The sequence below is a fragment of the Streptomyces sp. McG3 genome (assembly GCF_018619185.1).
Lineage (GTDB): Bacteria > Actinomycetota > Actinomycetes > Streptomycetales > Streptomycetaceae > Streptomyces.
Genome location: NZ_JAAXYC010000010.1, coordinates 1 through 57,671 on the forward strand (window position 1 = coordinate 1; position 57,671 = coordinate 57,671).

The 57,671-nt window shown below is 71.7% G+C and carries 48 protein-coding genes and 3 pseudogenes (1 of these 51 running past the window's edge); 26 read left to right on the forward strand and 25 right to left on the reverse strand.

Features of this window, described 5'->3' with window-relative positions:
• From HET64_RS03180 to HET64_RS39780, 3 genes and pseudogenes are all read right to left on the reverse strand, one after another.
• A pseudogene (locus HET64_RS03180) lies at positions 1–521 on the reverse strand (hypothetical protein); the annotation flags it as partial.
• Positions 518–1,462 (reverse strand): ROK family protein, encoded by a 945-nt coding sequence (locus tag HET64_RS03185; protein WP_215101992.1) that lies wholly within the window; start codon positions 1,460–1,462, stop codon positions 518–520. The pseudogene HET64_RS03180 and the gene HET64_RS03185, both read right to left, overlap by 4 nt.
• 164 nt (positions 1,463–1,626) lie before the next feature.
• A pseudogene (locus tag HET64_RS39780) lies at positions 1,627–1,782 on the reverse strand (dihydrodipicolinate synthase family protein); the annotation flags it as partial.
• 173 nt (positions 1,783–1,955) lie between these two features.
• On the opposite strand from HET64_RS39780, the gene HET64_RS03195 reads away from it, so the two are divergent.
• Entirely contained in the window at positions 1,956–2,714 is a 759-nt protein-coding gene (locus tag HET64_RS03195; RefSeq protein ID WP_215101995.1) for a FadR/GntR family transcriptional regulator, read from the forward strand.
• Here HET64_RS03195 and HET64_RS03200 read toward each other — a convergent pair.
• The 3 genes from HET64_RS03200 to HET64_RS03210 all read right to left on the reverse strand — a co-directional run bounded on the left by HET64_RS03200 (position 2,657) and on the right by HET64_RS03210 (position 6,041).
• Entirely contained in the window at positions 2,657–4,096 is a 1,440-nt protein-coding gene (locus HET64_RS03200) for an exo-alpha-sialidase (RefSeq protein ID WP_215101997.1), read from the reverse strand. The two genes, HET64_RS03195 and HET64_RS03200, sit on opposite strands and share 58 nt — an antisense overlap.
• Before the next feature lie 51 nt (positions 4,097–4,147).
• The gene (locus HET64_RS03205) at positions 4,148–5,146 is read right to left on the reverse strand and encodes an acetylxylan esterase (protein WP_215101999.1); all 999 of its coding nucleotides are present in this window, start codon (positions 5,144–5,146) and stop codon (positions 4,148–4,150) included.
• Positions 5,147–5,309: 163 nt separating this feature from the next.
• Entirely contained in the window at positions 5,310–6,041 is a 732-nt protein-coding gene (locus tag HET64_RS03210; protein WP_215102001.1) for a FadR/GntR family transcriptional regulator, read from the reverse strand.
• A gap of 164 nt (positions 6,042–6,205) precedes the next feature.
• On the opposite strand from HET64_RS03210, the gene HET64_RS03215 reads away from it, so the two are divergent.
• The 5 genes from HET64_RS03215 to HET64_RS03235 all read left to right on the forward strand — a co-directional run bounded on the left by HET64_RS03215 (position 6,206) and on the right by HET64_RS03235 (position 12,817).
• The gene (locus tag HET64_RS03215) at positions 6,206–7,801 is read left to right on the forward strand and encodes an ABC transporter substrate-binding protein (RefSeq protein ID WP_215102003.1); all 1,596 of its coding nucleotides are present in this window, start codon (positions 6,206–6,208) and stop codon (positions 7,799–7,801) included.
• Between the two features lie 151 nt (positions 7,802–7,952).
• Complete coding sequence (locus HET64_RS03220) at positions 7,953–8,903, forward strand: ABC transporter permease (RefSeq protein ID WP_215102005.1); 951 nt, start codon at positions 7,953–7,955, stop codon at positions 8,901–8,903.
• Between the two features lies 1 nt (position 8,904).
• The gene (locus HET64_RS03225) at positions 8,905–10,878 is read left to right on the forward strand and encodes a dipeptide/oligopeptide/nickel ABC transporter permease/ATP-binding protein (protein WP_215102007.1); all 1,974 of its coding nucleotides are present in this window, start codon (positions 8,905–8,907) and stop codon (positions 10,876–10,878) included.
• Positions 10,875–11,882: an ABC transporter ATP-binding protein gene (locus HET64_RS03230; RefSeq protein WP_215102009.1), complete on the forward strand. Its 1,008-nt coding sequence runs from the start codon at positions 10,875–10,877 to the stop codon at positions 11,880–11,882. Before HET64_RS03225 ends, HET64_RS03230 begins: the two co-directional genes overlap by 4 nt.
• A complete protein-coding gene (locus HET64_RS03235) occupies positions 11,879–12,817 on the forward strand; it encodes a dihydrodipicolinate synthase family protein (RefSeq protein WP_215102011.1) in 939 nt (312 codons plus the stop codon). The genes HET64_RS03230 and HET64_RS03235 overlap by 4 nt, the downstream gene beginning before the upstream one ends.
• A 38-nt stretch (positions 12,818–12,855) precedes the next feature.
• Here the strand turns inward: HET64_RS03235 and HET64_RS03240 are convergent, their stop codons facing one another.
• The 8 genes from HET64_RS03240 to HET64_RS03275 all read right to left on the reverse strand — a co-directional run bounded on the left by HET64_RS03240 (position 12,856) and on the right by HET64_RS03275 (position 22,033).
• A complete protein-coding gene (locus HET64_RS03240; RefSeq protein WP_215102013.1) occupies positions 12,856–13,536 on the reverse strand; it encodes a ThuA domain-containing protein in 681 nt (226 codons plus the stop codon).
• Positions 13,537–13,559: 23 nt separating this feature from the next.
• Positions 13,560–14,531, reverse strand: a complete 972-nt coding sequence (locus HET64_RS03245) for a hydroxyacid dehydrogenase (protein WP_215102116.1) — start codon at positions 14,529–14,531, stop codon at positions 13,560–13,562.
• A 60-nt stretch (positions 14,532–14,591) separates the two neighbouring features.
• Complete coding sequence (locus HET64_RS03250; RefSeq protein ID WP_215102015.1) at positions 14,592–15,491, reverse strand: carbohydrate ABC transporter permease; 900 nt, start codon at positions 15,489–15,491, stop codon at positions 14,592–14,594.
• Entirely contained in the window at positions 15,488–16,384 is an 897-nt protein-coding gene (locus HET64_RS03255) for a carbohydrate ABC transporter permease (protein WP_215102017.1), read from the reverse strand. The genes HET64_RS03250 and HET64_RS03255 overlap by 4 nt, the downstream gene beginning before the upstream one ends.
• A 106-nt stretch (positions 16,385–16,490) precedes the next feature.
• Positions 16,491–17,795, reverse strand: a complete 1,305-nt coding sequence (locus HET64_RS03260; protein WP_215102019.1) for an ABC transporter substrate-binding protein — start codon at positions 17,793–17,795, stop codon at positions 16,491–16,493.
• A 113-nt stretch (positions 17,796–17,908) separates the two neighbouring features.
• Positions 17,909–18,997 carry a substrate-binding domain-containing protein gene (locus HET64_RS03265; RefSeq protein WP_215102021.1) on the reverse strand — a complete coding sequence of 363 codons (1,089 nt, stop codon included), beginning with the start codon at positions 18,995–18,997 and terminating at the stop codon, positions 17,909–17,911.
• Positions 18,998–19,110: 113 nt separating this feature from the next.
• On the reverse strand, positions 19,111–21,132 hold the full coding sequence (locus HET64_RS03270) for a PQQ-binding-like beta-propeller repeat protein (RefSeq protein ID WP_215102023.1): 2,022 nt from the start codon (positions 21,130–21,132) through the stop codon (positions 19,111–19,113).
• A 58-nt stretch (positions 21,133–21,190) separates the two neighbouring features.
• Positions 21,191–22,033 (reverse strand): heparin lyase I family protein, encoded by an 843-nt coding sequence (locus tag HET64_RS03275; RefSeq protein WP_251144707.1) that lies wholly within the window; start codon positions 22,031–22,033, stop codon positions 21,191–21,193.
• A 319-nt stretch (positions 22,034–22,352) separates the two neighbouring features.
• On the opposite strand from HET64_RS03275, the gene HET64_RS03280 reads away from it, so the two are divergent.
• The 4 genes from HET64_RS03280 to HET64_RS03295 all read left to right on the forward strand — a co-directional run bounded on the left by HET64_RS03280 (position 22,353) and on the right by HET64_RS03295 (position 26,633).
• Positions 22,353–23,198, forward strand: coding sequence for an MIP/aquaporin family protein (locus HET64_RS03280; RefSeq protein ID WP_215102025.1), 846 nt, complete (start codon positions 22,353–22,355; stop codon positions 23,196–23,198).
• Positions 23,199–23,225: 27 nt separating this feature from the next.
• Positions 23,226–24,743, forward strand: a complete 1,518-nt coding sequence (glpK, locus tag HET64_RS03285) for a glycerol kinase GlpK (protein ID WP_215102027.1) — start codon at positions 23,226–23,228, stop codon at positions 24,741–24,743.
• Between the two features lie 92 nt (positions 24,744–24,835).
• Positions 24,836–25,363, forward strand: a complete 528-nt coding sequence (locus tag HET64_RS03290) for a GNAT family N-acetyltransferase (RefSeq protein ID WP_215102029.1) — start codon at positions 24,836–24,838, stop codon at positions 25,361–25,363.
• Between the two features lie 211 nt (positions 25,364–25,574).
• Entirely contained in the window at positions 25,575–26,633 is a 1,059-nt protein-coding gene (locus HET64_RS03295) for a C40 family peptidase (protein ID WP_215102031.1), read from the forward strand.
• A 33-nt stretch (positions 26,634–26,666) separates the two neighbouring features.
• On the opposite strand, the gene HET64_RS03300 is transcribed toward HET64_RS03295, so the two are convergent.
• From HET64_RS03300 to HET64_RS03320, 5 genes are all read right to left on the reverse strand, one after another.
• Positions 26,667–27,566: a M56 family metallopeptidase gene (locus HET64_RS03300; protein WP_215102033.1), complete on the reverse strand. Its 900-nt coding sequence runs from the start codon at positions 27,564–27,566 to the stop codon at positions 26,667–26,669.
• Positions 27,563–27,931 carry a BlaI/MecI/CopY family transcriptional regulator gene (locus HET64_RS03305; protein ID WP_215102035.1) on the reverse strand — a complete coding sequence of 123 codons (369 nt, stop codon included), beginning with the start codon at positions 27,929–27,931 and terminating at the stop codon, positions 27,563–27,565. The genes HET64_RS03300 and HET64_RS03305 overlap by 4 nt, the downstream gene beginning before the upstream one ends.
• Positions 27,932–28,063: 132 nt before the next feature.
• A complete protein-coding gene (locus HET64_RS03310) occupies positions 28,064–29,098 on the reverse strand; it encodes an iron chelate uptake ABC transporter family permease subunit (RefSeq protein WP_215102037.1) in 1,035 nt (344 codons plus the stop codon).
• Positions 29,095–30,153 carry an iron chelate uptake ABC transporter family permease subunit gene (locus tag HET64_RS03315; protein ID WP_215102038.1) on the reverse strand — a complete coding sequence of 353 codons (1,059 nt, stop codon included), beginning with the start codon at positions 30,151–30,153 and terminating at the stop codon, positions 29,095–29,097. Before HET64_RS03315 ends, HET64_RS03310 begins: the two co-directional genes overlap by 4 nt.
• Before the next feature lie 91 nt (positions 30,154–30,244).
• A complete protein-coding gene (locus tag HET64_RS03320; RefSeq protein ID WP_215102040.1) occupies positions 30,245–30,991 on the reverse strand; it encodes an AraC family transcriptional regulator in 747 nt (248 codons plus the stop codon).
• Between the two features lie 137 nt (positions 30,992–31,128).
• Here HET64_RS03320 and HET64_RS03325 point away from each other — a divergent pair, with 137 nt between their 5' ends.
• Together HET64_RS03325 and HET64_RS03330 are read left to right on the forward strand one after the other, a co-directional pair.
• On the forward strand, positions 31,129–32,115 hold the full coding sequence (locus HET64_RS03325) for an ABC transporter substrate-binding protein (RefSeq protein WP_215102042.1): 987 nt from the start codon (positions 31,129–31,131) through the stop codon (positions 32,113–32,115).
• Positions 32,115–33,884 carry a siderophore-interacting protein gene (locus tag HET64_RS03330; RefSeq protein WP_215102044.1) on the forward strand — a complete coding sequence of 590 codons (1,770 nt, stop codon included), beginning with the start codon at positions 32,115–32,117 and terminating at the stop codon, positions 33,882–33,884. Before HET64_RS03325 ends, HET64_RS03330 begins: the two co-directional genes overlap by 1 nt.
• 43 nt (positions 33,885–33,927) lie before the next feature.
• On the opposite strand, the gene HET64_RS03335 is transcribed toward HET64_RS03330, so the two are convergent.
• Positions 33,928–36,177 (reverse strand): PQQ-binding-like beta-propeller repeat protein, encoded by a 2,250-nt coding sequence (locus HET64_RS03335; RefSeq protein WP_215102046.1) that lies wholly within the window; start codon positions 36,175–36,177, stop codon positions 33,928–33,930.
• Positions 36,178–36,447: 270 nt separating this feature from the next.
• Between HET64_RS03335 and HET64_RS03345 the strand changes: the two genes are divergently transcribed.
• Both HET64_RS03345 and HET64_RS03350 read left to right on the forward strand, forming a co-directional pair.
• Positions 36,448–36,966, forward strand: a complete 519-nt coding sequence (locus tag HET64_RS03345) for a hypothetical protein (RefSeq protein WP_215102048.1) — start codon at positions 36,448–36,450, stop codon at positions 36,964–36,966.
• 527 nt (positions 36,967–37,493) lie between these two features.
• Positions 37,494–39,065: an ABC transporter substrate-binding protein gene (locus HET64_RS03350; protein ID WP_215102050.1), complete on the forward strand. Its 1,572-nt coding sequence runs from the start codon at positions 37,494–37,496 to the stop codon at positions 39,063–39,065.
• Positions 39,066–39,123: 58 nt separating this feature from the next.
• Here the strand turns inward: HET64_RS03350 and HET64_RS03355 are convergent, their stop codons facing one another.
• The gene (locus HET64_RS03355; RefSeq protein WP_215102052.1) at positions 39,124–40,086 is read right to left on the reverse strand and encodes an oxygenase MpaB family protein; all 963 of its coding nucleotides are present in this window, start codon (positions 40,084–40,086) and stop codon (positions 39,124–39,126) included.
• Positions 40,087–40,301: 215 nt separating this feature from the next.
• On the opposite strand from HET64_RS03355, the gene HET64_RS03360 reads away from it, so the two are divergent.
• The 3 genes from HET64_RS03360 to HET64_RS03370 all read left to right on the forward strand — a co-directional run bounded on the left by HET64_RS03360 (position 40,302) and on the right by HET64_RS03370 (position 42,480).
• On the forward strand, positions 40,302–40,901 hold the full coding sequence (locus HET64_RS03360; protein WP_215102054.1) for a TetR/AcrR family transcriptional regulator: 600 nt from the start codon (positions 40,302–40,304) through the stop codon (positions 40,899–40,901).
• Between the two features lie 111 nt (positions 40,902–41,012).
• Positions 41,013–42,368 carry an OFA family MFS transporter gene (locus HET64_RS03365; RefSeq protein ID WP_215102061.1) on the forward strand — a complete coding sequence of 452 codons (1,356 nt, stop codon included), beginning with the start codon at positions 41,013–41,015 and terminating at the stop codon, positions 42,366–42,368.
• Positions 42,337–42,480, forward strand: coding sequence for a hypothetical protein (locus tag HET64_RS03370; protein ID WP_215102063.1), 144 nt, complete (start codon positions 42,337–42,339; stop codon positions 42,478–42,480). The genes HET64_RS03365 and HET64_RS03370 overlap by 32 nt, the downstream gene beginning before the upstream one ends.
• 18 nt (positions 42,481–42,498) lie before the next feature.
• On the opposite strand, the gene HET64_RS03375 is transcribed toward HET64_RS03370, so the two are convergent.
• The gene (locus tag HET64_RS03375; protein WP_215102065.1) at positions 42,499–44,469 is read right to left on the reverse strand and encodes an acyl-CoA dehydrogenase family protein; all 1,971 of its coding nucleotides are present in this window, start codon (positions 44,467–44,469) and stop codon (positions 42,499–42,501) included.
• A 145-nt stretch (positions 44,470–44,614) separates the two neighbouring features.
• On the opposite strand from HET64_RS03375, the pseudogene araD reads away from it, so the two are divergent.
• From araD to HET64_RS03400, 5 genes and pseudogenes are all read left to right on the forward strand, one after another.
• A pseudogene (gene araD, locus HET64_RS03380) lies at positions 44,615–44,713 on the forward strand (L-ribulose-5-phosphate 4-epimerase); the annotation flags it as partial.
• A gap of 227 nt (positions 44,714–44,940) precedes the next feature.
• Complete coding sequence (locus tag HET64_RS03385; RefSeq protein WP_215102067.1) at positions 44,941–45,693, forward strand: (5-formylfuran-3-yl)methyl phosphate synthase; 753 nt, start codon at positions 44,941–44,943, stop codon at positions 45,691–45,693.
• Between the two features lie 8 nt (positions 45,694–45,701).
• The gene (locus HET64_RS03390) at positions 45,702–47,105 is read left to right on the forward strand and encodes an aldehyde dehydrogenase family protein (protein WP_215102069.1); all 1,404 of its coding nucleotides are present in this window, start codon (positions 45,702–45,704) and stop codon (positions 47,103–47,105) included.
• Positions 47,106–47,107: 2 nt separating this feature from the next.
• Complete coding sequence (locus HET64_RS03395; RefSeq protein WP_215102071.1) at positions 47,108–48,196, forward strand: NAD(P)-dependent alcohol dehydrogenase; 1,089 nt, start codon at positions 47,108–47,110, stop codon at positions 48,194–48,196.
• 173 nt (positions 48,197–48,369) lie between these two features.
• Positions 48,370–49,278 carry a class I SAM-dependent methyltransferase gene (locus tag HET64_RS03400; RefSeq protein WP_215102074.1) on the forward strand — a complete coding sequence of 303 codons (909 nt, stop codon included), beginning with the start codon at positions 48,370–48,372 and terminating at the stop codon, positions 49,276–49,278.
• A 57-nt stretch (positions 49,279–49,335) separates the two neighbouring features.
• Here the strand turns inward: HET64_RS03400 and HET64_RS03405 are convergent, their stop codons facing one another.
• Positions 49,336–50,304 (reverse strand): LysR family transcriptional regulator, encoded by a 969-nt coding sequence (locus tag HET64_RS03405; RefSeq protein WP_215102120.1) that lies wholly within the window; start codon positions 50,302–50,304, stop codon positions 49,336–49,338.
• 39 nt (positions 50,305–50,343) lie between these two features.
• On the opposite strand from HET64_RS03405, the gene HET64_RS03410 reads away from it, so the two are divergent.
• Positions 50,344–51,237: a serine hydrolase gene (locus tag HET64_RS03410; RefSeq protein WP_215102076.1), complete on the forward strand. Its 894-nt coding sequence runs from the start codon at positions 50,344–50,346 to the stop codon at positions 51,235–51,237.
• A gap of 83 nt (positions 51,238–51,320) precedes the next feature.
• A complete protein-coding gene (locus HET64_RS03415) occupies positions 51,321–52,334 on the forward strand; it encodes an MBL fold metallo-hydrolase (protein WP_215102078.1) in 1,014 nt (337 codons plus the stop codon).
• Between the two features lie 28 nt (positions 52,335–52,362).
• Here HET64_RS03415 and HET64_RS03420 read toward each other — a convergent pair whose 3' ends face one another.
• The gene (locus HET64_RS03420; RefSeq protein ID WP_215102087.1) at positions 52,363–53,226 is read right to left on the reverse strand and encodes a PIG-L family deacetylase; all 864 of its coding nucleotides are present in this window, start codon (positions 53,224–53,226) and stop codon (positions 52,363–52,365) included.
• A gap of 431 nt (positions 53,227–53,657) precedes the next feature.
• Here HET64_RS03420 and HET64_RS03425 point away from each other — a divergent pair, with 431 nt between their 5' ends.
• Complete coding sequence (locus HET64_RS03425) at positions 53,658–54,878, forward strand: metallophosphoesterase (protein ID WP_215102089.1); 1,221 nt, start codon at positions 53,658–53,660, stop codon at positions 54,876–54,878.
• A gap of 15 nt (positions 54,879–54,893) precedes the next feature.
• Here HET64_RS03425 and HET64_RS03430 read toward each other — a convergent pair whose 3' ends face one another.
• Positions 54,894–55,304: a Fur family transcriptional regulator gene (locus HET64_RS03430; protein WP_215102091.1), complete on the reverse strand. Its 411-nt coding sequence runs from the start codon at positions 55,302–55,304 to the stop codon at positions 54,894–54,896.
• 378 nt (positions 55,305–55,682) lie between these two features.
• Between HET64_RS03430 and katG the strand changes: the two genes are divergently transcribed.
• Positions 55,683–57,671, forward strand: the 5' portion of a protein-coding gene (katG, locus tag HET64_RS03435) for a catalase/peroxidase HPI (RefSeq protein ID WP_215102100.1). 267 nt of this gene lie beyond the right edge of the window; only the first 1,989 of its 2,256 coding nucleotides appear in the window; it begins with the start codon at positions 55,683–55,685; its stop codon lies beyond the right edge, outside the window.

The window sequence follows — 57,671 nt, forward strand, 5'->3', positions numbered from 1 at the left end:
AGGCGCGTACGGTCCGCGAGGCCGGCGCCGAGGGCGGTGCCGGCCCAGCCCCGGATGGAGTCGGTGGCGCTGGTGACCATGCCGCTGCGGGGGTCGACGACCCCGGCGGCGGCGATACCGGCGAGGGTGGCGACGTCGGCCATGACGAGGGCACCCGCCCCGTGCACGGCGGCGACGAGCTCGGCGAAGGTGGAGCCGTCCGGGCGCGGCCGGTCGGTGGCGTCGGCGGCGACCACGGCGGCACCCGCCTCGGCGACGGCCAGGGCGTGCCGGACGGTCGGGGTGATGTACACCCCGGTGTCGCCGTCCTTCCACAGGCCGATGACCGGCAGGTCCACCGCCGCCACGATCGCGGCGACGACCTCCGGTTCGTTGGCGCGGATCGCGGCGCCGCCGCCGGCGGCCGCCGAGAGCGCGAGGCGGACGAGGGTGGCGGTCTCCCGCATCGGGTCCCCGGGGGGCGCCTGGCAGGAGACGATCAGCCGGCCCCGGAGTGCCGCGGCGAGATTCTGTGCGTTCATCGGTGAGCTCCCGGACGGTGGAGGGGAAGGGTGGCGGTCAGGGCCGCCGCGCCCCGTACGGCGGCGTCCCCGCCGTGGAGCGGGGGTTCGGGGAGAAGTCCCCGCAGGGGCGGCATCAGTTCGGCGGCGAAGGCCATCGCCAGCGCGTCGCGGTACAGCGCGCCGATCCGGGGGACTCCGCCGCCGACGACGACCCGGTCGGGCCCGAGTGCGTTGGCCAGGCCGCCGAGGGCCCGGCCGGCCGCCGTCGCACCGGTGGTGATGGCCCGTACGGCCGCCTGCTCGCCTGCGGCGGCCCGGGCGGCGACCGTTTCGAGCCGGTCCGGCCGGGTGCCGGTGAGCCGTGTGTAGTGGGCGGCGATGCCCGGACCGGAGGCGATGACCTCCAGGTGCCCGGTGGCGCCGCAGGTGCAGGGCAGTCCGGCCGCCTCGGCGCTGGGCAGATGGCCGAGGTGGCCGGCGATTCCGGCGGCGCCGTGCAGCATCCGGCCGTCGACGGCGAGGGCGCCGCCCACCCCCGTGCCGACGGCCGCGTACAGCAGCGAACCGTGGCCGCCGGCCAGGGCGGCGAGTTCGGGTCCCGCCGTGGCGCGCACGTCGTTGTCGCAGGCCACCGGTAGGCGCGTACGGTCCGCGAGGCCGGCGCCGAGGGCGGTGCCGGCCCAGCCCCGGATGGAGTCGGTGGCGCTGGTGACCATGCCGCTGCGGGGGTCGACGACCCCGGCGGCGGCGATACCGACGAGGGAGGCCAGGCCGTCCGGGTCGACCTCGGCCGCCGCCGCGGCGAGCGCGTCGAGCACGGCGGCGGCGCCGTCCCGGGCAGGGGTGGCCCGGGTGTGCCGGGCCAGCACCGCGCCGTCGGGGGCGAAGAGGGCCGCCGCGATCTTCGTGCCCCCGAGATCGAGGCCGATGACCACGGCTCCGGTCGTCGGCCCGGTCATCGGACCGGCGGCAGACCGGCGCCGCGCAGCCGCTCCGCGACGGAGGCGACGGACGTGGCGGACAGCGGGATCTGCGGGAAGGCGGTGGCGCCGCGGTCGATGACACCGAGCAGCCGCAGCGCCTCCTTGAAGGACCCGAGCGCCGACGAGCTGCGGCCCATCTCCTCGCTGGTCGAGCCGAGGGCGAAGAGGCCGTGCACTCCGCCGTCGACGAGGTGGCCGACGAGCCGGGTGAGGGAGGCCGTGTCGACCTCGCCCCGGTCGTCGAGCGGGGTGCAGACCGGCGGTACGACGCCGCGCAGCGGTGCGGTCAGGGACATGGTGGAAGAGCTCCAGCTCGCTCGGGACGCCGGTCTTTCGCCTTTCGCCCGAAGGTGAGGACGAGACCAGGACATGAGACGTAAGATGTCTTACGTCTCGGCTTACCTTAAGCCGATGCCCCGGCGGCCGGTCAAGAGGCCGCGACGGCCGACGACACCCCAGGAGGACGGTTGTGGCCCGCCCCACCATGGCGCAGGACATCGAGCGGAGGATCAGGGAACTGATCCTCGACCGGGCGCTCGGCCCGGGCGATCCACTGCCCACCGAACCCGAGTTGATGGAGCTGTTCGCCGCCGGGCGGGTCTCGGTGCGCGAGGCCCTCAAGGCGCTGCAGGCCATGAACGTCGTGGAGATCCGACGGGGCTTCGGAACCTTCGTCGGCTCGCTCTCGCTGACGCCCTTCGCCGAGGGCCTGGCCTTCCGGGCGGTCGTGCGGCACGGCCGGGGCGAGCCGGGGCTGCTGGAGTTGATGAGGGTGCGCGAGGCGTTGGAGACCGGACTGGTGGGCGCCGTCAGCGCGGGTATTCCCGCCGAGGACCTGGCGGTGCTGCGGAGTCTGGTCGCCACGATGGAGGCCGAGGCCGCCCGGGACGGCCGGGTCGCCCGGGCCACCGACCGCGCCTTCCATCTGGCGCTCTACGCCTCGCTCGACAACCATCTGCTCAGCGAGGTGCTGGACGCGTTCTGGGCGGCGATGGACGGGGTGCGCGCCAGCACGGACGACGGCCACCAGGACCCCGGCGTCACCTGCGCCCAGCACGCCGCCATCGTCGCGGCGGTGGCGGCGTGCGACGGGGCCCGGGCGGCGTCGGCGATGCGCGCCCACTTCGACGGCATCCGCTCCCGTCTGGAGCGGCACCCCGCCGGGGACGGTTACGGGGTCACGGTCACCGACCGGGTGCCGGACGCCTGCTTGCCGTCGGCCTTGTAGGTCACCGTCAGCCCGGCGGTGCCGGACGCTCCCGCCGGGATCGTGACCGGGACCTTGATGTTCGCGCCCTCGCCGGGCCGGAGCGCCGGGAACGCCACCTGCCGGGTCGTCCAGCCGCCGGGCACGGTCAGGTCGAGCGTGCCCGCGTTGCGGGTGACGTCCATCCGGTTGACGACCCGCACGGTCACCTCGGTGGCCGTCCCCGCCTTCAGCGTGGCCGGGGGCGTGATGGTGATGTCCGCGCAGGTGCCGCCGAGCCACTTCAGGTCGAACGAGGAGTAGGTGATGTGCCGGTAGTCGTCGCGCTCGTAGAGCAGCCCGAGCCGGCCGTCCGGCAGCCGGGTCAGCGTCGAGTAGGCGGCGCTGTCGGGGTTGACGACCTTCCGGATCGGCCAGGTCTTCCCGTTGTCGCAGGACATCTTCACGGTCAGGTTCTTCCGCGCGGTGCTGTCGGTGTTGCTGAACAGCAGCCAGGAGGCCTGAGGGTGGGAAGCGGGGACGTCCGGGGCGTACCGGATGACCGAGCCGTTGTTCGCCGGGTCGCGCAGGTCGGTGTCCTGGGTGAACGGCGTGTAGGTGACGCCGCCGTCGCTGGAGTACGCCACGGTCCGGTAGGGCGCGGAGCGGTTGTTGAGCATGATCCGGCCGTCGCTGAGTTCGACGGTCTTGTTCTCGTCGCCGCCCGGTCCGACCGGGTTGCCCGTCTTCCAGGTCGCGCCGTGGTCGTCGCTGTAGGCGCTGACGGCGTAGTTGGCGCCGTTGTTCCGGATGGCGTACTGCTGGATCAGCCGCCCCTTGTACGCACCGTGGCGCACCTGGATGCCTTCGCCGGAGGCCGCGAACATACCGGCCCAGGCGGGGTTCTTGATCTGCTTCGTGATGCGGCGGTGGGTCCAGGTGACGCCGTCGTCGTCCGAATAGCTGTAGTCGGCCTGGAGGATGTCCGGGTCGCTCTCGTCGTTGCCGGTGGCCGAGCCGAGGAAGCCCTGGTTCACGGAGCCCGCGTAGAAGACGAAGATCCTGCCGGTCGTGCGGTCCACGAGAAGGCTGGGGTCGCCGAAGCCCTTGGGGGCCGCCTCCTTGCGGACGACCTGCTGACTCTCCCAGGTGGTGCCGCCGTCGGTGCTGCGCCGTACGACGACGCCCAGGTTGCCCGGGAGGTCGCCGAGCGTGGGGCGGGTGTCGTAGGCGGCGATCACCGTGCCCTTGACGGAGGTGGTGAGCGCGGGGATGCGGTAGTGGGGGGATCCGACGCCCTGGGTCGCGATGTCCTGGGAGGTCAGTTCGCCGGGGGCGGCGGCCGGTGCGCCGTGGGCGGTGGCGGCGGTGGTGGCCACCAGGAGCGCGGCGGACAGCATGGCGACGGTGACTCTGCGCTGCATGAACGATCTCTCTTCTCGTGAGGGGAGACGTGCGGACGGAGCGGTCGGCGATCAGGAGCGTTCGGCCGGGAGGCCGGCGAACCGGGCGCGCACCCAGGCCAGTTGTTCGGCCCGGTGGTGTTCGGTGCCGCCCTCGTGCCCGTTGAACTCGTAGACGCGCACCTCCTTGGGGCCCGCGTAGCGGTTGTAGGCCGTGAAGCAGGTGGAGGGCGGACAGATGTCGTCCGCCATCGCGATGGAGAACAGCGCGGGGGCGGTGGCCCGGGTGGCGTGGTGGGCCCCGTCGAAGTACGACAGAGTGCGGAACACCGGCTCGACGCGGTCGCGGTGGAGCCGGAGGTACGCGGCGATCTCGGTGTACGGAGGTGTCGCGGCGATCCGCGCGGCCCGGGGGATGTTGCACAGGAACGGCACGTCCGGCATCACTCCGGCGAGCCCCGGCACGAGCCCGGCCACGGCCAGCGCGATGCCTCCGCCCTGGCTGACCCCGGTCACCACGATGCGGGCGGGGTCGACCCCGGGGTGCTCGCGCATCGCCCGGACGCAGCGGACCGCGTCGGTGAACACCCGCCGGTAGTAGTGCGTTCCGGGTCCCTCGACGCCCCGGGTCAGGAAGCCCGGCACGGTGCCGGCGGATCCGGGGTCGGTGTCGGGGGTGTCGCCGGTCGCCGAGGACCAGCCCTGGCCGCGGGTGTCCATGACCAGGTGCGCGTATCCGGCGCAGGCCCACATCAGCTGCTCGTGGGCCAGGCCCCGGCCGCGTCCGTACCCGAGGAACTCCACGACGCAGCCGAGCGGTCCGGCGGCCCCGGCGGGCATGCGCAGCCACCCCCGTACGGGACGGCCGTCGTAGCCGGGGACGCTCACGTCGTAGCAGCGGACCTGGACCAGCCCGCTGTCGACCTCGTCGAACCGGGGTTGCCGGTCCGGTGCGCCGCCGGGGCCCTTCTCGTCCAGGGTGCCGGACCAGAAGGCGTCGAACCCGTCGGGAAGCGGCAGTTCGGGCCGGTAGGCGCGGCATTCCGCGAGCGTGAGATCGGCCGACGGCATGGCGGTGCCCTCCTGGAGGGGACGAGGAAAGCGACAAGACAGAAGACGTCAGATGTCCTGATGGCACACCAGACCGTAGGGAGCCGTGGGGCCGCCCGTCAAGAGCCGGGCCGCCCCACGCTCCCGCCCCGAAGGCCGGACAGCAGCAGGGCGAAGGCCGCGATCAGCCCTCGCCCTCACCTCGCGCCCTGGCCTCCGCGATCCGGCGCCTGACCGGGGCGTAGTGCTCGCCGAGGGCCTTCAGGAACGCGGTGACGTCGCCCGCGCGGGCCGCGTCCACGATGTTCTGGTGGGCGGCGACGGTCGCGGCCTCGTCGGCGTGCGTGAACCCCCGCAGATGCGGCGCGACGATGACGTAGACGTCCCAGAAGGCCATCGAGAGCTGACCGATCAGGTCGTTGCCGAGCGGCGCCACGAGCAGCGCGTGGAAGGCCCGGTCCGCCGCGACAAAACCGTGCCCGTCGCCCACACCGGTCTCGCGCATGGTCGCCACCAGGCTGTCCAGCCGGTCCAGCTCCTCGGCGTCCAGCGAGGAGATGATCCGGTCGGCCATGCCCCGCTCGAAGAGCTCGCGCACGTCGACGAGGTCGGCCATCACCTGGAAGTCGTCGTCGGGCGAGAGCAGACCCCGGAAGGTGAGGCTCTCCACCAGCGCCGACAGGCTCAGCCGGCCGACGTACGTCCCGTGGCCGTGACGGACCTCGACGATGTCGAGGGCGGCGAGGATCTTGACGGCCTCCCGGACGCTGGAGCGGCTGGCGCCGAGCGCCTCGCACAGGGCCGGTTCCGTCGGCAACGGGTCCCCCGGGCGCAGCCGTTCGTCGAGGATGTACCGCTTGATGCCCTCCACGACCTCCTGCCGCAACAGGGTGCGACCGGGTCTCGCGCCGGACATAGGTGAACTCCCCACCTCTTGACCCCTCTCGATTGTCAAGCTACGTTCCCACGCTATCAAGGCATCAGACATCTGACGTCTGATGCTCACGCCGACCAGGCGTCCCGATAGCCTTCGAAAATCCGTTCTCCACCCATTCCTCACCAACGTCCCTTGGAGGACCCGTGCCCGAGCTGAGGCCAGTCGGCGTCGAGCGCCGCACCTTCCTGCGTTACACCAGTGCCCTCGGCGCGGCAGCCGCCATCACGGCAGGCCTCTCGGCTTGCGGCGGGCCCTCCTCGACCGCCGGCGGAGCGGCCGCGAAGGGGGACGGCAGCGGCACCATCGAGGCGGGCCTGTCGTACCCCCTCTCGACCGGATTCGACCCGATGATCACGTCGGGCGCCACCCCGTACGCCGCCAATATGCACATCTTCGAGGGACTCGTAGATCTCGATCCCGCAACACTGGTGGCGCGCCCCGCGCTCGCCACCGAGATGCCGAAGAAGATCAACGCCACCACCTACCGCGCCACCCTGCGGGACGGTGCGACCTTCCACGACGGCTCACCGGTCACCGCCGAGGACGTCGTCTTCAGCTTCGAACGCATCCTGGACGAGAAGAACGCGTCGCTGATGGCGCAGTTCGTGCCGTTCATCGACACGGTCACGGCGGTCGACGCGAAGACGGTCGAGTTCAAGCTCCGTTACGCCTTCGCGCTCTTCCCCTCCCGGATAGCCGTGGCAAGGATCGTGCCGAAGAAGATCGTCGAGGCGGACGTCAAGGGCTTCGACGCCAAGCCCGTCGGCTCGGGGCCGTACCGGTTCGTCGAGGCGACCCGCGAGGACAAGATCGTCTTCGAGAAGCACGCGAAGTACAACGGCCCGCACCCGGCCAAGGCCCAGAAGATGGTCTGGCGCCTGATGTCGGACCAGTCGGCCCGCGTCAGCGCCATGGAGTCCGGCCGCGTCCAGGCGATCGAGGACGTCCCGTACATCGACGTCCAGCGGCTCTCCGCCACCACGAAGACCGAGTCCGTGCAGTCCTTCGGCCTGCTCTTCCTGATGTTCAACACGGCCGACAAGCGCTTCGCCGACAAGCGGGTGCGCCAGGCCCTGCACTACGCCCTGGACACCGAGAAGATCATCAAGACCGCGATGGTCGGCAACGCGACGGCCGCCACCGGCTACGTCCCCACCACCCACCCCGACTACCACCAGGCCGCCACCGCCTACACCCACGACGTGGCGAAGGCGAAGAAGCTGCTGGCCGACGCGGGCGTGGCCAAGCTGAAGTTCACCGTGCTGACCACGGACACCGGCTGGGTCAAGGACATCGCACCGCTGCTCAAGGAGAGCTGGGCGGCGGCCGGCATCGAGGCCACGTTGAACATCGCCCAGTCCGCCGCCCAGTACGCCAAGGTCGACGGCGGGGAATTCGAGGTCATGGTGGCCCCGGGCGACCCCTCGGTCTTCGGCAACGACGTCGACCTCCTGATGCGCTGGTTCTACTACGGCTTCTGGCCCGAGAAGCGCTACGGATGGGCCGGCTCCCCCGCGTACAAGAAGGTCAAGCAGCTCCTCGACAAGGCCGCCCAGGCCGCCGACGAGGCGACGCGCAAGCAGTTGTGGGGCGAGATCACCGACCTGGTCGCCGACGAGGCCGCGCTCTACCCGATCCTGCACCGCAAGCTGCCCACGGCCTGGAACGACAAGGCCCTGCCCGGCTTCAAGCCGCTGCCCACCACGGGCCTGTCCTTCGTGGGCGTCGGCCGCGCCTGACGTCCGTCCGGTCCGGGCCGCCATCTCCTGGGCCCTGTCGTCGAACTGCCGCCTGCCCCCGCAGGGCCGCCCTCCGGGCGACAACGGCAGTTCGACGACAGGACCCGGGCGGCCCGGACCCGCCCTCCGCCCGATCGCAAGGAACCCGACGATGGTTGCTTTTCTCCGGCTCGCGCTGCGCCGCGTCGCGATGATGCCGGTGATGATTCTCGGCATCGCACTGCTGGTCTTCGTGGTGCTGCAGTTCTCGCCGGCCGACCCGGCCTACAACGCGCTCGGGGAGAGCGCCAGTCCCGAGGCCAGGGAAGCCTTCGCGGAGGCCAACGGGCTCAACGACCCGCTGCCGATCCGCTACTTCGACTTCCTCGGCCAACTGCTCCACTTCGACCTCGGTATGACCGTCCCCCCGAGCCAGCCCGTGATCGACCGGATCACCGCGGCGTTCCCGCTCACCCTCCAACTGACCTTCCTCGGGCTGTTCCTCGCGGTCACGCTCGCCGTCATCGGTGGTGTCCTGGGCGCGATGTACCGCGACCGGTGGCCCGACCAGCTCTTCCGTGTGCTGTCCATGGCCGGGGTCGCCATCCCGTCCTTCTGGCTCGGCGTCCTGCTCATCCAGCAGTTCGCGCTGAACATCCGGATCTTCCCGACCGGCGGCTACACCAACCCCGCCGACTCCTTCACGGGCTGGCTCACCACCATGGCCCTGCCCGCCGTGTCGCTCGCGGTGCCCGTCGCGGCGTCGCTCGCCCGGCTCGTCCGCACCTCGATGGTCGCCGAACTCGACCGCGACTACGTACGCACCGCCCAGGGCAACGGCCTGCCGGTCCTCCTGGTGATCCGCTCGGTGCTGCGCAACGCGCTGGTCACCCCGCTCACCGTGCTCGGCGTCAAGGTCGGCTATCTGCTCAGCGGCGCCGTCGTCATCGAAGCGATCTTCGACCTGCCCGGCATGGGCAAGCTCATCCTCGAAGGTGTCACCGGCGGCGACGTCGCCCTGGTCCAGGGCACCGTGCTGACCATCGCCATCGCCTTCCTGGTGGTCAACGTCATCGTCGACCTGCTCTACCTGCTGGTCAATCCGCGCATCAGGACGGTGTGACATGTTCGCCACGGGCCGACTGGCCAAGAAGCTCTCCCGACCGGGCATCGCCTTCCGCGCCCTGCCCGTCACCTCCCGCGTCGCCCTCGGCGTCCTGCTCGTCGTCATCCTCGGCGCCGTGTTCGCCCCCCTCCTCACCCAGGACCCGCTGACCACCGGCACCCCCGTCCAGGCCCCGGGCGCCGACCACTGGTTCGGCACCGACCGGGCGGGCCGGGACGTCTTCGCCCGCGTGGTGCACGGGTCGCGCTACTCGCTGGTCATCGGCCTCGGCGCGACCGCCGTCGCACTGATCGCCGGGGCCGTGCTCGGCTCGCTCGCCGCCACCTCGCGCAAGCTCGGCGACGAGTCCGTCATGCGGACGCTCGACGTCGTGATGTCCTTCCCGCCGATCGCCCTCGCGGCCGTCCTGGTCGCCGTGTTCGGCACCAGCGTCCCGGTGATCATCTTCACCATCGCCTTCGTCTACACCCCCTCGCTCGCCCGGGTCGTACGCGCATGCGTGCTCGCGCAGTACGGGGAGGACTACGTCGCGGCCGAGAAGGTCATCGGCGCCCGGCGCGGGTACATCGTGCTCCGCCACGTCGCCGTCAACTGCATGGCGCCGGTCATGGTGTTCGCCACCGTCATGGTCGCCGAGGCGATCATCTTCGAGGCCAGCCTCTCCTTCATCGGGGCCGGTGTGCAGGACCCCGACCCCAGCTGGGGCAGCGTCCTCGCCTACGGCCGGCAGATCCTCCTGGCCGGCGGCTGGTGGGCCACCTTCTTCCCGGGCCTGGCCCTCCTGATCACCGTCCTCGCGCTCAACATCCTCTCCGAGGGCCTCACCGACGCCTCCGCCGCGCCCAGGAGCGCCCGCTCCTCCCCCGCGCCCGCCGCCACCACGGCGCCCGACCCGGTCGAGGCCGCCGCCACCGTCGACATCGACGCCGCCCTCGCCAAGCTGGCCCGGCACATCAACGCCACCGAGCCCACCGTCACCCCGGTCCGCGCGGACGCCGATGAGCTCCTCGTCGTCCGCGACCTGGCGATCCGCTTCCCCGACCGTTACGGCGACATCCCCGTCGTCGACCGGCTGAACTTCACCGTCCACGAGGGCGAGACCCTCGGCCTGGTCGGCGAGTCCGGCTGCGGCAAGTCCATCACCAGCCTCGCCGTCATGGGCCTCCTCGCCCGCAACGCCGAGGTCAGCGGCGAGATCCTCTACCGGGGCCGGGACCTGCTGAAGCTCCCGCCCAAGGAGCGCCGTGCCCTGATGGGCCCCGAGATCGCGATGGTCTACCAGGACGCGCTCTCCTCCCTCAACCCCTCCGTGCTCGTCGGCACCCAGCTGAAGCAGCTGACCTCGCGCGGCTCCACGAAGACCCCCGCCGAGCTCCTCGAACTCGTCGGCCTCTCCCCCGAACGCACCCTGCGCAGCTACCCGCACGAACTCTCCGGCGGACAGCGCCAGCGGGTCCTCATCGCCATGGCCCTCTCCCGCAGCCCGCGCCTGCTGATCGCGGACGAGCCGACCACCGCCCTCGACGTCACCGTCCAGGCCCAGGTCGTCGAGCTCCTCATCCGGCTCCGCGACGAGCTCGGCTTCGCCATGGTGCTGGTCTCCCACGACCTCGCCCTCGTCGGCGACCTCTCCCACCGGGTCGCCGTGATGTACGCGGGCCGGCTCGCCGAGGTCGGCGACACCCGGTCCGTCCTGACCGGACCCGCCCACCACTACAGCCGCGGCCTCCTCGGCTCCGTCGTCTCCCTGGAGGCCGGCGCGGACCGGCTCCACCAGATCCGGGGCGTCGTGCCCGCGCCCCAGGGCTTCGGCGAGGGGTGCCGCTTCGCCGGACGCTGCGGAGCCGCCACCGGCCTCTGCCGCACCACGACACCCGCGCTCACCCCGCGCGGCACCACGGACGACCACGGATTCGCCTGCCACCACCCGGCCAGGACGACCGCCGAGGAACTGGAACGGAGCGCCCTGTGATCAGGCTCGACGGCGTCCACGTACGCCACAAGGCACGCAGCGGCGGGATCTTCTCCCGCGATGCCGTGCACGCGCTCACCGACGCCACGCTGAAGGTCGAGCGCGGCGAGATCGTGGGCCTGGTCGGGGAGTCCGGCTGCGGCAAGTCCACGCTCGCCCGTGTGCTGACCGGACTGCAGAAGCCCACCGAGGGCGAGGTCCTCTTCCACGGGCGCGACCTGTGGAAGATGTCGGGCGCCGAGCGGCGCGACGACTTCGGTTCGGCCGTCGGCGTCGTCTTCCAGGACCCCGCGACCGCCCTCAACCCCCGCCTCACGGTCCGGCAGATCCTCCGCGATCCGCTGGACGTGCACCGGCGGGGTACGCGGGAGGCGCGCGAGGCCCGGGTCGAGGAGCTGCTCGACCTGGTCGGGCTGCCGGGCCACACCCTCGCCGCCCTGCCCGGGCAGCTCTCCGGGGGCCAGCGCCAGCGCGTCGCCATCGCCCGCGCCCTGGCCCTCGAACCGGAGCTGATCGTCGCCGACGAACCGACCTCCGCGCTCGACGTCTCCGTACGCGCCCAGGTGCTCAACCTCCTGGTCGACCTGCGCGAACGCCTGGGCCTGGGCATGGTGTTCATCAGTCACGACATCCAGACCGTGCGCTACCTCGCCGACCGCATCGCCGTCCTGTACCTCGGCCGCATCGTCGAGGAGGGCCGGGCCGCCGACGTGGCGGGCTCTCCCGGGCACCCGTACACCGAGGCGCTGCTCTCCGCCACGCCCAGCCTGCTGGAGGCGACGGAACGCATCGTGCTCACGGGCCCGGTGCCCTCCGCCACCAACCCGCCGACCGGCTGCCCGTTCCGCACCCGTTGCTGGAAGGCCGACGACGCGTGCGCCGAGGTCTTCCCGGTGGCGACGTTCGGCCCCGCCGGACACCGCCGGCACTGCGTCCATCCCCAGAACTCCGTGTCCCCCTCGGTGACCCGGACCTCCGTACCGCCCGCAAGGAGCACCGCATGACCGCCCCCTCCCCCGTGTACTCCGGAGTCATCCCGCCCGTCGTGACCCCGCTCACCGCCGACGGCGAGCTCGACCGCGCCTCGCTGGAACGGGTCGTCGGCCATCTCCTCGACGGTGGGGTCAACGGCCTCTTCGCCCTCGGCAGTTCGGGCGAGACGGCCTATCTGACGCCGGGTCGGCAGGACGAGGTCATCGAGGTGATCACCGCGACGGCGGCCGGCCAGGTCCCGGTCCTCGTCGGAGCCATCGAGACCACCACCGACCGGGCCGCCGAGCGGGCCCGCGCCGCCGCCGCCCTGGGCGCCGACGCGGTCGTGGCGACCGCGCCCTTCTACACGCGCACCCATGTCACCGAGATCGACCGCCACTTCCGGGAGCTCGCGGCGGCCGTGGACCTGCCGCTCCTGGCGTACGACGTGCCGGTCTGCGTCCACAGCAAGCTGGACCCGGAACTCCTGCTGCCGCTCGCGGCGGACGGGGTGCTCGCCGGGGTGAAGGACTCCAGCGGGGACGACGGTTCATTCCGGCGCCTCGTCATCGGGGCCCGCGACCTTCCGGGGTTCTCGGTGCTCACGGGCCACGAGCTGGTGGTCGACGCGATGATGCTGAGCGGCGCCGACGGTTCCGTACCCGGCCTGGGCAATGTGGACCCGCACGGCTATGTGCGGCTGCACGAGGCGGCGGTGAAGGGCGACTGGGCCACTGCCAGGGCCGAGCAGGACCGGCTCGTCGGCCTGTTCGACATCGTCCGGGCGGCCCGCCCCGGCACGGCTTCGGCGACGGCCGCGGGTCTTGGGGCGTTCAAGACGGCCCTGATGCTGCGGGGCGTCATCGACACCAATGTGATGAGCGCGCCGATGCGCCGCCTGGACGCGGCGGAGACGGCGTCGATCGCGGCCTGCCTGGAGCTGGCGGGGCTCTCCCCGGCCCGGTAGGTACCGGGGCCCGCACCCTGGGCGGCCGGTGCCGGGCGTCAGGCGGTCGCGCCCGCCGCCCAGTACAGGCCGCCCAGCAGGTGGCGGCGGAAGGCCGGGTCGCCGTAGGCCTCGTCCGCGTGGCCCAGCGAGGTGTAGAAGGAGCGGCCCGCGCCGGACTCCTTGCACCAGACCAAGGGGTGGTCGGCGCCCATGCCGCCGCCCTCGTAGCCGTTCTCGTCGATCGTGGCGAGGACCCGCACGCCCGGGCGGCGCGGGTTGGCCCGGAAGTCGTACCACTCGTCGCTCCACTCCCACCGCTCGGGCAGGTGGGCCGTCGCCGGATGGCTCCGGTTCTCCACCAGCACGGTGCCGGGCTGGAACGCGGGGTGGCCCCCGAAGCGCGCACCGAGCAGTTCGCCGTAGTACGGCCAGGCGTACTCGGTGCACGCGGCGGAGTGGACGCCCATGAAGCCGCCGCCTTCAGCAACCCATCGCCGGAGCGCGGCCCTTCCCTCCTCGGTGAGGACGTCGCCGCTCGTGGACAGGAAGACCACCGCGCCGCGTCCCGCCAGGGAGGCGTCGGTGAAGACCGCGGGGTCCTCGGTCGCCTCCACCGAGAAGCCCTCCTCCTCGCCCAGTTCGCGCAGAGCGGTGCGCGCGGCGGGGATCGAGTCGTGCCGGTAGGCCGTTGTACGGGTGTAGACGAGGACGTCCGACAGGTGGCCGGTCAGAGGCATGCGGTTACTCCGGTTCTCCGGGATCAGGCCGAGGTGGTCAGGGCCGCGCGGGTCACGGCGTGGGCGAACTCTTCTCCCGCGCAGTAGCGCTCGACCTCGTCCAGGGCGCTGCGGGTGATGCGCTGGAGTTCGCCGCCGAGCGAGCCGGCGATGTGCGGGGTCAGCAGGACGTTCGGCAGGGTGTACAGGGGCGACGTGGCGGGCAGCACCTCGGGTTCGGTGACGTCCAGGACCGCGTGGACGCGTCCCGACAAGGCCTCGGCGGTGAGGGCCTCGGTGTCGACGAGCGAGCCCCGGCCGGTGTTGACGAGGGTGGCGCCGTCGCGCAGGAGCGACAGTCTCCGGGCGTCGAGCAGGTGGTGGGTCTCGGGCAGCGCGGGCGCGTGGAGCGAGACGACGTCGCAGACGGCGAGCATCTCGTCGAGTCCGACGAGCCGGGCGCCCAGCGACCGGGCCTCGGCGGGGTCGAGGTGGGGGTCGGCCAGCAGAACGTCGAAATCGTGGGGGCGGAGCAGCTCCAGCACTCTGCGGCCCACCAGGGACGCGCCCACCAGGCCGACCGTCCTGCGGTAGTTGCCGAAGCCCGGGTAGTGCGCCGCCCAGTCCAGGGCGGCGCGGTGTTCGCGGTAGAGCCCGCCGATCTCCCGTACGCGCTTGTTGGCGAAGAGGATCGCGGCGAGCGTGTACTCGGCGACGGGTACGGCGTTGGCGGCGGCCGCGGTGGAGACGCGGATGCCCCGGTCCCAGCAGGCGTCCGTCACATGGTGTTTGACGCTGCCCGCCGCGTGCACGACCGCCTTCAGCGCGGGCATACGGGCGAGGGCGGCGTCGTCGAGCGGGGGGCACCCCCAGGACGTGATCAGGAGCTCGACGGCCGCCGGGTCCGAAACGATCTCGAAGGTCTCGGCGACGAACCGCGGGTCGATGTCGACGTGGCGGGTCAGCCGGTCGACCGCGGCCGGGGGGAAGAGGGCGTCGCGGTGCCGGCGGCCCATGGCGAACAGGGCGCGCGGGCGGGGCGGAGTGGAAGGCATGGGCATCCTCATGACGGTGGCCTACTTGACGGCGCCGGCGGTCATGCCGGACTTCCAGAACCGCTGGAGCATCAGGAAGAGGACGACCAGGGGGACCACGGACACCAGCGATCCGACGATCGCCAGGAGGTAGTCCTGCGGGTGGCCCTGGGAGAGCGCGGACGAATACCACACGTACAGGCCGAGGTTGACCGGGAAGAGCTCCTCGTCGGACAGCATCACCAGCGGCAGGAAGAAGCTGTTCCAGATCTGGGTGAACTGGAAGAGGAAGATGGTCACGAAGCCGGGCGCGACCATCGGCAGGGCGATCCGGCAGAAGGTCCTGAACTCACCGGCCCCGTCCACCCGGGCCGCTTCGAGGACTTCGCCGGGGACGTACGACGCACTGAAGACCCGGGCCAGATAGACCCCGAACGGGAACACGAGACCGGGGATGAACACGCCCCAGAAGCTGTTCACCAGGCCGGCCTTGGCCGCGATCAGGTACAGCGGGATCGCCATCGCGGTGCCGGGCACCATCACACCGAGCAGGACGAGGGAGAAGATCCGCTCCTTGCCCGGGAAGTTCAGCTTGTCGAACGCGTACCCGGCGGCCACGCTGAACACCGTGGCCAGCAGCGCGCCGACGCCGGCGTACAGGACCGTGTTGAGCAGCCAGCGCAGGAAGATGCCGTTGTCGGCCTCGAACAGGTACTGGAGGTTGTCGAGGAGCGCGAAGTCGTCGCCGGGTGCGAAGCCGTTCGTGGCGAAGAGATCCTGGCGGCTCTTGGTGGACGACAGGACCAGCCAGAGCATCGGCAGGAGTGTGTAGAGGGCGGCGAGCCCCAGCATCGCGGTCACGCCGGCCTTGGACAGCAGGACCGAGGGGCGCCGGCCCGGGCCGCGCGGGGCCGGGGCGGTGCGGGTCGTGGGCTGGGTCACGGCTTGCTCCTGCTGCGCGAGAAACGGGTCACGAGGAAGGACAGCACCGCGGCGAACAGCGCGATGAGCAGCGAGGCGGCCGCTGCCAGACCGAAGTTGTTGTGGGTGAAGGCGGCGGTCTGGACGAACATGTTGGGCGTCCAGCTGCTGCCGATCGCACTGGAGGCGCTGTAGATGACCTTCGGCTCCGTGAAGAGCTGGACCGATCCGATGACGGTGAACAGCACGGCGAGGGCGATGGCCGGGCGGATCATCGGCACCTTGATCGACAGGGCGGTGCGGATGCCGCCGGCCCCGTCGATCCTCGCCGCGTCGAGGGTCTCGCCCGGCACCGCCTGGAGCGCGGCGTAGAAGATGACCATGTTGTAGCCGATCCACTCCCAGACGGCGATGTTCGCCGCGGAGAACACCGCGTTGTCCGCCGACAGGAAGTCGATGTCGAGGCCGCCGGAGGCCAGGAAGTCGGTCACCGGGCTCAGGCCCGGCGTGTACAGGTAGACCCAGATGAGTGCCGCGATGAGACCGGGCACCGCGTGCGGGAGGAACAGGGCCAGCTGGAAGAAGGCCCGCGCCTTGGCCAGTGCCGTGTCCAGCAGCAGGGCGAGCACGAGTGCGCCGCCGATCATCACCGGGATGTAGACCACGACGTACGTGGCGATCGTGACGAATCCGTCGCGGAACGCCGGGTCGGACAAGGCCTGGACGTAGTTGTCCACTCCGGCGAATACCTCTTCCGCGCCGCCGAATCCGAGGCCGGAGGTGCGGGTGGTGAACAGGCTCATCCAGCCCGCGTAGACCAGCGGGGCGATGGTGACGGCGGTGAAGAGAACGGAGAACGGTGCCAGAAGCAGCGCGGCGGTACGGCGCTGGGCGCGGGCTGACGGGGTTGTCATACCGGGCCTTTCTCGAGGAGAGCGGGAAGGTGCGGGGAGTGGGCCGATGCCGGCCCCGTGCGGTGGGCGGGCATCGGCTCACCTGCGGTCGGCGTCCGGATCGCCCCTACGGGGCGACCTTCATCCCGCGACGTTCCATGTCCTTGACGGTGGCTTTCTGGGCGTCGGCGAGGACGTCGATGAGCTTCGTCCCGCCGCCGGCGACCTTGGGAAGCCGGTCGACGACGGCGGTGTTGGTGGTTCCCATGACGGGACCCCACGTCCATCCCGGCACGATGGCCTTGTAGGACTCGCTGCCCACGGCGTAGATGTCCTGGCCGCCGAAGTAGTCGGTGGGGAACGCCGACCTGGTCACCGGCACGAGGCGGGGGTCGGCGGGGAACATGCTGCTGGTGCCGGTGGAGACCCACGCCTTCATACCCTCGGGGTCGGTGGTGATCCACTTGATGAACTCGGCGGCGGCCGCGCTGTTCTTGGCGCCCTTCGGGATGACGAAGGAGGAGCCGCCGTACATGGCCGACGCCGGCTTGCCGTCCCAGGTGGGGACCGGGGCGACGGACCACTTGCCCTTCTGGTCGGCGACGGTGGCCTGTTGGGCTCCGGCGCACCAGCTCGCGCAGACGTAGGCGACGGTCCGGTTCTGCTGGACGCTCGTCCAGAACGGGTCGAGCGAGCTGAGCGAGTGGACGAGGTCCTGGCCGGCGAGGTCACCCCAGTAGTCGGCGACCTTCCGGGAGGGCGCGTCGGTCAGCGACACCTTCCAGGCGTCCTTCTCCGTGTCGAACCACTGCGATCCGGCCTGCTGGGCGAGGGCGGTCAGCAGGCCGGGGTTGTCGGTGTACAGGACGCCGCCGCGGGCCTTCGGATCCGCCTTCCTCACCTGCCCGGTCATGGTCCGGTACTCGGCCCAGGTGGTGGGGACGTCGATCCCGTGGGATGTGAAGAAGTCGTTCCGGTAGAACATCATCAGCGGGGCGGCGTCACGGGGAACGCCCCAGGTCTCACCCCCCAGCTGGACCAACTCCCGTGTCGGCTCCGGGAAATGATCCTCGACCAGCGGACCGAGCCGGTCGTTCAGGCCTTCCAGTTTTCCCTGGGTGGCGAATTCGGGCAGTTGGGCGAACTCGGCCACCGCGACATCGGGGACGGTGCCGGCCTTCACGGCGTTCGTCAGCTTGGAGTAGTACTCCTGGCCCGACGGCACCGCCTCGAAGGTCACCTCGATGTCCGGGTGGGACCGGTTGAAGGCCTCCGCCACCTTGTCGGAGCCCTTGACGAAGGACCAGAAGGTGACCTTTCCCGTGCCCTTCTCCGCCGCGGGTTTCCCGCTGTCCGAGTCGCCACATCCCGTGGCGAGCAGGCCGAGGGCCGCGGCGGAGCAGACCAGCGCTGTCAGCCGTCTACGAAACATGATGTGCCACCGATCGTTTGCTTGGGTGTCACAGCAATCATTCGTTACGTACGACATCGAGTCAATGCATTCGCTTTCGTTTTTTTGGAAACGAAAGCGAATGCATCATTTGCTCAGGCGTTCACCCCGCGCCGGGCGCCGCAGGACGCCCGTACCCGCAGCTCGGGGCGGAGCAGGATCTCCGCCTGGGGCGTGGCGGGGTGGGACAGCCGGCGTACCGCCAGGTCGAGGGCCCACGCGCCCACGGCCTGCTTGGGGGGAGCCACCGCGGTGAGGGGTGTCTCGCTCAGCTCGGCGACCTCGTCGTCGTAGGTGACCAGGGCAAGGTCCTCCGGCACCCGCAGCCCCCGCGCGCGGAGGATGCCGACGAGCGCGATGGCGTCGATGTCGTTGTGCACCAGCGCCGCCCGGATCTCGCCGGCCTCCACGGCCCGGATCACCTCGTCGAACCGCCCGTCGGCCGCGGCCGCGTCACCGCTGGTGACAATGCGGTACTCCGGCCCCGGCCGCAGTCCCATGGACTCCACGGCTTCCGCGTAACCAGCGCTGAGATGAGCTGTGTTGGGGCTCTCGACCCGGGCGACCAGGGCCACCCGGTCGTGCCCGAGCCCGGCGAGGTGACGTACCGCCAGCGCCGCACCGTAGGCATGGTCCGACGCGACCTGCTCCAGCCGGCCCGCCTTGATCCCCGCCCTGCGTTCCACCAGGACGGCCGGCACCTCCAGGCCGCTCAGCCACCGCTCGGCCTCGTCCACCGGACGCAGTCCCGGGTGCAGCATCAGCAGCAGGCCGTCGATGCCTCCGGCCACGAGCTGGCGGACCTGTTCCTGGTTCTCCGAAAGGGACTCCCCGGAGACGGCCAGCACGACCCGGACGCCGAGCGAGCGGGCCGCGTCCTGAACTCCGCGGATGACCTCCGCGTAGTAATAGCCGCCCGGGGGCACCACCAGCCCGACGGCATACCGCTCCGTCGCGGACGGCGCGGCGACGACGGGCGTCTCGGCCGGGGCGGGGCCCGCCGGTGCCAGGGCCCTGGCACCGCCGTGCACCCGGGTCAGCAACCCCCGGCCGGCCAACTCCCGTACGTCCTGGCGCAGGGTGACGGCGGAAACGCCCATCTCCTCGGCCAGTACCTTCACGGTGATCGACCCCTGGCGCTCCACAGCGCGCAGAATCGCTTCCCGCCGCTCGTCAGCCAACACCTTCAGTCCCCTCTCGGTAGCGAGTGAGTCACAGCCCTTCACTCGATAACCGAAAGATATCAATCAAAGGTCAACATCGGCCGGGAACGCCGGATCACCTGAACGGCGGCGGTTCAGTGCGAGCGCCTGTCGTCGACCGCGACGAGGTTGTGCCCGCGGAGCGTGTAGAGCCGACCGCCGTACACGTTGACGTGCGGGCCGCTGTACCAGGCGCCGTCGATCCCGGCGACGACCGTGCTGACGGCGAACGTCTTCGGGTGGAAGCGGAAGAGCGTGGTGTCCGAGACGCCGTAGACCGCGCCGCGGTGGGCGACCATGGCGGCGAACCCCTTGCTGACAGCGCTGACGTCAGCGGTGTGCACCACCTTCCTGGTCCGCACGTCGACGACGAACAGGGCGCCCTTCGTCGTGAGCCCGTAGAGGTTCCGGCCCTGTACCGCCAGGGCCGCCACACCTGCCGTCTGCCGGGTGTCCAGGCGCCACCGCTCCTTGCCCGTGACCGGGTCGAGGGCGACGACGGTGGCACGCGGGCCCTCCTTGGCGGTGTTGTCACCGCCCAGGAAGGCGAGGCCGTCCCGGTTGGCCACGGCCCGGACGAGCTGGACGTCGTCGATCGGATTGACGTAGGAGGCCTTCCTGCCCGTCCTCGGGCAGTACGTCCAGAGGGCGCCTCCCCCCTCGGTGTCGGACTGGACCCCGACGAGGAGCAGCTTGTTCTCCGGGTCCCACGAGGTGTCCAGCGGACGGTTCTGCTCGCTGGGGAAGCTGGCGGCCTGCTGCGGATCGTGTCGCCGGGCGGGGTCGTAGCGCCAGATGCCCTGCGCGTTGTACTGGCCGGTGTACAGGACGCCGTCGATCACCTCGGCGTCCTTCGCCTCACCGGGCGCCGGCAGGTTGACGACCTCGCCGGTCCTCAGATCGCGCCGGGAGATGGCGCCGTTGCCGCCGAGGTAGACGTATCCCCGGCCGGCGGCTATGCCCATGCCCGCCTGCGGACCGGCCTCCGCGCCCGCTTCGTGCAGATCGGTGACGACCGACGTACGTGCCGCCACGTCGATCTCGGCGACGAATCCGTAACCCGAGACGACCACCAGCTTCCCGTCGACGTGGTCCACGCCCCAGATCTCGCCCAGATCCGGCCCGTCGAACTCCACGGGGGAAAGCGTCCGGTCCGCCTTCGCGTAGGCGTGGAGGCCCGATTCGGAGGCGAAGTAGATACGGTCCGCGTCGGCGGCGAGCGTCTTGACGACCGTGCCCCCGGTGGACACGACGGTGTACGAGGACAGGTCGTCCAGGTCCATCACGGCGAGCTTCGCGGGGTCGACCCCGCCCGAGGTGCCGACAACCAGATGGCCGTCCACGACGGCGAGTTCCCGCAGGCTGGGGTCCTTCTCCATCTCCTGGGGAACGATCGGGGTGAAGGTGTGCGTCGTCCGGTCGAAGGCGTACAGGGAGGCCTTGCTCGCGCCGCCGCCGCCGGCGAGGACGCTGCCCGCTCCGAAGAAGACGGTGGTGTCCGAGGCCGCGACCGCCCTGGCCAGGGTTGCCCTCGGGTCCGGTACACCCCGGTCGGTGACCGTGCCGGTGGCCGGGTCGTACTCCCACAGGGAGGGCGGCTTCCCCGGGACGCCGCCCACGGCGTAGACGGTGCCGTCGGGGGCCACCGCGAGGTCGCGGATGTCGCGGTCCTCGGTCCTGCCGATGGCCAGGGCGGGGGTCCCGGGGTTCTTCAGGTCCCACCGGTAGAGGTTCGGCCCGCCCTGGTCGGCCTTGACCAGGACGCCGATGTAGAGGTAACGGCCGGTGGGGTCCGCCGCGAGCGCCTGGACGGACGGCTCGGGCCCCGCGTCGAGGTCGGTGCGGGACACCACCTCGCGGCTCGGCAGATGGAACCCGATCACGCCGGCGGGCCGCGTGTTGCGCGACCCGATGTACACGGTGTCACCGACCAGCAGACCGCTCATCAGCGAGAACTGGACCAGTCCGGGTCCCAGATCGGTCACCGTCGCCGTGGCCGGTGCGGCCCCGGCCGCGCCGGCCCGGGGGGCGAGGAGGGATCCGGCGGCTGTCGCCAGCCCGAACGCGCCACCTGCCTGGAGCAGTCGGCGCCTGCTCGGGGAAGAGAAACGGGTCATCTGAACTCCATGGGGGGTGTGGGGACGGGTGTGTCGGGTGCGCGGGTCCGGGCCCGGGTCAGGACAGGCCGGTGACGCGGAGGTCGTCGTGCTGGACGATCCTGGTGGGCACGTCACCGTTCCCGATCGACTGCGAAGGGCGGTAGAGGCCCCACTTGAGGTAGCCGTGGTCGGCCGGATTCTCCGGCTGATAGGTGCGCACGTTCTCGTACGCGACGACCGGCCGGTAGCCGTCCTCGCCGGAGAGCCGCACAGCGACCCGGAAGTAGCCGGTCCCGTCGGTGGTCCAGCGCGCGTCCACACGAAAGCGCATCCACCGGTTGACCTGCGGGCCGAGGCCCTCCACGACCGTCGACTGCCGGTTCAGGTGCGGCGACCGGAAAGCGATCTCGTCGCGCTTCGCCATGAGGTAGAACGCCGGGACGTTGTCCCCCGCGTACTTTCCCTGGAAGACGATGTCGCCCGACTCGCTCTCCCCCGGCGTGTGGGTCTTCCAGTCCTTGAGCTGCACGCTGAACTCGTAGCGCTGCTCGTCCCCCACGACGAAGCGTCCGGACGGGAGGAGGTCCGTCGCGCTCTCGCTGCGCGGTGCGCCGTTGGACTCGTATGCCGGATCGCCGAGCGTCACCTTGTGCTGAACCGCGTAGGTGCCCTCGTGCGCGGGCCGCACGACGCCGGAGGCATCCGGCGCGGTCGCCTTCGTGGTGGTCAGGCCCTCCACTCCGGAGTCCAGTGTTCCGCTCTCGTAGTCCACCCGCAGGCGGTCCGCGGCGGACGGCGAGGGAGGCGGGGCGGCGTCCTCGGTCCTCTCCGGCCCGGCTCCCGCCGGATCGGAGAGCAGGACGGGAACGAGCAGCGCCCCCGCGCAGAAGGCGATCGACACCTTGTGAAGCCTGGTCATGGAGCTCCTCCATGTCTGGGGGACACCGGCCATCAGGGACATCACACGGAAGCGGCCGTGCGACATCGCCCGATGCGGCGCCCGCGGCGGTCGGGTGGCCTGCATGCTGACACGCCTCCGAACGAAATCGGAAGACCAGAGACGACACTTTTAACCATCATTCGAAAGACTCGGTTGCGAATGATGTGATCGAATACGCAGAGTCACCTCGCCTCGACGCCCTGAACATCCCGATATGCCTGATCTCGTAAATCGTCTTAGCCTGCTGACACTGCTCGGATAGTCGACAGCCGGCGCCGTCGGCGGAGGGCGAGCTCTCATGGCTGAACTACGTAGGAAGTCCGGACTGCTCGGCGAGTTGTCCGCCGAGTTCGCGGGCACGATGATCCTCATCCTCTTCGGGTGCGGTGTGGTCGCCCAGGTGGCGGCGGGCGGAGCCCTCACGGATCCGGCCGGCGGGCTCGGGGACCACGACAGCATCGCCTGGGCGTGGGGGCTGGGCGTCACGCTCGGCGTCTATGTGGCGGCGCGGCTGAGCGGGGCCCATCTCAATCCCGCGGTGACGCTCTCCCTGGCCGCGTTCAAGGGGTTCCCCTGGAGCAAGGTCGCTCCGTACGCGCTGGCGCAGACGGCCGGTGCGTTCGTGGCCGCGCTCCTCGTCCGGTGGAACTACAGCGAGGCGCTGGCGAAGGCCGACCCCGGGCACACCATCAAGACGCAGGGGGTGTTCTCCACCCTGCCGGCCAACGGCAACCCGGCTCTGCCGGTCCACGAGTGGGGCGCGTTCCGCGACCAGGTCATCGGCACCGCCATCCTGCTGCTCCTGATCATGGCGATCACGGACCTGCTGAACACCCCGCCCGGCTCCAACATGGGCCCGTTCATCATCGGCCTGGTCGTGGTCGCGATCGGTATGGCCTGGGGCACCAACGCGGGTTACGCGATCAACCCGGCCCGTGACTTCGGCCCCCGGCTGGCGAGCTTCCTCACCGGTTACGGCGGTGCGTGGCGGGACCAGTACGGGAATCTCTACTTCTGGGTGCCCATCATCGGCCCGCTGGTCGGCGGCCTGCTGGGCGCGGGTCTCTACAAGGCCCTCGTCGGACGCTTCCTGCCGTCCGCCGCACCCGAACCGCCGGGACGCGTCCCGGCCTCCAAGGACTGACGACACCGGCCGGAGAGGCGACACATCATGGCGGACTTCATCGGCGCGGTGGACCAGGGGACCACCAGCACCCGGTTCATGATCTTCGATCACGGCGGCAACGAGGTCGCCAAGCACCAGCTGGAGCACGAGCAGATCCTGCCCCGCTCGGGCTGGGTGGAGCACGATCCCGTGGAGATCTGGGAGCGCACCAACTCGGTGATGCAGAACGCCCTGCGGCACGGCGGCCTGGCGCCGACCGACCTGATGGCCATCGGGATCACCAACCAGCGGGAGACCACGGTGGTCTGGGACCCGCGCAACGGGCGGCCCTACTACAACGCCATCGTGTGGCAGGACACCCGTACCGACGCCATCGCGGCGAACCTCGAACGCTCGGGGCAGGGAGAGGTGATCCGCCGCAAGGCCGGGCTGCCGCCGGCGACGTACTTCTCCGGCGGCAAGATCCAGTGGATCCTGGAGAACGTCGACGGCGTACGGGAAGCGGCCGAGGCCGGCCACGCGATCTTCGGCAACACGGACGCCTGGGTCCTGTGGAACCTGACCGGTGGCCCGAACGGCGGTATCCACGCCACCGATGTGACCAACGCGAGCCGCACCATGCTGATGAACCTGGAGACCCTCGACTGGGACGAGGAACTCCTGGGCTTCTTCGGCATCCCCCGGGCGATGCTCCCGAAGATCAATCCCTCGTCGCATCCGGAGGCCTACGGCTCCACCCGCACCTCCCGGCCGTTGAGCGCCGCCATTCCCATCGGGGGCGTCCTCGGCGATCAGCAGGCGGCCACCGTCGGCCAGGTCTGCTTCGCCCCCGGCGAGGCCAAGAACACCTACGGGACCGGCAACTTCCTGCTCCTCAACACCGGCACCGAGCTGGTCCGCTCGGAGCACGGCCTCCTCACCACGGTGGCCTACCAGTTCGGCGACAGCCCGGCGGTCTACGCGCTGGAGGGCTCCATCGCCGTCACCGGATCCGCGGTGCAGTGGCTGCGCGACCAGCTGAAGATCATCAAATCGGCGCCCGAGAGCGAGGAACTGGCCCGGAGCGTCGAGGACAACGGCGGCATGTACTTCGTGCCCGCGTTCTCCGGCCTGTTCGCGCCGTACTGGCGGTCCGACGCCCGCGGCGCGATCGTCGGCCTGGCCAGGTACAACGACAACGCCCACCTGGCGCGGGCCACCCTGGAAGCGATCTGCTACCAGAGCCGTGATGTGGTCGAGGCCATGGAGCAGGACTCCGGGGTCCATCTCGACGTGCTCAAGGTCGACGGCGGGGTCACCGCCAACGACCTCTGCATGCAGATCCAGTCCGATGTCCTCGGCGTCCAGGTCAGCCGTCCCGTCGTCGCCGAGACGACCGCTCTCGGCGCGGCCTACGCGGCGGGGCTCGCCACCGGCTTCTGGCAGAACACCGACGAACTGCGCACCCAGTGGCACGAGTCGAAGCGCTGGTCGCCCCAGTGGTCCGAGGAGCAGCGCGCGGAGGGCTACGCGGGCTGGAAGAGGGCGGTGGAGCGCACCCTCGACTGGGTGAAGGTCCCCTGACCACCGGCGGTCCCGGGCCGCCGGGTGGCGGCCCGGGCGCCCTCGCATAGGTTGGCCGTCCCATCCGACGCACCGCGACGAGGACCGCCCCCATGCGCAGCAGTACCAGGATCCGCCTGATAGAGCCCACCGACGCCGCCGCGATCGCCGCGCACCGGGTGCGGGACGTCGAGGCCTTCCGGCCGTGGGAACCGGCCCAGCCGGCCGACTACTTCACCCCGGAGGGCCAGGCGGAGCGGATCGAGGGCCTGCTGGCCGGATACCGGGGCGGCACCGTCTGGCCGGGCGTGGTGCTCGCCGACGACCAGGTGATCGGGCAGGTCACCGTGGGAGGCATCCTGCCGCAGCCGCATCTGCGCCGCGGCTCCGTCGGCTACTGGATCGCCTCCGTCGCCCAGAATCAGGGGCATGCCGGGAACGCCGTCGGGCTCGTGCTCCGGGTGATGACCGACGAACTCGGTCTGCACCGCGCCGAGGCGTCCACCAACCTGGAGAACCTGCCGTCGCAACGGGTGCTGCGCCGCAACGGGTTCACCCCGTACGGCGTCGCGCACGCGGCGATCCTTCTCGACGGGAGCTGGCGGGACGGACTGCTGTGGGAGCGGATCCTCGGCGACTGAGCAGGTCACGGCATGATCGGCGGGAGAGTCGCTCCCCGGCCGCGCTTGGATGTGGGTCACTAAGTTGATTAGTATGCGTGGCTCGGCCTCCGAACGGCCGGTCGCCCGCCCGGGTCACCGGTGGAGGTGTCGCTGAAGCCGCTGTCTCGCAGCGGTACTTGACGGTCCATGGACCGTCGGACAGCGGCCGAGGAAGAAGGAGCCCGCCTCAGTGGCGTCCCACCGTCGTCCCAAGCAGCCCAGCCACGGATACACGTCCGTGCTCACCGCGACCGCGGCGGTGACGGTCGTGCTGTCGGCGCAGTCGGCCTCGGCCGATCCGCTGCCGGACCCGAACAAGAAGGGGGTCCAGGCGCAGATCGACCGGCTGTACGAGCAGGCCACCCAGGCCACCGAGAAGTACAACGGGGCGAAGGAATCGGCCGGGAAGCTCCAGAAGGAGGCGGACAACCTCCACGAGGAGGTCGTCCGCAAGCAGGCGGCGCTCAACGAGATGCGGCAGCAGCTCGGTTCGGCGGCCACGGCCCAGTACCGCAGCGGTGGTCTCGACCCCTCCATCCAGCTGCTGCTCTCGGCCGACCCCGACGCCTACCTGGACCAGGCGTCGGGCCTCGACCGGCTCAGCGCCCGGCAGTCGGACACACTCCAGCGGTTCCTCTCGCAGCAGCGTGGTCTGCAGCAGCAGCGCGCTCAGGCCGCGAAGAAGCTCGACAGCCTCCAGGAGACCCGCAAGGAGCTGGGGAGCAAGAAGAAGGAGATCCAGGGCAAGCTGGCCGAGGCCCAGCGGCTCCTCAACACCCTCACGGCCGAGGAACGGGCCGAGCGGGTCGCCAAGGAGGAGCGGGCCAACCGGGCGAGCGAGCGGACCCAGCTGGCGAGCGAGCAGGGCGAGCTGGGCAACGAGGCCAGTGCGTCGGGTCGTACGGCCGCGGCGTTCGACGCGGCCAAGAGCAGGGTCGGCATGCCGTACGTGTGGGGCGCCACCGGTCCTGGGTCCTTCGACTGCTCGGGCCTGACCTCCTGGGCGTTCCAGCAGGCCGACGTCTCGCTGCCCCGTACCTCGCAGGCCCAAGCAGGCGCAGGCACCCGGATCAACTCGATCGGTGCGCTCAAGCCCGGCGACCTCGTCATCATGCGCACCGACCTGAGCCACGTGGGCTTCTACGCCGGGAACGGCCAGATACTCCACGCGCCGAAGCCCGGCGCTCAGGTGCGGTACGAGTCGATGGCCCGCAGCGGGATGCCGTTCATGTGGGGCGTACGGATCTGAGGCCGCCGGCCGGTGCGCGGCGGCCGACGGGTGTCACCCGAGTCCGGCGTGGCAGGTCAGCAGTACGGGGAGGACGGGCGTGATCAGGGCGCCCGTGCCGACCGCGCAGCGCAGGGCGGGATGGGCGCGGTGCGCCGGGGCCAGCACGCGCCGGAGGCGGACCAGCACCGTCCGGCCGCCCGCCGCCAGGGCGCCGTTCGGCGCCTCACCGGCCGCCAGGGTGAACATGGCGGCGGCCAGCGCGCCGCGCGGGCAGCGGCGCAGGGCGTGGTCGTCGGCGGCCATCTCCAGCAGCAGGGGTACCTGCTGCTGGAGATGGCGGGCGAGCGGCACACCGGGGAAGACGCGGGTGAAGGCGTGGGCGGCCGCGAGGACGAGGTGGTGGCGGCCGCGGATGTGGGCCCGCTCGTGTTCGACGACGGCGTCGACCTCGCCGCCGGACAGGAGGCCGACGGCCCCGCTGCTGAGGACGATCCTCGGGTGGCGGCCGGGCAGGCAGTAGGCGGCGGGCTCGGTGTGTTCCACCACGGTGGCCCGCGAACAGGCCGATCGGCGGCCGACCTTGTCCAGGATCTCGCGGTGCCGGGCGCGGGCCACGTACGCCCGCCCGGTGTGCTCGGCGAAGCCGGTGAGGTGGGCGGCGGCCAGGACGGCGACCGCGGCGATCCCCAGGCCCGGCAGGAGGCCGCCGCCGGACGGGCCGAGGCCCAGGGCCGAGCGGCAGGAGTAGAGGATTCCGTGCAGGTGTGCACCCGGCGTGGTGAGGTGCAGGGCGGCCAGGGCGACGCAGACGGAGAAGGACGCGGCCAGCGCGAACCACACGGCGACCGCCAGCAGCGGTGACCGCTGGGGCCAGCTGCTGCGGAGCAGCGCGCGCGGGGCCAGGACGCCGACGGCCGCGGCGTAGCCGAGGAAGAAGGGGGCGGCGTTCACAGCTCGCCACCACGGCCCGTCGCACGCAGCGCCTCGCGGAGCGCGGCGACTTCCTCCTCCGTCATCCGCTCCACGAAGTGCACGAGCGCGGCCGACCGGTCCCGGCTCGTTCCCAGGGCGTCCTCCATCAGGGCGGCGGAGTAGGCCTCACGGCTGCGGACCGGCGTGTAGAGCCACGCCTGCCCCTGCTTCTGCCGGGTCAGCCAGCCCTTGTTGTAGAGGATGGTGGCCACGGTCATCACGGTCGTGTAGGCGGCCGGACGGCGGAGGTTGATGTCGTCGACGACCTCACGGACCGTCGCCGGCCTGTCCCACTTCCACAGGCAGTCCATGATTTCGGCTTCGAGCTCTCCGAGCCGTCGCATTCCACGTCCCCAGATTCCGTGCGCCGTCGCGCCCCCGGGAACCATAGTAGTTTCACGCTCCGCCCTCTCCGGTGGCCACGGCAGGCACGGCACATCGTGGGGGCCTTCAGAGCACCGGTCCCGGGCGGAGCCCTACCACCCCCGCCGGGACTCCCGTACCAGCAGCACCAGGAGATACGCCCCGCCGACGCACACGGTGACCGCGCCGGTCGGCAGCACCACGCCCTCGATCGCGTGCTGCGCCGCGATGTCGGCGCCGAGCAGCAGGAGTGCGCCGACGAGTGCCGAACCGGTGAGGTCGACGGAGGTTCCGCGCCCGGTCAGGCGGCGGGCGATCTGCGGTGCGGCCAGGGCCACGAAGGCGATGGGGCCCGCCGCGGCGGTCACCGCGGCCGTGGCGGCCACACCGAGGACGACCAGCAGCAGTTTCGTGCGCTCGACGCGTACGCCCAGCATCGCCGCCGTGTCGTCGCCCAGTTCGAGCCATCGCATCCGGCGTTGCGCCACCGGGGCCGCCAGGGCGACCACCGCCACCAGGACGGAGGCCATCATCACGGCGGGCCAGCCGATGGCGCTGAGCGAGCCGGCGCCCCACACCGCGGCCCTCAGCGCGTTGTCCACGTCGGCCTTCACCGAGAACCACGTGTTGACCGAGGACAGCAGCGCGCCGACCGCGATCCCGACGATGATGAGCCTGAAGCCCACCACACCCCGCCGGAAAGCCAGCAGATACACGGCCAGGGCGGTGACGAGGCCGCCGGCGAGGGCGCCCGCCGCGAGCGCCGAGTAGCTGCTCGCGCCCGCGAGCAGCGTGAGGACGACACCGGTGTAGGAGCCGGTGGTGAAGCCGATGACGTCGGGGCTGCCGAGCGGGTTGCGGGTCAGGGACTGGAAGACCGCGCCGCCCATCGCGAGGGCGGCACCGAACAGTACGGCGGCGACGATGCGCGGCGCCCGCCATTCCAGGACGACGGTGCGGACGCTGTTCCCGGCGGTGCCCGAGATGACCGCGGCCAGGTCGCCGAGGCTCAGCGCGTAGCTGCCGAGGGTGAAGGCCCACAGGGCCAGGGCGAGCAGCGCGGCGGACAACAGCCCGCACACGAGGACCCCGCGGCGCGTCGCTCGCAGGCTCAGGGACCCCGCTCTGAGGACGAATGCCGCGCTCACAGTTCCCTCACCCGGCTTCCGCGCACCAGCAGGATCAGTACGGGCGCGCCGATGAGCGGCATCATGACGCCGACCTGCAGTTCGGACGGGATCACGATCAACCGGCCCAGGACGTCGGCGAACAGCACGATCGCCGGGGCGAGGACGGCGGAGTGGACAAGGATCCAGCGCCAGTCGGGTCCGGTGAGCCGGCGCACGGCGTGCGGCACCATGAGGCCGACGAACATCAGCGGGCCCGCCGCGGCCGTCGCCGAACCGCACAGCAGGGCCACCGCGATCACCACACCGCACCGGGTCGCGCCGACCCGCAGCCCGACGGCCCGCCCCGCGTCGTCGCCGAGCGCGATCGCGTTGAGCGGGCGCGCGCAGAAGGCGGCGGCCAGCAGTCCGGCCAGGACGAAGGGCGCGATGTCGGCGGCGGTGCCCGTCGGGCGGTCGGTGATGGTGCCCGCGCCCCAGAACCGCATGCGGTCGAAGGTCTCCGTGTCGATCAGGGCGAGGGTCTGGGAGATGCCGAGCAGAACCGCCGTGAAGGCGACCCCGACGAGGGTGAGGCGCAGCGGTGTGGGCCCGCCCCGTCCGCCGCTCGCGGCGAGGTAGACCACCGCCGAGCCGACGACGGCGCCGACGAAGGCGAAGGGCAGGTACTGGTCGATGCGTGTGACGCCGAAGACGGCCACGGCCAGGGTGACGGCGAAACTCGCGCCGGCGTTGACGCCGAGGACACCGGGGTCGGCGAGCGGATTGCGGGTGAGCGCCTGGATGAGCGCCCCCGCCACGCCCAGGGACGTGCCGACGACGACGCCGAGCAGCGTGCGGTCCACGCGGGCGCCGCTGATCGTGGCGTGCGAGGCGGAGCCGTCGGGAGCGGTCAGTGCCTGCCACACCACGTCGAGGGGAAGCAGTGCCGAGCCGACCGCGACGCTGAGCACCACCGCCACGAGGAGCGTGCCGACGGCGACGCCCAGGCCGAGGAGCCGACGGGTCCTGCGACGCGGGGATCTCGACGGTGTGGCCGGTGGTGGCGCGGTCGTCGGCGCGAGCGCCTGTGCCATCTGTTCTCCCTGTGCGAGCCGCCACCCGGGCAGGCCGAAGTGCCGTGCGTGATCGACGTACATGAGCTGCTGGAACTGCCCGGCTCCCGGTTCAGCGGCCGCCGAGCGCCCCCACCGCGTCCGTGGTGAGCGCGCTCACGGGCACCCCGGACTCGCGGCTCAGCGCGCGCAGCAGTCCGGCCCGGGTCGCGTAGCCGGCCGCCCTGGCCGCCGCCGTCAGCTCGCCTCCGCCGCGGAGGTGTTCGACGGCGGCGTTCATCCTGGCCCGGTTGCGCCACCGTGTGAAGGGCAGTCCGGTCTCGTCGAGGAAGACGCGCTGGACCTGGCGGGGGCTCATCCGGTGCCGTTCGGCGAGCCGTTCCAGGGTCACGGAGGGGGCGCGCAGGGCCTCGCGGGCGAGTGCGCGCACCGCGGGGTGGACCGGCAGCACGACCGGGAAGTACTGCCGGGAGATGCCCCTCAGTACGCGGCCCAGCTCCTGACGGAACGGCTCGACCTGCTCCGGCGTGGTCGGCGCCGCACCGAGTGTGGTGGTCATGACCTCGACGATCGCGGGTACGGCCCCGAGGGGTTGAACCCGGCGTCGTGGCTGGTCAGCGGGGTCGAGGAGAGGGCCGAGTGCCATGCCGCCCGGCTCGATCCGCAGCGCGTGCGGCACGCGTGGAGCGAGCCAGAGGGCCTCGTGCCGACCGAGCCTCCACTCCTCGCCGTCGGCGGACAGACGGGCGCTGCCGGTCACCAGGTAGATGAGGTGCGGCGCGTCGTGCCGGTGCGTGTCGTGCCCCAGAAAGCGAATGGCGTTCTCGGCGACCACGGTGCCGAGGGATGTCGTCGGCAAGCGTGCCTCCCGTTGTGCGATGCGTCGTGTCCGTCACTGGCGATGTCGTACGCGGATCGACGCAGCGGAACCAGCGAGGTTAGCCTCACCTTACCAACAGCTCGAACATCCGAGCCTATCCAGCCACATGAGGTCCCATGTTTGCTCCTGCCCGCCTTCTCGCCGTCGCGGTCGTCGCCGCGCTGGCCCTCACCGGCTGCTCGGCCGCCGACCCGTCGGGCGACGGGGACAAGGCCTCCGCCGCGAAGACCCGGACCGTCACGACCGACTACGGCAAGGTGGAGGTGCCGGCCGAGCCCAAGAAGGTGGTCGTGCTGAACCACGCCCTCGCCGGGTATCTCTACGACCTCGACGTGCCGGTGCGGGCCACGATCCCCGAGGACGCCGAGAGCAAGGGCGCGTTCTCCCCGAACTGGGCGAAGGAGGCGAAGGCGGACGGCACGACGTTCCTGCCGTGGAGCGTCGACGGCTTCGACCTGGAGGCGATCCTCGCCCTGGAGCCCGACCTCATCGTCGGCGGCGGCATCGGCTTCCCGCTGTTCCAGGCGGAGAAGGTGTACGACGAGCTCACCGACATCGCTCCCACCGTGCTCGTGGGCAAGAAGCTCGGCGACTGGCGGAGTCAGTTCTCCTTCCTCGCCGGCGACGTGTTCGGCAAGGCCGACGTCTACGACAAGCACCTGGCCGCCTACGACCAGCGGATCGGCGAGGTGAAGAAGGCGATCAAGCCGCCGGCCGGCCCCGTGTCCTTCCTCACCTTCACCGGCGACGGCACCGCCTTCGGCCTGGTGGAGAGCGTGGGCCTGCCCACCGAGCTGGAGAAGGTCGGCATCGAGCCGGCGCCGCTCTTCGCCGACGGCGGTTTCAAGGTGTACGGGCAGGGCGGTGACATGTTCGAGCTGTCGACCGAGAAGGTGGGCCAGACGATCACCCAGCCGTCCGTGTTCGTGATGGGCTTCAACGCCGACACGACCGACGTCGCCACCCTCAAGAAGAACCCCGTCTACAGCGCGCTGCCCGCCTTCCAGGCGAACCAGGCCTACGACCTGCCGCACTGGGTGCTGCGCGGCGACTACGACGAGTCGATGGCGCTCCTCGACATCATCGAGAAGCGGTTCTCCTGATGGCCGCCCGGCGTGCCTACACCACGCACCCCCTCGTCCTGCGCCGGGTCACCGTCCGCCGTGTCCACGAGGTGACCCCCAGGATGCGCCGGGTGGTCCTCGGCGGCGAGGACCTCGCCGCGTTCACCCGCGACGGGACCGCTCACCCGGCCTTCGCCGCACCCGGGTTCGACGACCACATCAAGCTGATCCTGGCCGCGGACGGGGACGTCCGGGCGGCGCTCCCCGCCCAGTTGCCGCACGGCATCGAGTGGACGCCGGCCGAACACCGGCTGACCCGCGACTACACGCCCCGGCGGGTGGACCATCGGGCGGGAGAGCTGCATCTCGACTTCGTGGTGCACGGTGAAGGGCCCGCGGAGGCCTGGTCCGCGTCGGCGCGGGAGGGCGACGAGCTGTGGTTCGTCGGGCCCAAGTCGTCGCTCCGGCTGCCGGAACGGCTGGACTGGATCCTTCTCATCGGGGACGAGACGGCGCTGCCCGCAATCGGCCGCTTCCTCGACGAACGTCCCCTCGACGCCCCGGCGCACGTCCTGGTCACCGTCTCGGACGACGCGGCACGCCAGGAGCCGGCGCTGCGCGACGGCGACACGATCAGGTGGGTGGTCGCGGAGCCGGGCGACGCGGCGGCGCTGGACGCCGCCGTCCGCGCACTGCCGGCCCCGGCGGGCGAGGGATTCGCCTGGGCGGCCGCGGAGAGCCGGGCGCTGCTTCCGGTACGCCGGTATCTCCAGCGGGAGCGGAAGCTCCCCAAGGACCGCGTGAACATCACGGGTTACTGGCACCGCGAGGAGGCCGCCGCACCGGAGGCACCGGACCCGGCGGATGCCGCCGCGCAGGGCCCCGCCGAGATCCCGTCGCCGCTGCCGTGGCTGGTGGCACGGGCCGCGTTGCGGCTCGGCGTCGTCGACGCGGTGGCCGACGCGCCGGGGCTCTCCGCCGACGCGCTCGCGACCCGCCTGGGTGTGCCCGGGCCGGGGATCGGCCTACTGCTTCCGCTGCTCGCCGCGTACGACGTGGTCGTCGGCGCCGACGGCGGGGCCCGGCTGCGTCTGGGCCCGGCGGGCGAGGAACTCCTGGACGACCACGAGCGCGAGGAGTACACCGGCCACGAGGCCGAGCTGCTGCTCGCCCTCGCGCACCTGGCTCCCGCGCTCCGGGACGGTACCTCCCCCTGGCAGATCGCCTCGGGCGCCACCCTGCACGAGACGGTGACCCACGACGCGGACCGCTACGGCGAACTGGTCGACGAGTGCGAGCAGTTGGTCTTCCTGCTGGGCGGTCTGACGGCCGACCCGCTCTGGGAGAACGTCGGGACCTGTCTCCTGACCGGGCCGGGCAGCGCCTCGGTGGTCGCCGCTCTCGACGACGCCGGGCGGCGGCCCGGGCTGCGGATCACGGAGGAAGCCACCCCGGCCGGGGTGCTGCGCGGACACGTCACGGCACCGGACCGCATCGACTGGACGGCCGGCCCCGCGGATGTCGCCGTCGCCGCGAAGGCCCTCGCCCACCGCACCGACGAGGAGGGCGTCCAACTCCTCACGCGGCTGGCCGGATGGACCGGAACGGTGGTCCTCGTCGAGGCCTCCCGCCCCGACGGCCTGAGCCCGCACGCGGCCGAGGCGGCCCTGCACGCGTACACCGCGACCGGCAGCCCGCTGCGCGACTCCGCCGCGATCGCCGCTCTCGCGAAGCGGTCGGGCTGGAGTGTCGACCGGACGATCGCGCTCGGCTGGGGCACGGAGGCCACGGTCCTGCGCCGGGCCTGACGCCCGCCCCCACAGGGGAGGGGCGGGCGGGAGGCCGCCGGGGTCAGCCCGACCTCGGCGGCCTCTGCGCGTCGAAGGCGAAGAGGGTGTTCGTCGCCGCGGCCACGAACACCGCGCGCCCCGCGACGGTCACCCGGGGGCTGGCGTCCTGCTCACCCGTGAGCGCGTCGACCCGCGGGTCGGTCGCCCACAGCGGTCTGCCGTCCTTCGGCGACAGCGCGACGACCCGGCCGGTGGCGGAGCTGAAGTACAGCGCGCCGGCTCCCGCCGCAGGACCCGACGCGCCCTCCACGCCCGTCTGACGCGACCACTTCTCAACCCCGGTCGCGGAGTCGAGCGCCGTCACGAGACCGGCCTGCCCGCTCACATAGACGGTGCCGTCCGCCATGCCGGGCGTGCCCGCGTACACCTTGTCGAACCGTGCGTACGTGACCTTCCGCGTGGCCGGGTCGAACCGTGCCACTCCGTCGTACCCGGCCGGCGCCGTTCCCTCGTAGTGCTTGGAGAGGAGGACGAGCCCGCCGCGGGCCGCGCCCATCGGCACGACGGGGCCGTCGACCGTGACGGGCCCGCCCGGTGTCCCGGAGTCGAGGGCGAGCGTACGCAGGGTGGGCCGGCGCACCTGGAGGTCGTCCACCTCCGTGTCGGCCGCGCACATGGCCAGGAGCCGGGGTCCGAGCGGGACGGGGGCGCACTGCGTGCCGGCGGGGAACGGTGTCGTCCAGCGGACCTCGCCGCTGTGGGCGTCCCGGGCCTCGAAGCGGGAGTTGGAGGCGTCGACGCTCACCACGGCGGAGCCGGCCACGACGGCGTCCCTGGTCCGGCCCGTGACGGCCGTCGACTGGGCGCCGGACGGTGCGGCCCACAGCTCCCGGCCGCTGTCGGCGTCGAGGGCCACCACCTCGCTGCGAGGGCCCTCGGGGTCGTCCTGGGCGGCGAAGCGGTAGCCGAGCACCGTGTCGTCGGTGGCGCCCACCAGGTGCATGCCCTGGGCGGGGACGCCCGGGCTCTTCGCGGTCCACACCCGGGACCCGTCGTGAGCCCTGATACGGGTGGCGACGACGCCGCCGCCCCCGCAGAACAGCGCGTCGCCCCTCACGACGCAACGCAGTTCGTCGGGGATGTCCTCGCGACCGCCCAGCACGGTCCCGCGCCACGGCTCGAAGCCGTCCGGAAGCGCGCCCGCCGTTACCGCGGTGCTCTTGCCCGTGCCCGCGCCACCGGGGCTCGTGCCGCCTCCGCTCCCGTCGAGGCCGCCCGTCGTCAGCGCGGCGACTCCGCCGCCGATCGCCGCCACCGCGACCGCCGCCGCGAGCACGGGCCGCCGGCGGCGGCGCAGACGGCCACCGAGCGGCGCGCCGGTGCTTCCCGTGCCGGGGCCCGTCGGGTCGGTCCGCGCCGGGGTGTCCCCCGTCGCGAGGTGGGCTTGCGTGTTCATGTCGCTGGTGCGGCCCGCGCCCGGACCACCGGCCCTGGTCCCGCCGAGTTCGGCGGGCAGGTCCCTCAGCAACACGAGGAGTTCGTCCGCCGAGGGGCGCCCCTCGGGCTCCTTGTCCAGGCACGGTTCGACGACCGCCCGGAGAGCCTCCGGGACCGCGTCCAACGACGGCTCCTCGTGCACCACCTGGTAGGCCGTCATATAGGGGCTGTCCGCGTCGAAGGGCCCGTGGCCGGTCGCCGCGTACACCAGGAGCGTCCCCAGGGAGAAGACATCGGACCGCGGTCCCACGCCACGCGGCGCCTGCAACTGCTCGGGCGACATGAAGGGCGGCGTACCGATGACCCGCCCGGTCATCGTCAGCGTCTGCTGGTCCACCGCGCGCGAGATGCCGAAGTCGATGACGCGTGGGCCCTCGGGCGAGAGCACGACGTTCGAGGGCTTCAGATCGCGGTGGACGACTCCCACCCGGTGGATGTCGCGCAGCGCCTCCGCCAGCCCGATGGCGAGCCGCCTCAGCTCCGCTCCGTCCAGCGGGCCCCCCGTGGCGATGCGCTGCGTGAGCGTGGGCCCCTCGATGTAGGTCGTCGCCATCCACGGCTGCTCCGCCTCGGGGGCGGCGTCGACCACGGCGGCGGTGAACGCGCCGCTCACCCGTCGCGCGGCCGCCACCTCCTGCCGGAAACGGATGCGGAACTCGTCGTCCCCCGCGAACTGCTGATGGATCAGCTTGATCGCGACCGGTCGCCCCGAGCTCGTACGGGCCAGGAAGACGGTGCCCATGCCACCCGAACCGAGCCGCTCCTCCAGCGGATAACCGCCGATCTCGACCGGATCACCTCCGCGCAGCAACACTCTTCCCGACCTCCCGTCCCCCGTGCGTCCGTGCCATCACGGGCCCGCTCACCTGTGCTGCACCAAAGTAGCCGCAGGGCGGTACGACAGAGCAAAGCGGGTGACGATCAGCGCTGCTCACTGCGGTTCTTCCCGGGAACGGGACCGCGGTGGAGCGGGTCCGCCCATGGCACAGGCCCCCGGATGTCACTTCGGGCTCGTACGGGAGGCGCATCTCGCGCTGCTGCCGACGCCGACCGGGCCGGGCGGGCGGGAGCGGCAGGCCTCCCGGTGAGACCGCCGCGCGGCCCCGGGGACACCGCGGTGGGCGACCGGGCGGAGTTGGTCCCGCCCGGGTCCCGCATCGGGGACTGGGTCGTCACCGGCCCGATCGGCACCGGGGGCTGGTCCACGGTGTACGCGGCGCGACCGGCCGGGAGCCGCCCGGGCCGAGCCGGCGTCGCACTGAAGATCATGCCGACCGCCGGACTCGCGCCGCTCCAGGCGCGCAGGATCCTGGAGTCCGCCCGCCGTGAGGCCGAACTCGGTCGGGGGGGCGGACATCCCCGTGCGCTGACGGCCGGCTGTCTCGCCCCGACCCATGAGGCCCGCGCGCTCCACACGCCGGAGAGCCTGCTCATCCGCATCGCCGCCCACCGGGAGGCACCCGGGGCGCGGCGGCGGGGTGAGGAGGACCGCCGGTCCACCCGCTGGTTCCGCGTCCGCCTTCCCGCCGGCCCGGAGCCCCGTACGGCGTGGCTCCCCGCCGTACGGGCCGAGAAACGCCCGGCGCTGCCGGATTGCTCCTGATGTATCGACCATTGTCCGGGGAAAGAATATTCCGCTGCCACCCGGAACCTTCGGGCGACTCGATGGTGATATCCGATCGTCCGGCGTTCACCCGAGGACCCTCAATCTGTTCGTATACCCCGACAGGTTATACAGAGGTACGAAGCGTCCCGCTTGAACGGGTAAATCGCCGAGGTAGCCGGACAGCCCAGGTCACAAGGGTGGGTCCCCGCGGGTTCGCGGGCTGTTGGATGAAGATTTTTTTTCGCGCGATGCGGCAGCGCACATCGCGGTGTACAAGTAGATTGTCAACAACACCACGCGATTAATATCGACCCCAACTGCGGTTCACCAACTGGCATTTGATGGTCAGTCATCGTGTGGTGAATTCCTGACGAACACCGAGTCCGGGCAGTCCGTCGGTCCGCGATCGAGCCCGGTCGGGCCGACAGTGCTGGACGGTCGCGGTGTTCGCTGTCTTTTCCGACCTGACCCGGTTGTCCGGGGACACCCCCCACGCGGCCGGCCGAGAGCATGAGGAACGTTCTGTGAAGGTTCGTACGAGGCGGCCGAGCACCCTGATCGCCGGGGCACTGGCAGCGATGTTATTGACGGCTTGCGGCTCCCAGGACTCCGAGAACACGATGGCCGTCGGGATGTCCGACGACATCCTCGCCACGGATCCGGCCTCGGGATACGACCCGGGGTCCTGGCTGTTGTTCAACAACGTCTTCCAGTCCCTGCTGAGCTTCCCGCCCGGAGCGTCCACACCCGTACCGGAGGCCGCCAAGAAGTGCACGTTCTCCGACGGCAGCAAAACGTACACCTGCACCTTGCGTGACGGGCTGAAGTTCAGCAACGGCAACAGCCTCACTTCGGCGGACGTCAAGCACTCCTTCGACCGGACGATCAGGATCAACGACCCGGCGGGCCCCGCGCCGCTGCTCTCCACGATCTCGTCGATCAGCACCCCGGACGACAGGACCGTCGTCTTCCGCCTCAAGGTTCCCGACGCGACGTTCCCCAGCAAGATCGCCTCGGGGGGCGGCTCCATAGTGGACCGTCAGGTCTACCCCGAGGACGGCCTGCTCGAGGGTGGCAGAGCGGTCGGTTCGGGTCCCTACCAGCTGAACTCCATCGACAAGAGGAAAGCCGTCTTCTCGGTCTACCCGGGCTATCAGGGCACCGCCGAGGTGAAGAACTCGGGCGTGACCCTGGAGTTCTTCCGAGGTGACCAGCAGGCCCTCCGGTCGGCTCTGGAGAAAGGCGACGTCGACATTGCCTACCGCGGCCTCAGCGCCAAGGCGATAGCCGACCTGGACACCGCGTCCACCGCGGAGAAGGACGGCATCGAGGTGGTCCAGGGCAACAGCGCCGAAGTCCAGCACATGGTCTTCAACGTCGACGACCCGGTCGTCGGCAAGCTCGCCGTCCGGAAGGCCATCGCCTACCTCGTCGACCGCCACGCCCTGGTCAGCGAGGTCTACCAGTCCACGGCGGCACCGCTCTACTCGATCATCCCGGGAGGCATCACCGGCCACGGCACCTCCTTCTTCGACACCTACGGGGACAGCCCGAAGCCGAAACAGGCGAAGGCGGAGCTACGGAAAGCCGGCATGGCGGACAAGGTGAGACTCACCCTCTGGTCCACCCCGAGCAGGTACGGGCCGGCCACCGACGACGCACTGGACAACATCGCCGATCAGCTGAACCAGAGCGGGCTCTTCGACGCCCGCATGAGGTCCGTCCCCTTCGACGAGTACGAGAAGGGCATCGCGGAAGGGAAGTACGGCATCTACGTCAAGGGATGGGTACCGGACTACCCCGATCCGGACAACTTCACGCAGCCGTTCTTCGGTGCGGGCAACGTCCTGTCGAACAACTACGACAACGAGGAGATCGTCGACCGGATCATCCCGCGGACCTCGTCCATGACGGATCGTGCGAACACGCGGCAGGAGTACATGAAGCTGCAGGACATCGTGGCGCGACAGCTGCCGATTCTGCCGCTCTGGCAGGGCAAGCAGTACGCGGTCGCCCACGAGAACGTCCGAGGCCTGCAGAACTGCCTGGACACCTCGACCGTCTTCCGGTTCTGGGAACTCAGCACTGCCTACTGAGGCGGGTCGCGGAAGCGGATCGAGGTCCGCGGTGATCAACGTGCGGGCGCGGCCCGGCTCACCCGGGACGGCCGGCTTCCGGCGCGTAGTGCTGGGGAAGTCCGCGCCGCTCCTCGGGCGGCAGGTTCCGGGCCGGCGTCTCCACCGGGCCCGCCGCCGGGCGGCCCCGCTCGCGGTCCCAGCCGGCCCGGGCGCGCGGGTGGAAACGGCGCCGCTCGGGAACGCGCTGCCAGGCGTGGTGCACCATGCGGCCCAGGAGGCCGAGCAGCCGTTCGTCGTGGGGCGTCCAGCGAAGTCCGAGCCGTTCGCGCACGGCCTGCGGGTACAGGCCGACCGTGATCCACAGGGTCAGCCGGACCATCGGGATACGGGCGAGGGCCCACAGCGGGGACGGCAGCAGCCGCAGGAGGGGCGGCTTGGCGATGCGGCGCATGTTCAGCACGTCCCGTGTGGGCCGGTTGTCCTCCAGGACGTCGGCGCACATGTGGTCCCAGTACCGCTGGAAGTCCTCCCAGCTGCGGGGAACGGGCTTCATCGAGAGGCCGTACAGCGCGTACCAGCGGACGTGCTCGTCGAAGAGTGTGCGCCGCTGCGCTTCGGTGAGGCCGCCGCCGAACCGCTCGGCCACCTGCACGGTCAGCATGAAGAACGTGGCGTGCGCCCAGTAGAACGTGTCCGGGTTGAGCGCGTGGTACGGCCGGCCGTGCTCGTCCACCCCGCTGATCGAGGCGTGGTAGCCGCGCACCTCGCGGGCCGTCCGGACGGCGAGCGGGCCGTCGTAGACCACGCCCCCTATCGGGTAGAGCGAGCGGAAGAGGCGCTCCCAGCGCTCCTCGAAGAAGCGCGAGTGCTCGGCGACGCCCGCGCCCAGCTCGGGGTGCATGTTCTGCATCGATCCGGCCCAGGGGGCCAGGAGGAGGCCTCTCCAGTCGCCGAACCAGCGCCAGGTAAGGGTGTCGGGGCCGAGAGGTTCGGCCGTTCTCGGGTCGGTGGGGTCCGGTCCGTGGGCTGACGGTGTCACGTGTACCTCCGCTGAGGGATTCCGGTGCGGGGCCGCGCTGTTCAGGGCACTGTTCATGGCGCGCACGTGGCGCTGTTCATGGCGCTGTCCGTGACGGTGTGCTGATGGATTCATCCCGGCAGTTGCACCGAGGGCAATCTGAGGACATCTGTCGTCAGGCTAGAATGTGCGGACACCTGTCGTCAATTGGTCAACGATAAATGGGGGCACCGGAGTTGGCGGAACGGAGCTGGGGCGGGACCAAGCTCGCCGATCGTCGCGCCGCCCGTCGGCAGGCCCTCCTGGACGTCGCCGAGCGCCTGGCCGGCGAGGAGGGGTGCGCGGCCGTCACGGTCCGGTCCGTCTGCCGTGAGGCGCGCCTGACGGACCGCTACTTCTACGAGAGCTTCACCGGCCGCGACGACCTGCTCCTCGCCGCCTTCGAGCGGGTCGCCGACGAGGCCAGGGGCGCCCTGGAGAATGCCGTGGCGCTCAGCGACCCGCGGCGCGACATCCGGGCCCGGGCCGTCGTGTCCGCCTTCGTCGCCCTGGTCCTGGACGCTCCGCACAAGGGCCGTCTGCTGCTCCTGGAGCCCTTCGCCGACCCGGCTCTCGGGGCCCACAGCCACCGGCTCATGCCCGTGTTCACCGACCTCGTCGGCGGCCAGCTCTCCGGGACCGGGGACGACATCGACCGCCGCATGGCCGCGCACGCCCTGGTCGGCGGCCTGGCGAACCTCTTCGCGGGGTGGCTGCACGGCACGCTCGACGTGCCGCGCGAGCGGCTGGAGTCGTACTGCGTGGAACTGGTGCTCGCGGCGACCTCGCGGGAGTAGCCGATCCCGCCGGCGATCGGCGGGCACACCTCACCGCCGCGCGAACCGAACCCGGCGAGATTTGTCAACGACCTTCTCAAAAGGTTTCCCGCTCACTACGGTGAGGGACCCATGAGTCCCCCCATCGCCCCCGTGGGCTGGAGTCGCTGGCTGGTACCGCCCGCCGCCCTCTCGATCCACCTCTCCATCGGCCAGGCCTACGCCTGGTCCGTGTTCAAGCCACCACTGGAGGACGCGCTCGGCCTGAGCGGCACGCAGAGCGCACTGCCCTTCCAGCTCGGCATCGTCATGCTCGGGCTCTCCGCCGCCTTCGGCGGCACGCTCGTCGAGCGCCGCGGACCCCGATGGGCCATGACCGTCGCCCTCGTCTGCTTCTCCTCCGGCTTCCTGCTCTCCGCCCTCGGCGCCGCGACCGGCCAGTTCTGGCTGATCGTCCTCGGGTACGGCTTCGTCGGAGGCATCGGCCTAGGCATCGGCTACATCTCGCCCGTGTCGACGCTCATCAAGTGGTTCCCCGACCGTCCCGGCATGGCCACCGGTATCGCCATCATGGGGTTCGGCGGCGGCGCGCTGATCGCCTCGCCCTGGTCGGCACAGATGCTGGACTCCTTCGGCGGCGACAACTCCGGCATCGCGCTCGCCTTCCTCGTCCACGGACTGGTCTATGCCGTCTTCATGCTGCTCGGCGTGGCGCTGGTACGGGTGCCGCGCCCGCGCGTCGAGGAACGGACGGGCGGCCCGCCCGCGGCGCCGGACGGTCCGCAGGTATCGGCGCGCCAAGCCCTGCGCACCCCGCAGTTCTGGCTGCTGTGGGTCGTGCTCTGCATGAACGTCACCGCCGGCATCGGCATCCTGGAGAAGGCCGCGCCGATGATCACGGACTTCTTCGCGGACACCTCCACCCCCGTGTCGGTGACGGCCGCCGCCGGGTTCGTCGCCCTGCTGTCCGCGGCCAATATGGCCGGCCGCATCGGCTGGTCCTCCGCCTCCGACCTGATCGGGCGGAAGAACATCTACCGCGTCTACCTCGGCGCGGGCACGCTCATGTACGCGCTGATCGCCCTGGTGGGAAGCTCCTCCAAGCCCCTGTTCGTCCTGTGCGCGCTGGTCATCCTCTCCTTCTACGGTGGCGGCTTCGCCACGATTCCCGCCTACCTCAAGGATCTGTTCGGGACCTATCAGGTCGGCGCGATCCACGGACGACTGCTCACCGCGTGGTCCACCGCCGGTGTCCTCGGGCCACTGATCGTGAACTGGATCGCCGACCGCCAGGAGGAGGCGGGGAAACACGGCGCGGATCTGTACGGGACGTCCCTCCTCATCATGATGGCCCTGCTCGCCGTCGGCTTCGTGGCCAATGAGCTGGTCCGCCCGGTGCACCCGTCCCACCACCTCGACGCCGCACCGGCCGAGCCGGCGCAGAAGGGAGCGCCCCGTGCACGACGACAGCGGGCAGAGTCCGCCTGAGGTGAAGGACCGGCGGCCACTGATCGTCCTCACCTGGCTGTGGGTGGGCGCTCCGCTCGCCTACGGGCTGTACGAACTGGTCCGCAAGGCCACCCAGTTGTTCACCGGCTGACCCCGGTGGCGCCCCGGGTCACCCCACCAGGTCCGGGGCGCGCAGCATCTCGGCCGGGACGCCCCAGGCGTCGACGAGGTCTGCCGCCAGGGGCCGGACCTTGCGGCAGAGATCGTTCACCTCGCGGGTGATCGCCTTGGACCGCTGGACGGTCAGCCGTCCGTGCTCCATGAACCACGCCCGGTCCGCCTCGATCGTCGAGAGGGCGAACAGGTCGCACAGCAGGCCCAGGGCGACCTTGTTGCCGCTTTCCGGCAGCGCGCGCACCTTGTCGACGAACGCCTCCAGCACCAGCCGTTCCACGTGTGCGCGGGCGACGGCGATGACGTGGTCCTGCACCTGCGAGAAGACGGTGCCGGGGTCGCGCTTCTGGTCGATGCCGCGCTTGAGCCTGCGGGCCGCCCCGGCGAGCATGTGCTCCTCGCGGTAGCGGACCATGGCGAGCTGGTACTCCGAGTCGAGCAGTCCGGCCTCCTGGTCCCACTCGTCTCCCCCGGGCAGCAGGTCACGGACCCGCTCCAGCAGCTTGTGGGCCGACGTCTTCTCGATGACCGTCTCGACGGCGAGGTTGGTGACGTAGCGGACCATGCCGAGCTGGTCCAGGTCCTCGAACTCGCTCGCGTAGTCGGTGAGCAGGCCCTTGGCGACGAGTTGCAGCAGGACGTGGTTGTCGCCCTCGAAGGTGGTGAAGATGTCGCTGTCGCTCTTCAGGGCGGCGAACCGGTTGACGCTGAGATAGCCGGCGCCGCCGCAGGCCTCGCGGCACTCCTGGATCACCCGCGTGGCGTGCCAGGTGCCGAGCGCCTTGGTCCCGGCGGCCCGTGACTCCAGCCGGCGCCGCGCCCCCGGGTCGTCCTCGATGCCGGAGAAGACCTCGTGCAGCTGCGTGCGTACGACGTCCTGCGCGAAGTGCAGCGCGTACGTACGGGCGATGAGCGGCAGCAGGCGGCGCTGGTGCAGTCCGTAGTCGAGGAGCAGTTGCTCCTCCCCCCGGGATCCCTGGGAGCCCGTCGGGAACTGCCTGCGCCGCAGGGCGTACTTCGTGGCGACGGCGAGGGCGACCTTGGCGGTGGAGACTCCCGCGCCGCCGACGCTGACCCGGCCCTGCACCAGGGTGCCGAGCATGGTGAAGAAGCGGCGGTCGGGGTTGTCGATCGTGCTCCGGTAGACGCCTTCCGGGGTGACGTCGGCGAAGCGGTTGAGCAGCGCTTCGCGAGGCACCCGCACACCGTCGAACCGGATGCGTCCGTTGTCCACGCCGTTGAGGCCCATCTTGCGGCCGTCGTCCTCGATGCGGACGCCGGGCGCCACCTCGCCGCCGGTCCGGATCGGCACGACGAACGCGTGCACGCCCTCGGCGGTCCCGCCCACCTCCAGCTGGGCGAAGACGACCGCCAGTTCCCCGTGGCGGGCCGCGTTGCCGATGTAGTCCTTGCGCGCCTGGTCGCCCTCGGTGGTGATGACGAATTCCCGGGCGTCGGCGTCGTACCGTGCGACGGTGCCGAGCGCCTGCACGTTGGAGCCGTGCCCGGTCTCGGTCATCGCGAAGCAGCCCATCACCTTCCCGGTGATCAGGTCGGGCAAGTAGGCGTCGTGGTGTCGTTCGGTGCCCAGGTGCAGGATCGCTCCCCCGAAGAGCCCGAACTGCACGCCGACCTTCACCAGGACCGACAGGTCACCGAAGGCGAGCGTCTCGAACGCGGCGATGGAAGCCCCGATGTCGCCGCCTCCGCCGTACCGCTTCGGGAACCCCATGCCGGTCTGGCCCGTGGCCGCCATCTCGACGACGCGTTCGCGTACCCGCTCACGGAAGGTGTCGATGTCGAGCTCGTCGGCCTCGTCGAGAACCGGGGCGTGCGTCACCAGGTTGGCCCGGACCAGGTCGCGGACCTCGGCGTACTCGCCGTCGAGCATCTCGGTCAGCGCCCGGACGTCGAGCTCCGGCCGCACGTATCCGCCGGGAACGGTGGATGTTCTGTCAGTGGTCATACCGTTTCGCTACCCGGCCCGGGGACGATCAAGCAGTCGGTCCGCGTATGGCCCACCGATGCCCCGGGGCAGCCCTGGACGTCCCTGCTCGGGCGGGGCGACCGGACATCAGGAGCTCGCCCGGCGCTTGTTCCGGACGTCGAACTCGCTGGGGGCGGTGCGGCCGCCCCAGCACCGGTTGGACCGTCACTTCATCCGTCAGCACGGCGCGGACGCCTACTACGGCAACCCCGGAGGCGTGTGAGCTTCGCGCAGGGGGTGATCGCTCCCGGCGGGCCCGGTCAAGGGGGGACGCAAGGCGAACGGCGCGCCACGGGGGGCGTGAGCGCGGCGGATCAGTAACCCCTTCGCCATCCCTCGCGCCCTGCCGGGGCCCGTGCGGCGCCGCGAGGATGAGCCGACCGCACCAGATCCCGGCTGCTCCGCGCACCCGCCGTCCGGCGGGTGAAATCGCGGTGGAAGGAATCCACGTTGCTGCTTCTCATCTCCCCGGACGGTGTCGAGGAAGCTCTCGCGTGTGCGAAGGCGGCGGAACACCTCGACATCGTCGATGTCAAGAAGCCCGACGAGGGGTCACTCGGCGCGAACTTCCCGTGGGTCATCAGGGAGATCCGCGAAGCGGTCCCGGCGGACAAGCCGCTGTCCGCGACGGTCGGAGACGTGCCGTACAAGCCCGGCACGGTGGCCCAGGCGGCGCTCGGCGCAGCTGTCTCCGGAGCCACCTACATCAAGGTCGGCCTCTACGGATGCACGACGCCCGACCAGGCCATCGACGTCATGCGGGGCGTCGTCCGGGCCGTGAAGGACTTCCGGCCCGACGCGTTCGTCGTCGCCTCGGGGTACGCGGACGCCCACCGGATCGGCTGCGTCAACCCGCTCGCGCTGCCCGACATCGCCCGCCGCTCAGGATCCGACGCGGCCATGCTCGACACCGCGATCAAGGACGGGACCCGGCTGTTCGACCACGTACCGCCCGAGGCCTGCGCGGAGTTCGTGCGGCGGGCCCACGAGGCCGGTCTGCTCGCCGCCCTCGCGGGCAGCGTCAAGGCCGCGGACCTCGCCACGCTGACCCGTATCGGAACGGACATCGTGGGCGTGCGCGGGGCGGTCTGCGAGGGGGGCGACCGCGACGCCGGGAGGATCCAGCCGCGGCTGGTGGCCGCCTTCCGGGCGGAGATGGACCGGCACGCCCGGGAGTTCGCGGCCACCCCGGCCGCGAGCTGACCGCCGGCGTGGACCCGCAGCTGCGCCGCCCCGGTACCGCACCCCGCGGTGAGCGTTTCACCGTCCTCGATCCGGCGACGGGCGAGCCTCTCGACGAGGTTCCCGACCAGCAGGCGAAGGAGCTGGACGCGGTGGTCGGCCGCGCCCACGAGGCCTGGCCGGGCTGGCGGGCCGACCCTGCCGCCCGCACCGCCGCCCTGCTCGCGTCGGCCGACGCCGTGGAGGCGGCCGGGGCGGACCTGGCTCCCCTCCTCACCCGTGAGCAGGGCAAACCACTGGCCGAGTCGTACGCGGAGGTCGCCCGCACGGCGGCCCGCCTGCGCTACTTCGCCGAGTGCGCCCCCGAGCCCCGTACGATCACCGACGGCCGGGCGGTGCACAGCGAGGTCCGCTGGCGGTCGCTCGGGCCCGTCGCCGCCATCGTCCCGTGGAACTTCCCGCTCCAGCTCGCCTCCGCGAAGTTCGCGCCCGCGCTCGCGGCGGGCAACACGGTGGTGCTCAAGCCCTCCCCGTTCACGCCGCTGGCCACCCGGCTGCTGGGATCCGTCCTGTCCGCCGCCCTCCCCGAGGGCGTGCTGACGATCGTCACCGGACGTGAACCGCTCGGCGCCTGCCTCGCGTCGCACCCGGGGATCCGCCATGTGACCTTCACCGGTTCGGTCACCGCCGGGCGGTCCGTCGCGGCGGGCGCGGCGTCCGGCCTCGCCCGGGTCACCCTGGAACTGGGCGGCAACGACGCCGCCATCCTGCTGGACGACGTGGACGTGGAGCGGATCGCGGACCGGCTGTTCTGGGCGGCGTTCCGCAACTGCGGGCAGGTCTGCATGGCGGTCAAGCGCGTCTACGCCCCGGCCCGGCTCCACTCGCGAGTGGTCGAGGCCCTCGCGGAACGGGCGAAGAGCGTGGTCGTCGGAGCCGGTCTCGACCCGGCCACGGAGCTGGGGCCGCTCAACAACGCCGCTCAACTGGCCCGGGTGGAACGCTACACGGCCAGGGCCCTGGCGGACGGGGCCCGGGCCGTGGCCGGTGGGCACCGGCTGGACCGGCCGGGCTACTTCTACGCCCCGACCGTCCTGGCCGATGTCCGTCCCGAAGGACCGGTGGTGACGGAGGAGCAGTTCGGCCCGGTCCTGCCGGTACTGCCGTACGGAAGTCTCGACGAAGCCGTCGAGGCGGCCAACGCCACCCGCTTCGGGCTCGGCGGCTCGGTCTGGGGAACCGACCTGGACCGAGCCGGGGCGGTCGCCGACCGGCTGGAGTGCGGCACGGCGTGGATCAACCACCACGCCGAGCTCTCCCTCGCCCAGCCCTTCGCCGGTGTCAAGGACAGCGGCGTCGGCGTAGCGGGCGGGCCGTGGGGACTCTACGGGAACCTGAGACCGTTCGTCGTCCACCGTCCCCGGGAGGTCTGACGATGAGGTTCGGCGCGGCGGTACTGCGCGGCTACGAGGACCCGTTCGCCGTCGAGGAGGTGATCCTGGACGCGGGGCCGGCCGCCGGCGAGATCCTGGTCCGGATCGCGGGCTGCGGACTGTGCCGGACCGATCTCGCCGTCCGCCGCTCGGCGGGCCGCTCGCCGCTGCCCGCGGTGCTCGGCCACGAGGGGGCCGGGGTCGTGGTGGAGACGGGCGGCCCGGACACCGGCCTGGTCCCCGGTGACCATGTGGTGCTGAGCTTCGACTCCTGCGGGCGGTGCCGGAGCTGCCTGGGCGGCGCCCCCGCCTACTGCGACCGGTTCGCCGCGCTCAACCTCTTCGGGGGACGCGCCGAGAGCTCGGCCCGGTTCACCGACGGGGCCGGCGAGGCGCTGGCGCCCCGGTGGTTCGGCCAGTCCGCGTTCGCCGAGTACGCCGTGGTCCCGGCCCGCAACGCCGTGCGGGTCGACGCCTCCCTCCCTCTCGAACTGCTCGGTCCCCTCGGCTGCGGCTTCCTCACCGGCGCCGGGGCGGTCCTCAACTCCTTCGGCGCCGGCCCCGGCGACACCGTCGCGGTCTTCGGCGCCGGAGCGGTGGGCCTGGCCGCGGTCATGGCGGCCACCGCCGCCGGGGCCCTCGTCGTGGCGGTCGACCGGCACCCCGAACGGCTGGCCCAGGCCGAGCGGTTCCGTGCGGTTCCACTCGACGCGGCCTCGGCCGGCCTTCCCGGCCGCGTCCAGCGGCTGACCGGCGGCGGCGCTCAGTACGCCCTGGACACCACGGGTTCCGCACGGTTGATCAACGACGCGCTCCGGGCGCTGCGCCCGACCGGCCACCTGGGCCTGGTGGCACGGCTGCACACCCATCTGCCGCTCGAACCGGGGACCCTGGACCGGGGCCGGAAGATCTCCCACATCTGCGAGGGGGACGCGGTTCCGGCGCTGCTGATCCCCCGGCTGACCGGGCTGTGGCAGGCAGGGCGGTTCCCCTTCGACCAGCTGATCCGCACGTACCCGCTGGCCGACATCAACGAGGCGGAACGCGACTGCGACGCGGGCCGTGTGGTGAAACCGGTCCTCATTCCGTAGGGCATCACGCGCGTTCCGGGAGGCGCACGTGGATTCCGGCGGGGCGGGGGCCGCCCGATGTACGAGGCGCTCTCCGCCCGGCCGGCTCCCCCGAGCCCCCCGGCGGCTTCCCGCCGGCTGCTTCTTCGCACTGCTCGCTGTTCGTCGTCTCCAACAACCCCGAGGGAGTGCACATGGCCGACACGGCGCACCGGAACGACGATGTGGAGGGTGTGGCGGGAGGGGTCGGTGTGACCGCTCTCCTGGTGGCCGCGGCGCGGGCCATCGAGACGCATCGCCCCGACAGCCTGGCGCAGGACGTCTTCGCGGAGCACTTCGTGCTCGGGGCCCCGGCGTCCAAGGGCTGGCCGGTCCACCCGCGGGAGGTCCCGGACGGGGACCGGAACCCGCTGTGGGGACGGTTCGCCCGGTACTTCGGGCTGCGGACGCGGGTCCTCGACGACTTCCTCCTCCGGTCGGTGCACGCGGGGAACGCCCGCCAGGTGGTCCTTCTCGGGGCGGGGCTCGACTCGCGTGCGTACCGGCTCGCATGGCCTCCCGGCTGCGTGGTCTTCGAGATCGACCGGGCGGAGGTCCTGGCCTTCAAGCACCAGGTGCTCGGCGGGCTTTCGGCCACCCCGAAGGCGGCACGCGTACCCGTCCCGATGGATCTGCGCGCCGACTGGGCCGGCGCCCTGCCCGGCGCCGGCTTCGACCCCGCCGCGCCGAGCGTCTGGCTGGTCGAGGGCCTGCTGTTCTATCTGCCGCCCGCCGCCGAGACGTATCTCATCGACACGGTGGACCGGCTGAGTGCGGGGGGAAGCGCACTGGCCTTCGAGGTCAAGCTGGACAAGGATCTGCTGGAGTACCGCGACAGCCCGCTCTACACGGCCACGCACCAGCAGATCGGCATCGACCTGCTGGACCTGTTCGACAGGAGCCCGCGGCCCGACTCGGCGGGGAAGCTGACGGACACGGGCTGGTCCACCTCGGTCCGCACCCCCTTCGACTTCACCCGGCTGCACGGACGCGGCCCGCTGCCCGAGCGGAACGACGCGCTGGCGGGCAACCGGTGGGTCTTCGCGGACAAGCCCCGGCGGTAGACGCCGGCCGTGTGCCCCGCGGACGGATCCCTCGTGAAGCCGCTCGTGGCCGCCGGTTCACCTCGGCTCGTCGTACACCACCGACCAGGGGCGGGGTGGCCCGTCCGGCGGGCGTGGGCCGGCGGCACGGTGCGGCGTCGCCGACCGGTCGCGTGCCAGCACATCGGCCGCGAGCTCCGCGAAGTGTGGTGCGGCCGGGTGGGCGGAACGGCCGGCGGGCCAGGCGCCGGTGGTCAGCCGGGTGAGCGGGCGGCCCGCCAGGGGGCGCCAGAGGACGCGGGGCTCCTTGCGGGCCACCGGCCCCTGGTCGAAGGCGACGCCGTGGCCCGCGTGGACGAGGGCCAGCAGGAACTCGGGGTTGGACGCGTGCCGGACCCGGCCGGGCACGAAGCCCTCGGTACGACAGGTAGCGAGGATCCTGTCGTACCAACCGGGCGCCTGGGCGCGGGGGAAGAGCACGAGATCGTGGCCGGACAGTTCGGCGAGCGCCACTTCGGGGATCCGGGCCAGTGGTGACGTGCGGGGAAGCACGACGCCGAACTCCGCTCGCACCTCGGGGCCGAGGCGGAGTTCGGTGGCGTCCACGGGCTGGTGGACGAGGCCGACGTCGAGCCCGCCGGAAGCGAGCAGCCGCAGCTGTTCCTCGGTGGTGATCTCCCGCAGATCGACGGACAGTCCCGGGGAGTGCCCCGCGCAGGCCGAGAGCAGCGCGGAGAGCGTGGAGACGGTGGTGTCGGGAGGGACGCCCGCGCGCAGGGTGCCCAGGCCGCCGTCGCCGGCGCGGCGGGCCAGTGTCCGTAACCGCTCCTCGCGGGAGAGGAGTTCGCGGGCCTCGTCCAGCAGCACCAGGCCGGCGGCGGTGAGCCGGACCTGACGCCGCGACCGGTCGAACAGGGCGGCTCCGAGGTCCTTCTCCAGCCTGCGCACCGCCTGGCTGAGGGGTGGCTGGGCCATGCCGAGCCGGTCGGCGGCCCGGCTGAAGTGCAGCTCGTCGGCGACGGCGACGAAGATACGCAGGTGGCGCAAGAGATCCACAGTCAGTGACCTTATGCGAGGGGCGAACCGATGGTCGAGAAACGGATCCGCGAGGTGTTCGCGGGGGCGGGTGCCGAGGGGTTGTTGCACGCGGTCCCCGTCCAGGGGGAACCGGGCGACGGGGAGGTGACCGTCGGCGCCGACGAGCCCGTCGTGATCGCCTCGGTCTTCAAGGTGCTGCTGGTCCTGGAGTTCGCCCGCCAGGTGGCCGCCGGCCAGCTCGATCCGCGTGAGCGGGTACGGGTGACGGCAGCCGACCGGCTCGGCGGCTGGGGCACGGCGGGCTGTGCGGACGACGTCGAGCTGTCGCTGCGCGATCTGGCGTTCTTCGCCCTCTCGGTGAGCGACAACTCGGCGGCCGATCTGCTGCTGGCACGCGTCGGCCTGGACACGGTGCGGCTGCTCGCCGAAGAACTCGGGCTCGACAGGACTCGCGTCGTGGGTGGACCCCGTGACGTACTGGAGTCGATGCTCGCCGAGGTCGGCGCGTGCGACGAGGCGGAGTTCGCCCTTCGGTACCCCGCGCTGCCGGACGACCGCAAAAGGCGCCTGGGCGTGCTGGATCCGCTGCGGACCAACGCGAGCACGCCGAGGGACGTCACCAGGCTGCTGCGCCTCGTCTGGCAGGACCAGGCGGGTCCGCCGGAAGCGTGCTCCCGGGTACGGGACCTGATGAGTCGACAGGCGTTCCGCCACCGGCTGGTTTCGGGATTTCCCGACGAGGTGACGATCGCGGCCAAGACGGGGACCCTGCCCGGTCTGCACATGGAGGCGGGGGTGGTCCGGTATCCCGACGGCGGCCTCTACGCGGTCGCCGTTTTCGCCCGTACGCGCGAGCTGGCCGCCTCACGCACGGCGGTGGACGCCGCGATCGGCGCCACGGCCCGGATCGCCGTCGACTCCCTCCGCGACGAACAGTTCTGACGTGGGCTCATATGCGTTCGTGTATGAGCCCACCCGAATTCCGATCTTGGACGAGGAGGGTCATGCCCTGATCTCCTGACGCCATGAACGAGGACACAGACGTACAGCGTCCGCAGCGGCGTATCCAGGCATTCGGCCGACGCGCGGTGCTGCGCGGCGCCGCGATCGGCGCGGCGGCCCCGCTGCTCTCCGCCGCGACCACCACCGCCGCTGCGGCGGTTCACGGGGCCCCGGCGGCCGGTTCGGCATCCTTCCGGTGGCTGGGCACCTCCGGCTGGCGCATCGACGCCGGCGGCCGGACGGTGCTCTTCGACCCCTACATCACCCGGTTCAGGACCGGCCTGTTCGACGGAGGGCTCAAGCCGGACACGAAGTTGAGGTCCGACCCCGGTCTGGTGCGGGAGCACATCGGCCGCCCCGAGATCGTCCTGGTCAGCCACGCGCACTGGGATCACATCGCCGACGTGCCGTACATCGCCAAGTCCACCGGCGCGCGGGTCGTCGGCACCGAGACCACGTTCCATCTGCTGGTCGCGTTCGGGGTCGACCCCGACCAGATCTCGGTGGTGAAGGGCGGGGAGGTCCTGGACTTCGACGGCATCACCGTCCAGGTGGTGCCGAGCCTGCACAGCCGCAACAAGCGGCATTCCTACTTCGCCCCGGGCACACTGAACGCTCCCCCGCCGACAGTGCCGGAGACCATCTCCGACCTGCCGGAGGGCGACACCCTGGCCTTCCAGGTGACGGTGGGGAGCGGCGGTCCGTCGGCGTTCCTGATGGGCGCCAGCGACTTCTCCGAGCAGGCCGTACAGGGGCTGAGCCCCGACCTCGCGATGGTCGCCGTGCCGGCCGGCACCGCTACGTTCCGCTATACGTCCCGGCTGCTGCGCGCCCTGGACCGGCCCGGCGTCGTGGTGCCCGTCCACTGGGACAACTTCGAGGAGCCGCTGAGCGAGCCCCCGCGCCGCGATCCGGTGATGGACCTGAGCGGGTTCGCCGCCCAGGTCCACCGGGAGTCCCCCACGAGCCGGATCGTCGTCCCGGACTACCGCACGACGTACGGCGCGGACATGCGCGCAGGCACGTCCACGCCTTAGTCCACTCCTTATGGGCGGAGGGATCGGATCAGCGGAGTCCGGCGAAGAGGTCCTTCTCGGGCAGGGCCGCGCCGGTGGCGTCCTGGACGCGTACGAAGGTCTCCGTGCCCATCAGGTCGCCGAATCTCTCCTTGCCCATCTTGAGGAAGAAGATGTTGTCGCCCTGGCTGGCGTGCGCGGCCAGCGCGTCGAACTTCCGGCCGCTGAACGCGGTGGTGTCCACCCACGTGGTGACCTCGTCGTCGGGGAGGCCGATCTCGGTCATCGCGTCGGCCTCGGCCGGATCCGGAGCCGGCTCGGGCTCCGGATCCGGCTCCGGCTGCGGCAGGTCCTCGTGGAACTCGCGCATGGCCTCGCCGAACCGCCGCAGCATCGAGTGGGGCATCGTCGTCCAGTACACCTTCGGCGTCAGCTCGGTCATCTCCAGCGCCGCCATCGTGATGCGGTGGGCCTGGATGTGGTCGGGGTGGCCGTAGAAGCCGTTCTCGTCGTAGGTGACGACGACATCGGGACGGTAGTGCCGCATGAGTTCCGCGAGTCGGGCGGCGCCCTTCTCCACCGGGGTCTGCCAGAAGGACCCGGGGGCCTCGTTGCTCGGCCAGCCGATCATTCCGGAGTCGGCGTAGTCCAGCGTCTCCAGATCGCTGACCCCCAGGACCTCGCAGCTCGCCTCCAGCTCCCGGCGGCGCATCGCGGCGACGGCCGCCGGGTCGTGTCCGGGGTCGCCCGGCTTGACACCCCCCGGTCCGTCCCCGCAGCCGCCGTCGGTACACGTCACGAGAACCGTGCGGATGCCTTCCGCCGCGTACCGCGCCAGGACCCCTCCGGTTCCGGTCGCCTCGTCGTCGGGGTGGGCGTGCACGGCCATGAGAGTCAAGGGCCGGTCGGTCATGAAGGGGTCCTCCCGCAGAGATACGTCGTGGTCCGGGCCGGCGGCGGGCGTGCTACCGCGCTCCCAGGGCCCGGATCCCGACGGGGCGGGCGACCCTGCGGCCTCCGTGTTCCCCCGCCCGCACGGCGCCGGTCCCTTGAACGGTGCAACCGCGCCGACCGGGCCGGCTGTTCCCGACGGGGCCGGTGATTCTCGACGGAGGCCGCCGGGAGCCCCCTCAAGGCTCCGGTGCCGCGGCGACCGGCGCACAATGAGCTGTCCCATAAGCTCCGGCAGTCGAGGCCGGAGCGGCATCAGTCCATGGGCGGCGGATCGTGTCCGGCCGCGGGCCGGCGGCCGGTACGACGAGCCGGCGGCCGGTACGGCGACCGCGTTGTGCGGTCGCCACCGCCCGGCCGCGATCCGCCGGACCGAATCTCAGGAGGGGAAGCGTGACCGAGACAAGCGACACCCGATCCACCGCCAGTGAAGCGCAGGAGGCGCAGCGGAGCAGACTCCAGCGTCTGATGCGTTACGTCCCGCTGATCGCCCCGGTCCTGCTGTGGGCCGTGCCGTGCTGGGTTCTTCTGCACACCGGCCAGCGGTGGCCGCTCCCGGTCACCCTGACCGGCACCGCGCTGTTCGTCCTCGGCCTGGCCGGTATGCCGCTCGCGATGGTGCACGGTCACGGCCGGCGCCAGCGGGACCGGGCGGCGATCGTCGGTGACACGCTGCTGGGCGGCATCTGGGTCCTGTTCACCTGGTCCGTACTCCTCGGCGTCCTGCTGCGGCTCGCCCTGACCGTGGCCGGCGTGGGTGACGGACAGGACCGGGCGCGCATCGTCACCTGGGCCGTCCTCGGCGTCGCCGCCGTGCTGCTGGCCTGGGGGTACGCCGAGGCCCGGCGCGTGCCGCGGGTGCGCCGCCTCGACGTGCGGCTCCCGCGCCTGGGAGCCGGGCTGGACGGAACCCGGGTCGCCCTGATCACCGACACCCACTACGGTCCGCTCGACCGGGCCCGCTGGTCGGCGCGGGTCTGCGAGACGGTGAACACCCTGGAGGCCGACCTGGTCTGCCACACCGGCGACATCGCGGACGGCACGGCCGAACGCCGTCGCGCCCAGGCCGCTCCGCTGGGCACCGTGCGGGCGACGCGGGCCCGTGTCTACGTCACCGGCAACCACGAGTACTACAGCGAGGCCCAGGGCTGGGTCGACCTGATGGACGAGCTGGGCTGGGAGCCGCTGCGCAATCGCCATCTGCTGCTCGAACGCGGCGGTGACACGCTCGTGGTCGCCGGCGTCGACGACGTCACCGCCGAGTCCTCCGGACTGGCGGGCCACCGCGCCCACCTCGCCGGAGCCCTCCACGGCGCCGACCCCGACCTCCCCGTGCTGCTCCTCGCCCACCAGCCCAAGTTCATCGACCGTGCGGCGGCCCACGGCATCGACCTCCAGCTCTCCGGCCACACCCACGGCGGCCAGATCTGGCCCTTCCACCATCTGGTCCGCCTCGACCAGCCGGCCGTCGCGGGCCTCAGCCGCCACGGCGCTCGCACCCTCCTCTACACGAGCCGCGGCACCGGCTTCTGGGGCCCGCCCTTCCGCGTCTTCGCCCCCAGCGAGATCACCCTGCTCGTGCTCCGCTCCCCGCAGCCCTCCGCCGGCTCCTAGAACCGGAGCCGGCGGTCAGGAGCAGGCCGGGCACAGGCCCCGGTAGGTGATCTCCACCGAGCCGACGGCGAACCCGAACCGCTCGGCCTCGGGCAGGTCACCGAGGGCGTCCCCGACCGGGTGGACGTCGCGGACCGTGCCGCAGCCGGAGCACACCAGGTGCTGATGGGGGCGGCGCGCGTTCGGGTCGTAGCGCTTGGCGCGGCCCACGGTGGAGACCTCCAGCACCTCGCCGAGCGTGACGAGCTCCCCCAGCGTGTTGTAGACGGTCGCGCGGGAGATCTCGGGCAGCCTCGCGGCGGCCCGCAGATGTACCTCGTCGGCCGTCAGGTGCACATGGTCACCGTCGAGGACCTCCGCGACGACACGCCGCTGCGAGGTCAACCGCCAGCCACGGCCCCGTAGCCGTTGAAGGAGGTCGCTCATCTCGTCACCTGCTCCGCTTCGCGGGGGACGCGCGGCCCCGGACGGATCCATGGATCCGATGACATCGCGCCCCAGCCATTATCGTTTTAGCGCACTTCTTGACTTGGACGAAGTCCATCGTAGGATCGATCCCGGCGACATCCAAGAGACAGGAAGACTCCGGTACGGCAGCAGAGAAACGCGGTGGGACACCGTCGGTCGACCGCGCGGCGCCGACCGAGCGCCGTCCTCGTCGCACCGCCCGGGACCGTCCGGTCCCGTCCGTGAGGTTCGGGCGGGCGCGGCGGCACCCGGCATACCTCGTGTCCCTTCTGCACGGACCGAATCCTCCTCCCCCGTTCAGCGCCCCCACGACCCACCGGGTCCGGAAGGATTGCCATGACCGAGAACCACGAGTCGCATGTCTTTGATCCCGTCACCCCGGATTCGCCCGAGACGGCCGTTCCCGAGGTGCCCGGGGCGCAGGCGGGCGGCTGCCCCGTGGCCCACGGCCGCGCGCCGCACCCCACGCAGGGCGGCGGGAACCGCCAGTGGTGGCCGGACCGGCTCAATCTGAAGATCCTCGCCAAGAACCCCGCCGTGGCGAACCCGCTCGGTACGGACTTCGACTACGCGGCCGCGTTCCAAAGGCTCGACCTGCCCACGGTGAAGCGGGACATCGCCGAGGTGCTCTCCACGTCGCAGGACTGGTGGCCGGCCGACTTCGGCAACTACGGGCCGCTGATGATCCGGATGGCCTGGCACAGCGCCGGCACGTACCGCATCAGCGACGGCCGCGGTGGCGCGGGCGCCGGTCAGCAGCGCTTCGCCCCGCTGAACAGCTGGCCGGACAACGGCAACCTGGACAAGGCCCGCCGTCTGCTGTGGCCGGTGAAGAAGAAGTACGGCCAGGCGCTGTCCTGGGCCGACCTGCTGATCCTCACCGGCAACGTCGCCCTGGAGACCATGGGCTTCAAGACCTTCGGCTTCGCCGGCGGCCGCGAGGACGTCTGGGAGTCGGAGGAGGACGTCTACTGGGGCCCGGAGACCACCTGGCTCGACGACGAGCGCTACACCGGCGACCGTGAGCTGGAGAACCCGCTCGGCGCGGTCCAGATGGGCCTGATCTACGTCAACCCCGAGGGCCCCAACGGCAACCCGGACCCGGTCGCCGCCGCCCGCGACATCCGCGAGACCTTCCGCCGGATGGCGATGAACGACGAGGAGACCGTCGCCCTCATCGCCGGTGGCCACACCTTCGGCAAGACGCACGGAGCGGGCCCGGCCGAGAGCGTCGGCGCGGACCCCGAGGGCGCCTCGATGGAGGAGCAGGGCCTGGGCTGGCGCAGCTCCTACGGGACGGGCAAGGGCGGGGACGCCATCACCAGTGGTCTGGAGGTGACCTGGACCAGCACCCCGACCACGTGGGGCAACGAGTTCTTCCACAACCTCTTCGCCTACGAGTACGAGCTGACCAAGTCCCCGGCCGGTGCGCACCAGTGGGTCGCCAAGGACGCGGAGGCGACCATCCCGGACGCGCACGACGCGTCGAAGAAGCACAAGCCGCAGATGCTCACCACCGACCTGTCGCTGCGCTTCGACCCGGCCTACGAGGAGATCTCGCGCCGCTTCCACGAGAACCCGGACGCGTTCGCGGACGCCTTCGCGCGCGCCTGGTACAAGCTGACGCACCGCGACATGGGCCCGGTCCAGCGCTACCTGGGCTCCGAGGTGCCTTCCGAGGTGCTGCTGTGGCAGGACCCGCTGCCCGCGCGCACCGCTGAGCCGCTGGGCGCCGCGGAGATCGCCGCGCTCAAGGAGCGGGTGCTCGCCACGGACCTGACAGTGGCGCAGCTGGTCTCGGCCGCCTGGGCGTCGGCCGCCTCCTTCCGCGGCAGCGACAAGCGTGGCGGCGCCAACGGCGCCCGGGTCCGTCTGGAGCCGCAGCGCGGCTGGGAGGCGAACAACCCGGACGACCTGGCCCAGGTCCTGCGGGCCCTGGAGGGTATCCAGGAGTCCTTCAACGCCGAGGGCGGCAAGCAGGTCTCGCTGGCCGACCTGATCGTCCTCGCGGGCAACGCGGCCGTCGAGCAGGCGGCCGCGGACGCCGGTGTCGAGGTGGAGGTGCCGTTCACCGCGGGCCGGGTCGACGCCACGCAGGACCAGACGGACGTCGAGTCCTTCGCCGCGCTGGAGCCCGTGTACGACGGCTTCCGCAACTACGCGGGCAAGGGCAGCCGCCTTCCCGCCGAGTATCTGCTCCTGGACCGGGCCAACCTGCTGACGCTGAGCGCCCCGGAGACCACGGTCCTGGTCGGCGGTCTGCGGGTGCTGGGCGCCAATTCCGGCGGCTCGAAGCACGGCGTCCTCACGGACCGCCCGGGCACG

Coding starts and splice junctions, on each gene's coding strand:
- HET64_RS03245 (WP_215102116.1), bottom strand. CDS start 14,531: ATGGGCCGCCGGCACCGCGACGCCCTCTTCCCCCCGGCCGCGGTCGAC.
- HET64_RS03330 (WP_215102044.1), top strand. CDS start 32,115: ATGGCCGCCCGGCGTGCCTACACCACGCACCCCCTCGTCCTGCGCCGG.
- HET64_RS03315 (WP_215102038.1), bottom strand. CDS start 30,153: ATGGCACAGGCGCTCGCGCCGACGACCGCGCCACCACCGGCCACACCG.
- HET64_RS03275 (WP_251144707.1), bottom strand. CDS start 22,033: ATGACCAGGCTTCACAAGGTGTCGATCGCCTTCTGCGCGGGGGCGCTG.
- glpK (WP_215102027.1), top strand. CDS start 23,226: ATGGCGGACTTCATCGGCGCGGTGGACCAGGGGACCACCAGCACCCGG.
- HET64_RS03415 (WP_215102078.1), top strand. CDS start 51,321: ATGAACGAGGACACAGACGTACAGCGTCCGCAGCGGCGTATCCAGGCA.
- HET64_RS03375 (WP_215102065.1), bottom strand. CDS start 44,469: ATGACCACTGACAGAACATCCACCGTTCCCGGCGGATACGTGCGGCCG.
- HET64_RS03185 (WP_215101992.1), bottom strand. CDS start 1,462: ATGACCGGGCCGACGACCGGAGCCGTGGTCATCGGCCTCGATCTCGGG.
- HET64_RS03270 (WP_215102023.1), bottom strand. CDS start 21,132: ATGACCCGTTTCTCTTCCCCGAGCAGGCGCCGACTGCTCCAGGCAGGT.
- HET64_RS03260 (WP_215102019.1), bottom strand. CDS start 17,795: ATGTTTCGTAGACGGCTGACAGCGCTGGTCTGCTCCGCCGCGGCCCTC.
- HET64_RS03305 (WP_215102035.1), bottom strand. CDS start 27,931: ATGCGACGGCTCGGAGAGCTCGAAGCCGAAATCATGGACTGCCTGTGG.
- HET64_RS03290 (WP_215102029.1), top strand. CDS start 24,836: ATGCGCAGCAGTACCAGGATCCGCCTGATAGAGCCCACCGACGCCGCC.
- HET64_RS03410 (WP_215102076.1), top strand. CDS start 50,344: ATGGTCGAGAAACGGATCCGCGAGGTGTTCGCGGGGGCGGGTGCCGAG.
- HET64_RS03365 (WP_215102061.1), top strand. CDS start 41,013: ATGAGTCCCCCCATCGCCCCCGTGGGCTGGAGTCGCTGGCTGGTACCG.
- HET64_RS03235 (WP_215102011.1), top strand. CDS start 11,879: ATGACCGCCCCCTCCCCCGTGTACTCCGGAGTCATCCCGCCCGTCGTG.
- HET64_RS03325 (WP_215102042.1), top strand. CDS start 31,129: ATGTTTGCTCCTGCCCGCCTTCTCGCCGTCGCGGTCGTCGCCGCGCTG.
- HET64_RS03420 (WP_215102087.1), bottom strand. CDS start 53,226: ATGACCGACCGGCCCTTGACTCTCATGGCCGTGCACGCCCACCCCGAC.
- HET64_RS03225 (WP_215102007.1), top strand. CDS start 8,905: ATGTTCGCCACGGGCCGACTGGCCAAGAAGCTCTCCCGACCGGGCATC.
- HET64_RS03210 (WP_215102001.1), bottom strand. CDS start 6,041: ATGTCCGGCGCGAGACCCGGTCGCACCCTGTTGCGGCAGGAGGTCGTG.
- HET64_RS03400 (WP_215102074.1), top strand. CDS start 48,370: ATGGCCGACACGGCGCACCGGAACGACGATGTGGAGGGTGTGGCGGGA.
- HET64_RS03205 (WP_215101999.1), bottom strand. CDS start 5,146: ATGCCGTCGGCCGATCTCACGCTCGCGGAATGCCGCGCCTACCGGCCC.
- HET64_RS03255 (WP_215102017.1), bottom strand. CDS start 16,384: ATGACAACCCCGTCAGCCCGCGCCCAGCGCCGTACCGCCGCGCTGCTT.
- HET64_RS03280 (WP_215102025.1), top strand. CDS start 22,353: ATGGCTGAACTACGTAGGAAGTCCGGACTGCTCGGCGAGTTGTCCGCC.
- HET64_RS03220 (WP_215102005.1), top strand. CDS start 7,953: ATGGTTGCTTTTCTCCGGCTCGCGCTGCGCCGCGTCGCGATGATGCCG.
- HET64_RS03430 (WP_215102091.1), bottom strand. CDS start 55,304: ATGAGCGACCTCCTTCAACGGCTACGGGGCCGTGGCTGGCGGTTGACC.
- HET64_RS03200 (WP_215101997.1), bottom strand. CDS start 4,096: ATGCAGCGCAGAGTCACCGTCGCCATGCTGTCCGCCGCGCTCCTGGTG.
- HET64_RS03395 (WP_215102071.1), top strand. CDS start 47,108: ATGAGGTTCGGCGCGGCGGTACTGCGCGGCTACGAGGACCCGTTCGCC.
- HET64_RS03240 (WP_215102013.1), bottom strand. CDS start 13,536: ATGCCTCTGACCGGCCACCTGTCGGACGTCCTCGTCTACACCCGTACA.